Genomic DNA, 56,065 nt, shown 5'->3' on the forward strand with positions numbered 1-56,065 from the left:
CAGGTTGATCACGATCGAGATGTCGTCGCGGGCGAGGAGTTCCTCGACCGATCCCGACGAGGCGACGCCGTACGCAGCCGCCTGCGCAGCGGCACGCTCGAGCAGCACGTCGGCGACGAAGCGGACCTCGACGTCGGCGAACTTGGTCAGGTTCTCGAGGTACTGGGTGGAGATGTTGCCGGCACCGATGATGCCGATCCCGACACGGCTCACTTGTCGTTGTCCTTGAGCCAGGTGAGGGACTCGGTGATGCCCTCGAAGACGTCGCCCTTGTAGGCGTCGAACTCGACCACGCGGATCGCCTGCGGTGCGGCGGCGAGGATCGCGGTCACGTCGACGTCGCCCTGACCGGCCGGTGTCTGGTTCTCGAAGGCGCGCTGCAGCGCCTCGGGCACGATGAGGGCACTCTCGGACGAGGGCAGCGCGGTGCGGATGTCACCGTCGACCTTGCCGTCCTTGACGTGGATCGCGACGACGCGGTCGCCCAGGCCCTTGAGCACGGCGGGGGCGTCGGCGCCACCGACGGTCGCCCAGAAGGTGTCGACCTCGAGGACGGTCTCCGGCGACAGCTGCGACACGAACAGGTCGTAGACGGTGCGGCCGTCGACCTTGTTCGTGAACTCCCACTGGTGGTTGTGGTACCCGAACTGCAGGCCACGGCCGGCGGCCTCGGCGGTCAGCTCGTTGACGCGCTCGGCGATCTTCGCGACGTCGTCGGCGGTCTGCCAGCGGTCGGTCGGGATGAACGGGTCGATGACGGTGCGGATGCCGAGGCGCTCGGCAGCGTCCCAGATCGGCGCGGTGTCCTCAGCGTCGATCACGGCGACGTGGCCGGACGGAGCCTTGAGGCCGGTGGCCGCGAACGCACGCTCGAGGTCGGTGGCGCGCTCGACGAACGCGTAGGGCTCGACGTTCTCGTACCCGATCTCGGCGACACGGGCGATGGCCTTGTCGAGGTCTTCGGCGATGGCGTCTCGCAGCGAGTACAGCTGCACAGAAGTGGTGGGCATTGCAGAGGCTCCTTCGATCCTGTCTGGGTGTCGCGGCCCGTCGAGGAGCGATGCTCCGCGGCGAGATCGATGACGACGCTACCCCAAAAACCACCCGGTGTGTAGTTTTTGCTGCCCCGTGTGACGCGGCCCGGGACGCGGCCGGTGTTGCAGACAACACGTGTCGATGTATGCTCGCGTCGGAAAAACCTTGTCAGGCAAGGTTTTCATCGACTCAAGGAGGCGTCATGAGCACACCCGAACCCGGCAGCCCGGCACTGCTCAACCCGGAAGAGGGCATCACCCAGCCCGTCAGCACGGTCAAGGTGGGCATCGGCTACCAGATCGCCCTGTTCCTCGGGCAGTTCGGCCTCTTCGTCGCGCTCATGGCACCCGTCTACGTGAGCATGCAGCTCAAGGCGCAGGCCCTGGTCGGCGACGACGCCGCGAACGTCATCGGCTCGGTGCTGCCGATCGGCGCGTTCGGTGCGCTCATCATGAACCCCCTCGCGGGTGCCCTGTCCGACCGCACCCGCACGCGCTGGGGTCGTCGTCGCCCCTGGCTGCTCAGCGGTGTCGTCGTCTTCGCGATCGCCCTCGCCTGGATTGCCTACTCGCCCGACGTCCTCAACCTGACGCTGGCCTGGCTGCTCGCCCAGCTCGCCGCGAACGCCACGCTCGCCACCCTGCTCGCGAGCTTCGCCGACAACGTGCCGCAGCTGCAGCGCGGCCGGTCCTCGAGCATCATCGCGCTCGCGCAGAACATCGCCGTGCTCGCCGGCACCTACCTGTCGGTCTTCTTCGTCGCGAACCTGCCCGTGCTGTTCATCGCGCCCGGCATCCTGGCGATCATCCTGGTCGCCGTGTACGCCGTCGTCGCCCGTGACGACCTGCCCACGTACAAGCTCAAGAAGTTCACGTTCCTGAACCTCATCGCGTCGTTCTGGACGAACCCGGTCAAGAACCCGGACTTCGCGTTCGCGTGGTGGTCGCGCTTCCTCATCATCTTCGCGACCTTCATGTTCACGACGTACCGCCTGCTCTACATGGAGCAGCACCTCGGCATCGAGAGCGCGAAGGAGGCGACGGCCGCCGTCGCCTTCGGTGTGCTGCTCTACACGATCGCGCTGCTGGTCAGTGCGGCGCTGTCCGGCTGGGCCTCGGACAAGCTCGGTCGCCGCAAGGTGTTCGTCGGTGGCTCCACGGCGATGTTCGCGGTCGGACTCATCGTGCTGGCGCACGCCGACACGGTCAACGGCTTCTACGTCGCCGAGGTCATCATGGGCTTCGCGTACGGCATCTACTCCGCGATCGACACCGCACTCGTCGTCGACGTCCTGCCGAACGCCGACCGTCCCGGCAAGGACCTCGGCGTCATCAACATCGCCAACGCGCTGCCGCAGTCGCTCGCCCCGGCCGTCGCCCTGTTCTTCCTGAAGATCGGGTCCGGGGACGCCGCCGACAACTACACGCTCATGTGCTGGGCCGCCGGCGCGATCGCCATCATCGGCGCACTCGTCGTGATCCCCATCAAGCGGGTGCGGTAGCGCCCGTCGCGCAACGCGACAAAAGGACGGACGGGAGGCCCGTGGCGACGCCGCCACGGGCCTCCCGTCCGTCGCAGCCACCGACCCACCGCGCCGGGCCGGCGTCAGGGGGCGCCGGGGGAGGGCATCTCCTGCCGGAGCGCCTCGGCGAGGCGGGAGGCGAACCGGCGGACCGCCGTCGCCTCGTCGACGCTCAGCGCGTCGATGGTCTCGATGAGCGGAGCGTGGATGTGCCCGTAGGCACGTGCGAGGTCCTGCTCGGCGGAGCCGGTCGCCGTGATGATGACGCCGCGGCGGTCCTCGGGGTTCGCCCGCCGCTCCGCACGCCCATCACGCACCAGGCGATCGATGAGCTTCGTGATCCCGGCGGTGGAGAGCCGCAACACCCGCGCGAGCTGCGTCGGGTTCACCAGCCGTCCGTCCCGGTCCGCGAGCACGAGGTGCCGCAGCGCGAGTGCGTCGACGGGCAGCATCCCCAGCGTGCGGAGCGCCTGCTCGTCGGCCTCGTGGACGCTGTCGCTGAGCGCCTGCAGGCTGGCTATGGCAGCGGCGCCCTCCGTGGTGCGCGGCTGCCGCTCGAACACGTCGGATCCGCGCTGCGGGTGGTCCTCGTCGTGCATCCTTACCCCGTCCGGTCCTGGCGTTCTGTGGACAAACGCCATGCTCCACCCCCTTCCTGAGAACCCAAACTGGGCGAGTAATCAGCCGAGCGAGACAAATCTCTCCACACGGCGCCACCGAAGCCCGGTGGCGGAGATCAGAAGGAGTGACCATGTCGAACACTGCAGGACGTCCCGCACGGAACGACTCGGTCGTGCGTGCCACCTGGAACGAGACCAAGTCCGCGCTCAAGACCACGGAGTTCTACGCCTGGTTGGTCGTGTCCATCGCCATCCTCGTCGCGTCGGCCGTCGTGGACAACGCGGACGAGGGCCACACCGGCTTCGGCGCCGACCAGGCCTGGCTGTACGTCGCGATCGTGACGGCCGCCTACGTCGTCAGCCGCGGCATCGCGAAGTCCGGCGTGCGCAAGCCCGACTGGAACGACGACGACCGACGCGACGTCAACGGTCGTTCGAACTGACGCCGAGCACCACGTGCACCCGGCTCCCCGAGCCGGAGCGAGGCCGTCCCGATCACATCGGGACGGCCTCCGTCACGTCCGCTCGTGTCGTCGCCGCACCGATACCGTGAACCCCATGCTCGACGCCACGCCTGCCCCGTTCGACACCCCCGCCGGCCGCATCGTCGGGACGCTCGACGGCGACGTGGTGCGGGTGCTCGGGATCCCGTACGCGCAGGCCGAACGGTTCGCCCCGCCGCAGCCGATGCCTCCGTTCGCGGGCGAGCTGCACGCGTCCACCCCGTCGCCGGTCGCACCGCAGCCGCACGAGGAGTTCGTCGACCTGCTGCTCAACCCGATCCAGGGCATCGAGGTCGACGAGCACTGCCAGCGGCTCTCGATCACGCTGCCCGCCGACGTCCGTCCAGGCGAGCAGCTGCCCGTGATGGTCTGGATCCACGGCGGCTCGTACGTCATCGGCGGCGGCGACCTGCCCATCTACGACGCCCGCGACCTGGTGACCGAGCAGCGCGTGATCGTGGTGTCGGTCACGTTCCGGCTCGGCGTGCTCGGGTTCCTCGGTGACGGCGAGACGATCCCGGCCAACCTCGGGCTCCTCGACCTGGTCGAGTCGCTGCGCTGGGTGCGCGCGAACATCGCTGCGTTCGGCGGCGACCCCGACCTGGTCACCGTCTTCGGGCAGTCGGCCGGCGGGGACGCAGCTGCGCACCTGATGATCAGTGCCGGCGCCGAAGGGCTGTTCCGCCGCGCGATCATCCAGAGCGCTCCGCTCGGGCTGTCCCGCCGTCGGGCACGGATGAACCGCGCGATGGTCCGGGCGGTCGGCAGCGTGCACGCCGACACCCCGCTCGAGGACCTGCTCGACCGTCAGGCGCTCGGCACCCGGGCCGCCGCGCCGTACGGACTCGCCGCCGGCATGCCGTTCGGCACCCAGTACGGGTTCGCGCCGCTGCCCGCCGAGCGCGACCTCGACGCCGCGTGGAGCCGGGTCGCCCCCGACGTCGACGTGCTGATCGGGTCCGGTTCGGACGAGGCCGGCATGTACGTGCCGCTCGTGCCCGGCCTGCGTCGGGTCACCCGGTCGCGGGTGCTGCGGTCGGCCCTGCGGTGGTGGGTCGTGCGTCCGCTGTCCGACGTCATCTACGGGCGCGACGCCCGGCGGTTCACCGAACGGCACCGACGCGCAGGCGGCCGCGCGACCTCGTACCGACTGCACCGCGGTGTCACGAGCGCCCCGACCGGAGCCGTGCACATGAGCGACCTACCGCTGCTGCTCGGCGGCCGCGAGGCCTGGGCCGGCACCCGGTTCGTCCCCGAACGCGACTGGCCCGAGGTCGAGCGCCGCGGCCGGGCCTTCCGGGCGATCTGGGCCGACTTCGCCCGCACCGGCGAGGTCCGGGCCCCCGATGACGAGACGCTGACGTTCGACCGCGGCTGACCGGGAGCCGGCGACGGTGGCCGCGCCCCCTGAACTGGCGGTCGCGGGCCGCTGAGCGGCCCCGCACAATCGTCAGCATGCCCACGACCGATGTCGACCTCCGCGCACGCATCGTCGCCGGGGCGATCAGTGCCTACCGAGCCGGGGACTTCCACCGTGTCGGGCCCGACGAGGTCGCCGAGCACGCCGGGGTCACGGCCGACGAGTTCCACCGGGCGTACCCGATGTGGGAACTCCTGGTGGTGGCGGTCATGGACAAGTGGAACAACGGCAGCCGACGCGAGCTCTGGCCGATCGCGGAGCGGGACGGCACGGTCGCCTACCTGCGAGCCCGGCTCGCTGCGGGCGTCGAGGACCCGGCCCTCGTGCGCCTCCGGGTCGCCGTGCTCAGTGCCGCCTCGAACCCCGACCACCCCGCCGCCGGGTGGTTCCGCACCCAGTACACGCGCGCGTTCGAGGACGTCACCCTCGCCCTGGTCCGTGACGTCGTTGCTGGCCGGGAATCCCGCGGCGCATCGCCCCGGCACGCCGCCGAGCAGCTCATGGCCCTGTACGAGGGGCTCCAGCTGCAGTCCGTGATCCGCGACGACGGGGAGCCGCTCAGCGCCTTCGACCGGGCGGTCGCCCGGATGCGCGTGGGCTGGGCAGCGGCACGCGTCGACGCCTGATCCGGGTCGGAAGAGCACGTCGGGTCCGGTTGGCACCATGCGGGCCCGGGTCCTCGAGCGGCGAGCGGTCACGACTCCCCGCGCGTGCAGCGTCGCGTGGTCACGTTCCGTCGTCTGGCGGTGCCGCAAGCAACGGTTCGTGACCGCTCGGCGGGCAGCCATCGGGGTGTCCTGACCGCGCGTCGGCGTGGACGTCCCGGCAGCACGCCGGACGGCCGGGGAGGCCCGTGGTGGCGGCGACTCGCGCCTCCGGGCCCGCGCGGTGGTCGCGACACACCGCACGGGCTGCGTCGCGTGGTCACGTTTCGTCGTTTGCGGGCGGCGGGGCCGACGGCCGGTGACCGCTCGGCATGCGGGCCGCGGGGGGTCGTGACCGGTCGGCGGGCTGGTGGAGCGTCCGCACCACCCCGGTCCACGGCCTGGAGGCACGGCGCGGCTGGCAGACGTCGGTGCACCCACCTGGCATGGTCGGCCCATGGAGTACACGGACTACGACACCCGGCTCGCCGCCTACGGCGTGATCACGGACGGTGACCGCGTGCTCCTGGCGAAGCTGCGTCACCCCGACGCGGGCACGTGGACGTTACCGGGCGGCGGGGTCGAGTTCGACGAGACCGTCGAGCAGGCCGTCGTGCGCGAGATCCGCGAGGAGACCGGGTACGAGGCCCAGGCCGGTGCCCTGCTCGGGGTCCGACACCACATCGTCCCCGCAGAGCGCCGCATCCACGCCAACGGTCGCCCGATGAAGGCCGTGCAGGTCGTGTTCCGGGCGACGATCACCGGAGGAGCCCTGCGGCACGAGCTCGACGGCTCGACCGACGAGTCGCGGTGGATCCCCGTCGCCGAGCTCCCGCACCACCGCCACGGCCTGCTCGTGCCGATCGCCCTCGGCTGGGCGGGCGCCCTGTCCCGCTGACCGCGTCAACCCGCGTGCAGCACCGCGAACTGCGGTGGGACCGCGGTGGGTTCCGGGGGCTGGACAACCCACCCGAGGTTGCGGAGCGACTGCGCGGTCTCTGCCGGGAACTGCCGAGCGGTTGCCTCGGCTTCTTCACGGCGCCAACGATTCCGGAACCCGTGCACGGCCTCCCGCCACGTCGGCAACGCGTCCACGCCGCACTCGACGATGACGAACTCGACCACGTCGGCGAGGCTCGGCCGGAAGTGCGGGCCGCCGAGCGGGAAGTGCAAGGACGACAACCTCGCCGCATCACGCTACCCGGATCCGTGGTCGCGGGCTCTGGCCAGCAGCGAACTGAACGCGCCGCGCTCGGCGTGCAGGTGCCAGTGCGACTGCGGAGTGGCGGTCAACGCTTCCTGGAACTCGAAGCGGACCAGTGGCTGTCGTTCGTCGACCAGGAAGAGGGTGAACCGGCTCTCGTTCAGCTCGAGGACCTCGAGATGACTCTTCCATCGGTACCGCATCGACAGTGTGACATTGGCGGTGTGAACGCCGCCGATGTTCAGCCGGACCGGTGGAGTCGTTCCTGACGCAGCGGCAGGCTGCACGACGATCGTTCCATCGGGGACATCCAGCTCGTAGTCGATCTGCACCCCGTGCCCGGGCAGGGAAGAGTCCAGGAGCTCTTGGGCGACGGCTGCGTGATGCTGGCCGGCTCCATCGGACACCTCAGTCATCGCTCACCGAGCAGGAACGAGATGCTGTCCAGCCAGTCCTGTGCGAGGTACTCGTCGATGAACAGGTCGCGCCACTGCTCAGTCGGGGCGAACTCCCGCTCGTCCAGGTTCCACTCTGCGCGGACGCGTTCGCGCTCGGCGAGGAGCCCCTCGCGGGTCCAATGCCGTCCCAGCACCTTCGTCATGGCCGTCCTCTCGTCGGTGAGAGGACGGTAGGACGATCAGCAGCGCCGAAGCGAGCTTTCGGGATACAACATGTTCACTCCTCGATGACGCTGAGGACGTTGCCCGACGGGTCGGTGAACCAGGCGATGAGCGGCCCGCCCTTCCGGTTCACACCCCGGTCGTCGGTCATCCCCTCGTACTGCAGGAACACGACGCCCTTCGCGGTGAGCTCGTCGACCGCGGCGTCGATGTCCGGCACCGGGAAGTTCAGCACCGTGAAGGCCGCCGGTTCGTGACCCGGGCCCTTCGGGTAGACGAGCACCTGGTGTCCACCGCCGAGCTGCAGGAAGAGCATGCCGTGGTCCTCGGTGACCTCGACCCCCAGGACGTCCTGGTAGAACGCCTTCGCCTCGGGCACGTCACGCACCGAGAACCCGCTGAACGCCTTCGTCGCATCGACCATGCGGCAAGTGAACCACCGCGGCCCGGCGTCGGTGCGCTCTGCGAGGATGAAGCCGTGAGCGACTCCGGCACGACCGTCGACCAGGCCGTCGAGCGCGCCGTCGAACTGGCCCGTTCGAGCCGCCGCACCGTGCTCGGGATCGCCGGAGCACCGGGCGCCGGCAAGTCCACGCTCGCCCGCCGCATCGTCACCGCTGTCGACGACCGCCTCGGTGCGGGCACCGCGGTGCAGGTCCCGATGGACGGCTTCCACCTGTCGAACGCGGCGCTCGACGCCCTCGGCCGGCACGACCGCAAGGGCGCGGCGGACACCTTCGACGCCGACGGGTACGTCGCGCTCGTCCGCCGACTCGTCGCCGCCGACGAGGACGTGGTGTGGGCGCCGGACTTCGACCGTCGCGTGGACGAACCCGTCGCCGGCAGCATCGCGGTGCCCCGCGCAACCCGACTCGTGGTGTCCGAGGGCAACTACCTGCTCGACGACACCGCACCGTGGTCGGCGCTGCCGGCGCTCTTCACCGAGACCTGGTTCTGCGCCGTCGCCGACGACGTGCGGCTCGACCGCCTGGTCGGACGGCACATGCGGCACGGCCGCGACCACGACGCCGCCCGCGCATGGGCGGTGGAGGTGGACGGCGTGAACGCCGCGCGGGTCGCGCCCACGGTGATCCGGGCCTCCAGGACGGTGTGGACGTGACCGCCGACCGACGCGACCGTCGACGACCACCAGGCGACCCCGACAACGACGTGACCCCGACGACGACCACGCGACACCGACACGAGGAGCGACCATGACCATCGCCATCACCGGAGCGACCGGCAACATCGGGGGCGCCGTGAGCGCGGCGCTCGCCGCGGACGCCGTGCCGTTCCGGATGCTCGTGCGCGACGCCTCGCGTGCGCCGGAGCTTCCGGGCACCGAGGTCGCCGTCGCGACCTTCGCCGACGCCGACGCGAGCCGGACCGCCCTGCAGGGCGTTGAGGTACTGCTCATGGTCTCGGCGGCCGAGGCCCAGGACCGCCTCGACCAGCACCGGGCGTTCGTCGCCGCGGCGGCCGACGCGGGCGTGCGGCACGTCGTCTACACGTCGTTCCTCGGCGCGGCTCCCGATGCGACCTTCACGCTCGGACGCGACCACTGGGCAACGGAGCAGGCGATCCGCGAGAGCGGGATGGCGTTCACGTTCCTGCGCGACAGCTTCTACCTGGACTTCGTCGAGGACCTGGTCGGCGAGGACGGCGTGATCCGCGGACCGGCCGGCGACGGCGCCATGGCTGCGGTGGCCCGTGCCGACGTCGCCCGCGTCGCGACCGCGGTGCTGCACGACCCGGACGCGCACCGCGACCAGACCTACGAGCTGACCGGCCCCGAGGCGATCACCCTGGCCCAGGCGGCGGCGATCGTGTCCGAGGTCCGCGGCCGCACGGTCAGCTACCACCCGGAGACCCTCGACGAGGCGTACGCATCACGTGCGCAGTGGAACCCGGAGCCGTGGCAGGCCGACGCCTGGGTGAGCACCTACACGGCCATCGCCGAGGGTGCGCTCGCGCACGTGTCCGGCGACGTCGAACGCATCACCGGGCGTCCGCCGATGTCCCTGCGCGAGGTGCTCGCCACGAGCTGACCCGTGGTGGCGGTGCGCTCCGGGTCCGACCGACGGCCCGGGCATCCCGCAGTGCCACACGGTCCAGGCGATGCCGTCCGCCCGGCGCGGCTGCATCGGCAGGCGTGCGTGCCGGGTGCCGCTGGTGAGTGCTCGGCAGCCCCCGGCCAGTGCGGCGCGCAGGACCGGGTCGGTGCGGGGCGCGTGGGCCTCGACGACGAGGACGCGCAGGCCGTCGGCGATCCTCCGGCGGATCTGGTGCGTCGTGAAGACGGGCACGGTGCCCGAGAACCCGCCGTCCGTCAGCACTGGCAGCCCGGTCGCGTCGATCACGGGTGCGGAGATGTGCCAGGTGTCCGTCATGAAGAGCGGTTCGTCGTGCCGGTACCCCTCCAGGCGTCGCGCGGTCGCGACGAGTCGGCTGAGGGCACGCGGGTAGGGCGTCGACCCGCCCCACGGGTCCGGGCGCGACACGTGGAAGACGTCCGGGCTGCCGGCCGGGATCGGCCAGCGTGCGGGCCACGGCCCGACCGACGCGTCGACGCCGCTGCCGTCGCGGGTCGCGTCGAGCGCCTGCAGTGAGAACGCGGCGGGTCCGGCGACGAGCGCGAGCCCGGCTGCCAGCGCGATGACCGTCCGGGAGGCCCGGTGCCGGTTCGGCTCGCGCGTCGCCTCCCAGCGGGGTCGCCACCACACCGCCACCAGCGTCGCGACGACGGCGACCGTCGAGACGGTGATCGCGGGCACGGCGAGCACGCTCGGCATCGCGGTGCCCCGGGCGAGGAACACCACCCAGCCGAGCTGCGTCGCGGCGAGGACGACCGGGAGCGCCCGGAGCCCTCGAGACTGCGCCCGGACGAGCCCGACCGCACCGCGCCACCCGAGGGCTGCGAGCAGGGCGAGCTGCACGCCGATCGCGGCGACGTAGGCGGTGTGCGGCACGGCGGCCACCGAGAGCACGGTCGCCGCGGTGCCGAGCCAGACCACCAGGACGGCCAGGGTGGCGGATCCGGCGCGGGTGTCGAACGCGTGCCCGAACGGGGAGCCGAGGGCACCGGGTCGCTCCGCACGGCGGCGGACGAGCACCACGGCCGCGACCACCACGCCGAACACCGCCGCGGGCAGGAGCCAGGCGACCTGTGACGCCAGGTGCGGTCCGAGCAGCTTGCCGAACCCGGCCGGACCACCGCGCCAGGTGTGCGGACCGAACGGCACCGTGAACGACCGGACGGATCCGGGCACCGCGCCGGGCAGGAACCGGTCGATGCCGTTGTACCCGAACACCATGGCGAGCGGACTGTCGTCGGTGGAGCCGTCGGCCCAGGGCCGCGAACCCGACGGGGTGACCGCCAGCGCGGTCACCCACGACACCGACGCCAGGACCGCGACGATCCCGAGCACCCCGGCGCGGATCACCCGGGTGCCGAAGCGGAAGGGACGGCCGTCGTGTCGGGCCGAGGCCAGCAGCGTGCCGAGCAGCAGTGCCGGCAGGACGAACCAGGCTTGCACCATCTTCGCCTGGAACCCGACGCCGACGGCCAGGCCCGCAGTGACGAGCGGCCACCAGCGCCCGGTCAGCGCAGCGTGCTGCCAGCACAGCAGGGCGACGGCCAGCGCGGCGGTGACCATGCCGTCCTCCATCGGGTGCGCGAACATCGACACGAAGACCGGCGTCGACCCGGCTGCTGCGGCGGCGACGAGGCCCGTCCCGACGCCGGCCCAGCGGAGTCCGACCAGGGAGCAGGCCCACAGGGTGACGAGGCCCTCGACGACCTGGGGGAACGCGAGCGCGGCGGTGGAGTGCCCGAACAGCCGGAGGCTCAGCGCCTGCGGGACGGCGAAGCCGCTGAGCTTGTCGAGCGTCACCGTCGCCGAGGGGTCGAACGCGCCCGAGAACAGTGCCGGCCACGACTCGGCCATCGACCGCGCCGACGCCTGGTAGAAGCTGAAGTCCCCGCCACGGCCCAGGTTCCAGGCGAGCAGCACGGTCGTGCCGGCCGCGATCACGAGCAGGGTGAGCCGTGCTGCGAGCGGCTGGTCCCGCCACCGGGCGGGTCGTCGGATGTCCACTCTCCGGACCTTGGCCGTCCGGGATGACGACCGGCCGGGACCGTGCCGCCAGCTGGCCACGAAGCCGGTCCGCGCGCTGAGGGGTCGTGCGGGTGCGGCCCCCGTCGGTCAGCGCCTCGGGGGTCGAGCCGGAGCGGGGTCTCAGCCGGCGTTCGGGTTCGGGGTCAGGACACCCGTCGCGCGGCGAACGTCCCGACGACACCGAGGGTGAGCACTGCGACGAGCACGACGAGCAGCGGTGCCGTCCAGTTCCCCGTCGCACCGTGCAGGGCACCGGCGACGAGCGGCCCGGCCGACCCGAGCAGGTACCCGCCGCCCTGCACGAACGCGGACATCCGGCGGGCGTCGGCGTCGCTCGAGACGATCCGCACGATGACGATGAAGATCACGGTGATGCCACCGCCCTGGGCTGCACCGCCGAGCACCGACCACAGCAACCAGAGCTGCGGGGCGAACAGCAGCCCGAGGGGCATCGCCAGCCACAGGGTGCCGACCAGGGCGATGATCGCCGCCGGACGCCACCGGGTCGCGAGCAGCGGGACACCGAGTGCCCCGACGACGGCCAGGATCTGGAACACCGACGAGCTCGCGCCCGACGACGCCTTCGAGAACCCGATCTCGTCGTGCAGCAGCGTCGGGATCCACGCGGTGAGGGCGTAGTACGAGAACGCCTGACCACCGAACGCCAGCGTCAGGCCCCAGGTGATGAGCCGTCGCGCCGGCCGGATCGGCTCGGCGGCGGCGACCCGTGCGGCCTCCGCGGCACGCGCGGTCCGGATCGCCCCGGTGTCGAGCACCTGGTCGATGGGGCCCGTGACGGGCAGCGGTTCGTCCCGCTCGGACGGCAGCGGGCGTCGCCAGGCGGCGCGAGCACCGACCGTGTAGGTCCAGGCCGCGGCGGCGATGAGTGCGAAGACCGCCCAGATCGCGATGGCGACCGGCCACCCCCACAGGGCGGCCAGGGGAGCGGTGCCGAGCGACGTGATCATCGACCCGACGTTGAGCGCCGACGTGTAGACGCCGGTGACCAGGCCGACGCGTTCCGGCGAGGTGTCCCGCCGGATGACCACCGGGATCACCACGTTGCCGATCGTGATGCCGATGCCGATGAGCGCGGTGCCGATCAGCAGCGCCGCCGACGAGGGCATCGAGCGCACGACGGTGCCGGCGAGCACGATGACGAGCGACAGGGACACGGCGCGCTCGGGGTCGGCCTTCGCGATGACCCAGCTGGCGAACGGCGTCGCGAGGGCGAAGCACAGCACCGGGATCGTCGTCAGCAGCCCGGCGATCGTCGCGGTCAGGCCGAGGTCGGCGCGGACGTCCCCGATGACCGGGGCGGTCGCGACGATCGGACCGCGGAAGTTCAGGGCGATCAGGACGATGGCCGCCGGCAGCAGCCAGGCGGCGCCGCGGAGGCCCCGACGTGCGACGTCGTTCATGCGGACGGCGTCGCGGACGGCAGCAGGATCGGCAGCAGGTCGAGCGGGGTGGCGGCGCGGGCGATGGTGCCCTCGGCCTCGTCGGGGGAGCCGTAGCCCCACTCGGCGAAGACGACCGGGACGCCGTGCACGGTCGCGCCCTCGACGTCGTGCTTCCGGTCGCCGATCAGCACCGGGCGGCTGGTGTCGAAGCCGTGGGCCTCGAGGCGTCGCAGTGCCTCTTCAACGACGTCGGCCTTGCTCGACCGCACCTCGTCGTCGCTCGCGCCCGTGATGATGTCGATGTCGCCGGTGAGCCCGTAGTGCTCGAGGATGTAGGTCGCCGGGGTCTCCGGCTTGCTCGTCGCCGTCGAGATCGGCAGCCCCGCCTGGTGCAGGGTGCGCAGCACGACGTCGATGTCCGGGAACATCTCGGAGTCGAGCGCCCCGTGCGAGAAGTAGTGCTCGCGGTAGACGGCGAGCGTGCGGTCGGCCAGTTCGTCGTCCATGCCCATCGCGATCCGGAACGTGTCCATGATCGGCGGGCCCACGAACGACATCAGGGTGTCGCGGTCCGGCACCGGGACGCCGACGGTGCGGAAGGTGTGCGTCAGGCTCTCGAGGATGCCCGGCGCGGAGTCGCTGATGGTGCCGTCGAGGTCGAACAGGATGGCGGAGAACGGGCTGGTCATGTCCTGTCCACCCTAGCCGGGCCGTGGCGGCGACCATCCGGGTTCCGTCGGCGGCGGGGCGGGGGTGCGCCATGCCTCCAGGCCGGACGGCCCGACGCGGGTCAGAAGAGGCGGGTGTGGCCGCCCTCGATGCCGCGCATCGCGTCGTAGTCGAGCACGAGGACGCGGATGCCGCGGTCCTCGGCGAGGGTGCGTGCCTGCGGTGCCACCGTCTGCGCCGCCAGCACGCCCTGCACCGGGCGCAGGTGCGGATCGCGGTTCATGAGCTCGAGGTACCGGGTGAGCTGCTCGACCGCGTCGATGTTGGCGTTGCGCTTCATCTCGACCGCGACGCTCGCTCCCGCGTCGTCACGCGCCAGGATGTCGACCGGCCCGATCGCCGTCATGTACTCGCGACGGACCAGGGTGTGGCCGTCACCGAGGAGCTCGATCTGCTCGGCCAGGAGCTGCTGCAGGTGCGCCTCGACCCCGTCCTTCACCAGGCCCGGGTCGACGCCCAGGTCGTGGGTCTCGTCGGACACGACCTCGTACAGGGAGACGATGAGCTTGTCCTGCGTCTTCTTCTGCGTCACCGTCCACACCTGCGTGATGCCGGCGACCGACTGCTCCTCGTCCGGCTCGGTGATCTCGATCGAGCAGGGCGGGCTCATCCAGTTCAGCGGCTTGTAGCTGCCGCCGTCGGAGTGCACGAGCAGGGAGCCGTCCGCCTTGAGCATGAGCAGGCGGGTCGCGAGCGGCAGGTGGGCTGAGAGCCGGCCCGCGTAGTCGACGGAGCACCGGGCGATGACGAGACGCACCCCGGAAGCCTAACCGGGCGGAGGGCTCGCCGCCGCCGCCGTCTCGTCATCGCTGGTGCGCATGTCGGCCCTTGAGCCGTTCCTTCACGTACTTCGCTCCCAGCCCAGCGCCGATCACGATGACGGGGGTGCCGATGGAGAACACGGCCGACGAAGCAGCTGGCATCCAGTTGCCGAGCACCAGGAGTGCCACGAGGGCAGCGATGACGATCGCGATGTACAGGAGCCATGACCGCATGGTGTCGTCCTTCCCTGTCCTCGCTCAGAACGGTGCCGATGACCGGCAACCGACGGTCGAGCCACCCTTCACGTCGTACCACCACAGTTTCCGCCCGCCGCTGCAGATGCCGTGCTGGAACACGTATGTGGTCGCAACGCTGACGACGACACCGATCACGGCGCAGGCTGCCCAGCCGACGCCCGGGATGAGGCAGATGGCGGCACCGATGGCTGCGCCGCCACCCGCGGCGAGAGCCTGTTGGTCGACGGTGTTGAACCCGATCGCTGTCTTGATCCCCGAAAAGCGGGCCTCGAGGAACGGCGAGATCGTTCCGGCCGATCCGGTCTCGTCTGCCTCCTCGATGGCCGCCCTGACGTCGGCGGCACTCGGGAGCGTGAGCGTTCCTTCGTCGACGATGTACCGGTACGAGGTGAGGCCGGCTTCGGTGACCGCCTGGCGGCGCACGGACGATGCTTCGAGCTCCTCGAGCCCTTCGAGGAAGACGGCCGGATCGAGTGCTGCGCTGCCGTTCGGAGCCAGTTCATCGAGATCCGCGGGGGAGAAGAAGGTCGACGCGTCCGGATCGGCTTCCACTGCGTCGGCGGGGCTGCCGACCAGTGCCGAGGCGCAGACCGCTGCGGCTGAGATCGCGACCAGGGCGGTGCGAACGGGGTTGACGGTGCTGAGCTTCATGGGTTCTCCTGTCGAGCGTCGTTGCCAGATGCTGAAACTCTGGACCTGATACATCACTTCCGCAAGAGGCAATTCGCAGTTGGGAGCGCGAAGACGCACCTGTGCAGGGCGCACGGATTCACATGCCCGTAACGACGTTCTGCACATGTACCGCAATCCGATGCCGTCCTACCGTGGCTGACACCCCGATCGGCCCACGCCGACACCCCTCCCCGAGGAGCCACGATGGCCAGCGAGACCGCAGTGTCAGCACCACGAACCCCCCGTTCCGAGTCGGTCGCCGTCGACGACTACTCGCTCAGCCGAGTCCCGATGTCCGCGCGCTACGGCTGGTTCCAGGTCGCCGTGCAGCGCTTCGGGCAGATCTCGGCCCTGTCCCAGTTCCTGCTCGGTGCGACGCTCGGCTTCGGCATGAGCTTCTGGGACGCCTTCTGGGCGATCACCCTCGGCGCCGTGATCCTGGAGATCGTCTCGGTGCTCGTCGGCGTCATCGGCGTCAAGGAGGGCCTGAACACCTCGGTCATCGCCCGCTGGACCGGGTTCGGCAAGGCCGGCTCGGCGCTGGTCGGACTGGCGATCGGGCTGAGCCTGATCGGCTGGTTCGGCATCCAGTCGGGCGTCTCGGCGGCCGGCCTCGTCTCGATCCTGCCGATCCTGCCCGCCTGGGCGTGGTCGCTCGTGTTCGGGCTGCTCGTCACCGCGATCGTCCTGCGCGGGTTCCACTCGATGCAGTGGCTGGCGAACGTGACCGTGCCGCTGTTCCTGGTGCTCGTCGGCTGGGCGGTCATCGTCGAGCTGAGCCGCCACTCGATCGCCGAGCTCGCCGCGCGTGCCCCGGCCGGTCCGGAGCTGAGCTTCGTGGCCGGCACCACCCTGGTCGCCGGCGGGTTCATCGTCGGTGCGGTGATCACGCCGGACATGACGCGCTTCAACCGGTCGGTCGGCGACGTCGTGAAGCAGACGCTGCTCGGCGTGACGCTCGGCGAGTACGTCATCGGCCTGGCCGGTGTCCTGCTCGCACACGCCGTCGGCTCCGCGGACATCACCCGCGTGATCACGTCGAGCGTCGGCTGGGTCGGCATCCTCGTGATCCTGCTCGGCACGTTCAAGATCAACGACTGGAACATCTACAGCTCGAGCCTCGGCGTCACGAACTTCATCGATGCGGTGTTCGGCAAGCAGGTGAACCGCGGGCTCGTGACGCTCGTGATGGGCGTCGTCGGCTCGGTGCTCGCCGCCGTCGGGTTCCTCGGGGCCCTGACACCGTTCCTGTCCGTGCTCGGGGTCGTCTTCCCGCCCATCGCCGGGATCATGGTGGCGGAGTACTTCGTCGTGAAGCGCTGGCGCCGCGAGTTGAGCGACGCCGAGAACATCCCGACGACCTCGCCCACCTGGGTGCCGGCGACCCTGGTCATCTGGGCGGTCGCCTCGCTCATCGGGTACTTCGTCGCCGTCGGCATCCCGTCGATCAACTCGGTGGTCATCGCCTTCGTGCTCTACGTGGTCGCCGGCAAGGTCGGGCTGATCCGCGGCGTCGGTGTCAGTCGGACCGAGGCCGCGCCGGCCGCCACGTCCGCCCCGGTCGCCGCAGCCCCCGCCGCACCGGCCACCCCCGCCGCCTGACCCGGGCGCTCCCCGAACGGCCGGTCGCGTTGCCGCACCCCTGATCCGCGCGACGGCGCGGCCGGTCCCCCCCCGCAACAAGCACCACCCCACGACCCAGCACCACCGCACCCGCACCCGCACCACCGAAGGGAACCCCCATGCGCATCGGCATCGACGTCGGCGGCACCAACACGGACGCCGTCCTGATGGACGGCAGCACCGTCCGTGCGGCGGTCAAGCGGTCCACCACCCCCGACGTCACCTCGGGCATCGTCGCCGCGCTCGACGGCCTGCGTGAGCAGCACGCCTTCGGCCCCACGGACATCGACGGCGTGATGATCGGCACCACCCACTTCATCAACGCCCTGGTCGAGGCACGCGGCCTCGCCCCCACCGCCGCGGTCCGGCTGGGCCTGCCGGCGACGGCGTCGCTGCCCCCGTTCACGGACTGGCCCGGGCACCTGGTGTCGGCCGTGCACGCGCAGCCGTTCCTGGCCCACGGCGGCCACGAGTTCGACGGACGCGTCATCTCGGAGCTCGACCCCGAGGAACTGAAGCGGCACGCCGGTGCCATCGCGGCCGCGGGCATCCGTTCCGTCGCGATCTCGTCGGTGTTCTCCCCGATCAACGACGAGTTCGAGCAGCGCGCGCAGGAGATCATGGCCGCCGAGCTCGGGCCCGACGTGGCGTTCTCGCTGTCGTCCGAGATCGGTCGCATCGGCCTGCTCGAGCGCGAGAACGCGACGATCATCAACGCGGCGCTCCGTGAGCTCGCCGACCGCATCGTCGACGGCCTGTCCGGGTCCGTCACGGGCAGCGGCATCGACGCACCGCTCTTCCTGAGCCAGAACGACGGCACCCTGATGGACGTCGAGTACGCCCGTCGCTACCCGGTCGCGACGTTCGCCTCGGGCCCGACGAACTCGATGCGTGGTGCAGCCGTGCTGTCCGGCTTCGACACCTGCGCGGTCGTCGACGTCGGCGGCACGACGAGCGACGTCGGCGTCCTGACCGCGGGCTTCCCACGGGAGGCCACCGGCGAGGTCGCCGTCGCCGGCATCCGCACGAACTTCCGGATGCCCGACGTCCTGTCCGTCGGCATCGGCGGCGGCTCCCGCATCCGCGAGGACGGCAGCGTTGTCGGCCCGGACTCCGTCGGGTACCGCCTGACCGAGGAGGGCCTGGTCTTCGGCGGCTCCACCCTGACCGCCACCGACGTGGCCGTCCGCGGTGGCCGTGGTGCGATCGGGGACCCGTCGCTCGTCGCCGGGGTGCCGGCCGAGGTCGCCGCCCGCGCGCTCGACGTCATCGCGGAGCGCGTCGCCGACATCGTCGAACGGATGCGCACCTCGTCCGACCCGCTGCCCGTCGTGGCGGTCGGCGGCGGATCGGTGCTGCTGCCGGACACCCTGCCCGGACTCGGCACCGTGCACCGCCCAGAGCACTACTCGGTGGCCAACGCCATCGGCGCGGCGATCGCGCAGGTCAGCGGCGAGGTCGACAAGGTCTACGCGATCAGCGACGGCCGCCGGTCCGCCGTGGTCGACGAGGCCCGGCAAGAGGCCGTCGACCGCGCGATCGCGGCCGGCGCCGACCCCGGTTCGGTGGACATCGTCGACTTCGACGAGGTCCCGATCCCGTACCTGCCGGGCAACGCGACGCGGATCCGCGCCAAGGCCGTCGGCGACCTGGCACTCGGGGCGCTGGTCCGATGAGCGCCACGCAAGCCGCGCCGCGCGCCGCAGCCGCGCAAGCCGCAGCCACGCAAGCCGCGCCCGCAGCACCCGTCATCACCGCCATCGGCGCCGACTGCTCCGCCCTCGCCCGCGGCGCCGCGATCCTCGGTACCGGCGGCGGCGGTGACCCCTACATCGGACGCCTGCTCGCCGAGGCCGCCGTCCGCGCCCACGGCCCGGTCGAGATCGTCCAGGTCGAGGACCTACCCGACGACGCCGTGGTGCTCTCGGTCGCGATGATCGGCGCACCCACGGTGATGGTCGAGAAGCTGCCGTCCGCCGGCCAGTTCGCCGAGGCCATCCGCAGCCTGTCGGCGTTCCTCGGGGTGACCCCGACCCACCTGGCCTGCATCGAGGTCGGCGGCGTGAACTCGACGACCCCGATCGTCGCCGCTGCCGAGCTCGGCCTGCCCCTGGTCGACGGCGACGGCATGGGCCGCGCGTTCCCCGAGGTGCAGATGGTGCTGCCGACCCTGTCCGGGGTCAGCGCGACACCGATGGCCCTGGCCGACGAGAAGGGCAACACCGTCGTCTTCGACACGGTGGACAACCGGTGGGCGGAGCGGCTCGCCCGCACGGCGACGGTCGAGATGGGCTGCTCCGCGATCACGGCGCAGTACGCCATGTCCGGCGCGCAGGTGAAGGAGTCGTTCGTCCGCGGCAGCCTGTCGCTGAGCGTCCGGCTCGGCGAGACGCTGGTCCGCGCACGCAGCGAGAACGCCGACCCCGTCACGGCGGTCACCGAGGTGCTCGGCGGCACGGTCGTGTTCGAGGGCAAGGTCGCCGACATCGAGCGCAAGACCGTCACCGGGTTCGCCCGTGGCACGGCCCGCATCGCCGGTTCCGGCAGCGACACCGGCCTGGAGGCGGTGCTCCGGTTCCAGAACGAGCACCTGCTGGTCGAGGTGGCCGGCCAGGTCCGCACCACGGCTCCCGACCTCATCATCACCCTGGACGCCGAGACCGGCGAGCCGATCACCACCGAGGCCCTGCGCTTCGGCGCCCGCATCCGGATCGTCACGGCACCGGCCGACGAGCGCTGGCACTCCCCGGACGGCTTGCGCCTGGCCGGCCCTCGGTACTTCGGCTACGACACCCCCGCTGTCCGCCACGACGGCACCACGAGCGCGGGCGAGACGAACACGGGAGCGCACCGATGAGCTGGATCCTCGACGTCGACGACCTGCCCGACCTGGCCCGCGGCGCCGCACTGCTCGGCACCGGCGGCGGGGGCGACCCCACCATCGGGATGCTCCTGGTCCGTGCCGCGATCGAACAGCACGGCCCCGTCACGATCCTCGACCCGTCCGAGGTGCCCGACGACGCCCTCGTCATCCCCACCGCGCAGATGGGCGCACCGACCGTGGTGCTCGAACGCATCCCCGCCGGACCGGAACCCCTCGGCGCCCTCCGTCGGCTCGAAGCCCACCTGGGCCGGACGGCGACCGCGACGATGCCCATCGAGTGCGGCGGCATCAACTCGATGATCCCGCTGCTCGTCGGCGCCACCGGCGGCCTGCCCGTCGTCGACGCGGACGGCATGGGCCGCGCGTTCCCCGAGCTGCAGATGGAGACGTTCTCGGTCTACGGGGTTCCCGGCAGTCCACTGGCGATCAGCGACGAGAACGGCCACGGCGTCATCATCGAGACCGGCACGGACAACAAGAAGATGGAGTGGCTCGCCCGCGGGGTCACCATCCGGCTCGGCGGCGTCGCCTACATCGCCGAGTACGCCATGTCCGGCCGCCAGGTGCGGGAGACCGCCGTCCCGCGCACGCTCTCCCTGGCACTCGCCGTCGGTCGGGCCATCCGGGTCGCCCGCGAAGCCCACCGTGACCCCATCGACGCGCTCGCCGAGGCCCTCGGCACGACGATCTACACGCACCTGCGCGAGCTGTTCGACGGCAAGGTCGTCGACGTCGAGCGCCGCACGGTTGACGGGTTCGCCCGCGGGCGCGCCACCGTGCAGGGGACCGACGGCTCCGAGCTCGAGCTCCGGTTCCAGAACGAGAACCTCGTCGCCCGGCGCGACGGGCAGCTCGTCGCCGTCGTGCCCGACCTGATCTGCGTCCTCGACGCCGAGACCGCCGAACCGATCACCACCGAGCGCCTGCGGTTCGGGCAGCGCGTCCGGGTGATCGGCATCTCGACCCCCGACCTGATGCGGACCCCGGAGGCGCTCGCCGTGTTCGGGCCGTCGTGCTTCGGGCTCGACGAACCGTTCGTCCCGGTCGAGGACCTGCACGAGCACGTCCGACCGGCCGCCCCGGCGGTCGGCTGACCGACGGGCCGCGCGCCGACCCCGGCGCCCGGCCCACGCACCCGACCCCCGGCCCCGGGCTCTCGCCCCGAGACGCGACCACGGCAGCAGAATGGACCCATGGACCAGGGTGAGCGGCGGGGCGGCGGTGTGGCGGGCCTCCAGGCCGACGACGCGACCGTCTTCGGACGCGGCACCGCCCTGCTCGGCTGCGGTGGTGGCGGCCGCGTCGACCACATGGTCAGCGCGCTGCGATTCGCGCTCGGCGACCGCAGCGTGCCGGTCGTCGACCTCGACGACCCCGCGCTCGGATCGGTGGTGGCCGTCGGGCTGATCGGGTCGACGACCGTGCTCGAGGAAAAGATGCCGAGCGGCGAGGAGCTGCCGGCCGCGCTCGCGGCGGTCGAACGCTGGACGGGCGTCCGCGCCGACGCCGTCGTCGCCGCGCAGATCGGCGGCGTGACCGGACCGGCCGCGGCCCTCACCGCCCACGCCGCCGGACTGCCGCTCGTCGACGCGGACCTGGTCGGCCGCGCGGTCCCGCGCATCGACCAGCTGTCGGTCTTCGTCGGCCCGACCACGACGGTCACGGCAGCCGCGGCCACCACGAGCGGTCTGCGGATCGTGGTCGACGCCCGGCACCCCCACGACGTCGAGACGGTCTGGCGCGAGGCCGTCTCGCACAGCGGCGGCTGGGCGGCCTTCGCGATCGGCCCGGTCCCGGTCGCGCTGCTGCGCGAGCGGGCCGTCGTCGGCAGCGTGCAGCGCGCGCTCCGGATCGGACGTGCCGCTGGTGGCGCACGCGACGCGGCGGAACTCGCCGCACTCATCGGCGGCCGGGTCGTCGCGCAGGGCCGGGTCATCGACGTCCAACGCGAGGGGGACGCGCTCGCGTTCGTCCGCAGCAGCCTGGCCATCCGCGACGCCGGCACCGGCGCGGTCGCCCGGGTCGAGGCGGGCAGCGAGTACGTGCACTGCCTGGTCGACGGTCTGCCGGTCGCCAGCACCCCGAGCGTCATCACCGTCGTCGACGCGCGCTCGCTCGCGCCGGTGGCGACCGACCGCACGCGGGTCGGCAACGAACTCGCGGTGCTCGTGCTGCCGTCGGCGCCGTGGTGGTGGGCGGACCCCGACCGCACCGCGCGCATGGGGCCGCGGGCGTTCGGCATCGACGCGGACGTCGTCCCCGAGGCCGTGGGCCAGGTGCTCGCGTGAACGCCGTCGGCGACCTGCTGCCGCTCCTGCCGCCCGGCACCCGCCTGCTCGTCGGCCCCGGCAGCACCGCGGTCCGGAGCGTCCGCGGGGTCGTGGGGACCCCCGACCAGGTCGGCCGGTCCCTGTCGCAGGGTGACGACGTCGTCGTGCTGCTCACCCCCGTCGACCGCGCGGACGCGCGCTTCGACGTGCTGCTGCGCCGGGCGTCCGCGGCCGGCACCACCCTGCTCGTCGTCGACGGGGCACTGGAACTCGGCCCCGGCACCACGACGCTCGCCGACCGGCTCGGCGTCGCCGTGCTCGCCACCCCGGACCCGTGGGCGACCTCGGTCCGCCTGCACGAACTCATCGGCACCGGGATGGGTCCGGCGGCCCGGGCAGCCCTCGACGCCTCCCGCGTCGCGCTCGACGCCGGCCCCGAACTCGACGACCTGTTCGCCCGGCTCGACCGGTCGCTCGGCCACCCGGTGCGGTTCCTCGACGCCTCGGGCCTGGCACTCCGCGGAGCCGCCGTCGACGACGCGGCCCGCGCCGTCCTCGTCCGCCGCGCCGGCACGAGCGACGTGCTGACCGCCGAGGGCGTCGACGAGACGCTCGTGGCGATCCCGGTCGGCACCGGCATCGGACCGCGCGCCTGGTTGGCCGTCGGCCTGCCCGTCCCGATCGCCGCCGAACAGCAGGTGGTCGCGAGTGCCCTGCAGGTGGCCGCCGTCGCCGTCGGGCACCGGCTGCTGCTCACCCGGCTCGACGACGAGCGCGACGCCCGCTACCGGATGGCGATGCTCGACGAGCTCCGCGCGGCCGACGGGGCGCCCGCCCCGCAGCTCGTGCAGCGGACCATCGCCGCCGGGTGGCGGCTGGACGCCTGGCACGTCGGCGCGCGCGTGGTCGCGCGGCAGGGCGTCGACCTGGTCGCGCTCCGCCAGCAGGTCGACGCCGCGGTGCGCGCCGAGGGACTCGACGCGGTCGTCGTCGAACAGGCGGACGGCTGGGTGCTGTGGCTGTCGGAACCCGACGAACCCGGCCGGGAGGCAGTGGCCGACATCGCGAGTCGGCTGCGGCGCGCGCAGAACACGCTCCGCACCACCGTGGAGACCAACGTGGGTGTCGGCAGTCTGCAGGCGGGCCCTGCCGGGCTGGTCCGGACGCTCGGCGAGGCCGGCGACGCCGCCCGCCTGGCAGCCAGCCGTCCGGAGTCGGGGCACTTCGTGCACGTCGACCGGCTCGGGCTCGCGCAGCTGCTGCTCGCGTGGACGCAGACGGACACGTTCCTGCCGGCATCGCGGCAGTTGCTCGCACCGCTCGAACGCGGTGGCGGGGCGCTCCTGACGACGCTCGCCGCCTACCTGGACGCGGAGTCGTCGATCGCCGAGACCGCCGCGGTGCTCGGCGTGCACCGGAACACGGTGTCCGACCGCATCGCGCGGGTGGAGCGGCTGCTCGGCGTCGACCTGTCCGACCCGGAGACCCGCCTCGCCCTGCACCTGGCGACGCGGGCGCGGGCGGGCGACGGCGGCTGAGTCAGTTCCTGTTGCTGGACTTCTCGGTCTCGCGCTTCGTGGTCCCGCTCGTCTTGTCGGTCCCGCGGGCGGGCCGGGCGGCGGCGCCGGTCTCGCGCGCCGCACCCGAGGCCAGGCCGGCCGCGATGATGAACACGAAGACGATCAGCAGCGCGCCGAGCAGGCCGATCTCCTCACCGAGGAACCCGATCAGCGGCGGCCCGGCCAGGAACGCCACGTAGCCGATCGTCGCGACGGCGCTGACCTTGGCGGCCGCGGTGCGGGGGTCGTCGGCCGCGGCGGACATGCCCATCGGGAAACCGAGGCTGGCACCGAGGCCCCAGAGCACGACGCCCACGATCGCGAGCGGCACGTTGTCGATGAAGATGAGCATGCCGAGGCCGACGACCGCGACGGCGGCGCTGATGCGCAGGATCGGCACGCGGCCGAACTTGTCGATCAGCGGGCTGCCGGCGACGCGGCCGGCGGTCATCGCGGCGAGGAACACCGTCAGCACGGCGGCACCGCCGGCGTTGTCGAGCCCGTGGCCGTCGATCATCGCGAGGGGCAGCCAGTCGTTCGCGGACCCCTCGGCCAGCGCCATGCCGAGCACGATCACGCCGATGAGCAGCGTGGAGGGCTGTGCCCAGACCTGCCAGCGGGTGAGCGGCGTCGCGACCGGGCTGGTGTCGGTGGACACCGGCTGCTCGACGAGGTGCTCGTCCTGGAACTTCGTGACGGCGACGAGCATGGCGGCGCTCGTGATGACCACGAGCACGATGAAGTGCCACGAGACCGGGATCTCGAACCGCTCGGCCAGCGCGCCGAGGCCTGCGCCCGCGAGCGTGCCGAGGCTGAACGCGGCGTGGAACAGCGGCATGATCGTGCGCCCGCCGGCCTTCTCGGCGGCGGCGCCGGAGACGTTCATCGACACGTCGCACAGGCCGTTGCCGAAGCCGAACGCGATCAGCGCGATCCAGATGGCGGCGAAGCCCCACCCGAGCGTGACCGCGACCCCCGCGAAGATCATGCCGACCGCCAGGCACGCCGCAGCCACCTGCACGCCCCGACGGGCACCGAGCTTCGCGACGATGTGCCCGGCGAAGGTCAGACCGCCGATGGAACCGACGGCCATGCCGAGCACGAGCAGACCCATCTCGAACGTGCTCGCCCCCAGGGAGTCGCGGACGCTCGGGATCCGGCCCAGCCACGTCGCGATGTCGAGCCCGGACAGGGTGAACACCACGAACACCGCGATGATCCAGGCCTTGGTGGTCGGGACGGTGCGGGTGGACGGCGTCGTCATGGTGGTTCCCATCGTGCTGCGGCGCGCTCGGTGCTGCGCGTTCTGGTGCGTGTCGGTGCTGGTCTTGCGGCTGTCGAATCGATTCGACTGCTCGTTCCGGCTACGCTAACGGGCGATGGACGAACCGGCAACAGGACCCGGCGCGTCGCCTTCCCGCGGCGGCGTCACCCGTTCGTCGCGCCCGACGCTGGCAGCGGTCGCCCGTGCTGCCGGGGTCGCGCCGTCGACGGCCTCGCTCGCCTTCAGTGGTCTCGGCCCGGTGTCCGAGGACGCCAAGGCGCGCGTGCTCGCCGCTGCCGCCGACCTCGGTTACGGCGGCCCGGATCCCCGTGCGCGTTCCCTGCGCCGCGGTCGCTCCGGCGTCATCGGTGTCGTGATGGACGAGCGCCTGAGCGATGCCTTCCGTGACCCGGTCAACGTCCTGACGCTCGACGGCATCGCCGAGGTCGCGGGTGCTGCCGGTGCCTCACTGCTGCTCGTCCGGAGTCCGCTCGACGACGAGCAGGGCGCCGGCCCGCTGGTGGATGCCCCGATGGACGCCGTCGTGCTCGTCGGGTGCAACGTCCGGATCGACCCCGCCGTCGCCGTGCTGCGCCGTCGGCAGATCCCCGTCGTCGCGATCGAGGCGGACGAGATCGAGGGTGCTGTCCCCGTACAGCTCGACAACTGCGATGCCTCACGCCGTGCTGCCGAGTACCTGCAGGGGCTCGGCCACCGGGACGTGACCGTTGTGACCCTGCCACTCGACGCCGCACGCCGCCGTGGCCCGATCGACGCAGCCCGGCAGGCTGAGGGCATCGCCTTCACCACGCTCGAACGCCTGCGTGGTGTGCGCCAGGTCTACCCGGACGCCGTCGCGATCGAGACCGCCGGCAGCTCGGTGGAAGAGGGGCGTCTCGCCGGCACCGAGCTCTTCGCGCCTGACGGCCCCCGCCGCACCGCCGTCATCGCGCAGAGTGACCTGATCGCCGTCGGGGTGATCTCGGCCGCGCTCGACGCCGGACTCCGTGTGCCCGAGGACGTCAGCGTCGTCGGCTTCGACGGCATCACCGTGGACGACAGCCTGCTCCACCGCACCCCGATCCGCCACCTGACCACCCTGGTGCAGCCCTTCGTGCAGAAGGGCCAAGCCGCCGCACGTGCCGCCCTGGCCATGCTCGAGGGCGCAGAGCCGCAGCCGGCGTCGTTCACGTCGGAGTTGCGGGTGGGGGACACGACAGGGCCGCCGCCGGACACTCGCGCCCACCGACACTGATATCGGCTCGGTGATTGTGTGGCATGGGGTCTCGACCTGCGCGCAGTCCCATGCTTGAAGGTCGTTGCTCGACCTCAGAACTACACGTGCACGCGGCCGGGTCATTGTGGAGTTGAGGTACACCTCAATTCAAAAGAGGCAGCATCTCTTTGGCACCTCATTCCGCGAACATTATGCCTGACACTGCCGGCCTTGCCCAAGTTCGGCAGCGGCTGGACACTACGAAAGCTGTGAGGTATCGCGCTCCAGCATCTTCACAATCCGGCGAACTTCTGCGTTGAACCGCTTAGTGAGTTCCGCAGAGGTTAAGCGGTCGAGCTGTTCGCAGGTCCTGCTGCTCCTCGAGGCGCCCAGACCGAAGACCGTCCCGGAATGGGGTGGCAAAGTTCGCGGACCTGAATCGAGGAAGCCCCGGCGGGTCGCGCGATAGCAGTCGCCGTTCGAGCCGATATCGGATCTCATCCGGCACTTTGGCCTATGACTGCGCGCCACCAGCGTCGGCGTCGGCTGGAAGTCGTATGCTCCGCTCGTGACCTTGCAGGTAGTCGGTGATGAATCCGGTTCTGACGGCGAAAACCTCAGCAGTGCAACGCACCGCACGTTCAGCTACGGCACGACGGCGCTTTCCATCGCGGAGGCTCAGGAGGTTGTGGTCCAGACTCGTGAAGCGCTTGGGTCCACGAAAGAGGAGGCTCGACAGGGGGGCGAACTGAAAGCATCGAAGCTGTTTAAGAAGCACCGCACTGTCGCTGAGTCACTTTTCCTGCCCGATGGGCCCTTGGCGTCAACATCAAGCGTGTACCTGGCGGATAAAGCGAAGTTCCTGGCGGGAAAGATGATTTCACTCCTCATGGAGGAGCATGAATACAGCCTTGGCAGGCCTTCTGCGATTCACCTACAGGGCTACTTCGCGGACGAGATGACAGACCGAGTCTTACCAGCTCTTGACGAAAGCGCGCGAGCCGAATTGCTTTCAAGTTTCAACGCGTTATGTAGGTCCTACAAGGTTCCATTCGCGCCAGCAGGTCGTGCCGACAGATTTATCGAAGCTCTCCGTCTAGCAAATCTGGCCGGATCGCACAATCGACGTGCTTTACGAATGCTTGCACGGTTGTGGGACGCACGCGACGAGGCGTACGCGATCGAGGGTGACGATTCCGCGACCCTTGATCTTGATCCAATGCTGCCCACAATGTTGGTTGTCGCGACTACTTGGCATAACCGGTTCAACGGTGCCGAGTTCGACATGTACATCGACGAGTACCGTCAGCTAACGCCACTGATGTTTGATGTTACCAAATCGATTGCCTCCACGATCTACGGCGTGCGGCTTCGAGACATTGTGCAAGTCAATTCAGCCACCGATCCGCGCGTGCAGCTTGCCGATTGGATCGCCGGAGCCGGTCGCATCGCAGCAGGCGAGGTGCTGAGCGGGACGCCAAGCAGACTCAGCGACCTGGTGCGGCCGCTTGTTGATCCCGACAGCATGCGGTCGCCCGACTCGGCGCTGCAACGGTGGCTCGACGGTGGGATTTCGTTCGAAGCCTAGATAGCTGCGTCAGAGCATCAGCGGTCGGCAGTGTGTGCGATGGCGACGACGGATCGGCGCCGAGGGGAAGCTGACGCACCCCAGCAGCCGTCTCGGCAACCGATCGGCATACGAGAGAAGGGCACAGGACTCGCTTCGGCTGTCAACGGTTGACGAAGAGCGCTACCAACCTAATTTCTGCAAGATCGCCACCGACGAGGAGCTGCGCGGGGCCGTCGTGTCGGGACACGTGAAAGACCACTTGAATGATCAGGGCCACGCCGCCCGGACGGCCGCCCACGCTGGCGACGCGACGAGCCCCTTATCCCCGTTGAGTCGGGGTTAGCCGGTATGGTTTCTCAAGCTGACCTCGCTTGTGACGCAGCGAACTGACGGAGGAAACCCGTGGAGAACGTGGTCGTTCAAGACCCGCTTGTGCTCGTACTCGCGGACGGCGATAGCCCTGGCGCGGTGAACCACGCCCGCGGGCACCTGTTCGAGCAGTTCATGGCAAACGTACTTCATCTGCTGGGTTACGAGAAACCGACGACTCTCTCACTGAACGTCACTTCGTCGGGCGTTGAACTCGACCTTTCCATGAAGCACCAACTCGACCAGATCGGCGCTCTCGCGGAGTGCAAGGCTTATACCTCACCGGTCAGGTCAGAGCAACTTTCCGCCTTCTATGGCAAGCTCAGCACGGCGCGTTTGGACCAACGCGACACTCGCGGTCTGTTCGTCGCCATCCCGCGCCTTACGAGCGACGGGCACGAGTTGGCTACCAAAATCTCGAATGCCGACAAGGCTTTTAGGCTGATCACCGCTGTCGACTTGTGGGACATCCTGAAAAGCCGAGGCGAAGTCGTTCCGCCTGAGCGCGTCTCAACGCTATTGAGCGACGAGGCGCTCATCGTCCACAACTCCGGCGTTTATGCAGCATGCCTCGAGATCGATGATGTCACAAAGACTGCAGCAAGAGTTCTAGTCCGCGCAAAAAGCGGAGGAGTGAACGCGGAGGCGATCCGACTCCTCTCGGAGCACGCTTATTCTCAGGGACTTGAAGTGCACGACGTGGCGCAGTCCACACAAGCCCCTACCCCGCGCGTTGTTGTGTACGACCAGGCAATCGTCGAAGTGACCGGAAGCCAATCTGACTTCGAGTACCAGCTTCCAGCTTCGCCAAAATACTTCATTGGCAGACGCACTGCGGTGAGGGAACTGGACGCGCACTTGTCTGGCGGCAGTCGACTTTTCGTGCTGAACGCTCAGTCAGGATGGGGGAAGAGTTCATTCGCGCTGAAGATAGCGGCGCAGGTTCGGGCGGTTGGCGGTCACGCCTTAGTCATCGATGCCAGGACCGCCACCACACCCGCTTATGTGCCTGGAGTACTTCGGCGCGCGGCGGAGTCAGCCCAGGCGGCCGGTCTCCTCAGCTTGGCGCAATCTGCAACGTGGGCTTCACTGTCGGGCGCGTTGAAGTCTTTGGAGGAGGCGGAGTGGAAGCCCGGCGGTGGGCAGCTTCTTGTCTTCTTCGATCAGTTCGAGAATGTTTTCAAGGACGAGGATCTGACAAGGGTATTCCGGGACCTCGCCCTTCTCGCTGTCGACTCCTCAAGCCGGCTGGTGGTGGGGTTCGCCTGGAAGACCGACTTTGTCGGGTGGACGGAAAATCATCCCTATCAGCTTAGAGACGAGATACGAAGCCACGCATCCCTCGTTGCGCTTCAACCATTCGGCGCGGGTGACGTCGATACAATTCTCGCTCGACTGCAGAAGGAGGTTGACACAAAGCTCTCCAGAGAGATTCGGCAACGTTTGCGCGAATACAGTCAAGGACTACCTTGGCTCCTTAAGAAGCTCGCCGGGCACCTGATCCAAGAGCTCCGGGCGGGTAAAACTCAAGAGCAACTGGTTGCGGAAGCGCTCAATGTTGCTAACCTATTCGAGGGCGATCTCGCCCATCTCAGCCCCGGTGAGCGGGAAGCTCTGAACTTCATCGCTCGTTTTGCGCCTGTGCAAGCGAGCGAAGTGACTGAACGCTTCAATGTTGGCGTTGTCCAATCTTTATTGGATCAGCGCCTTGTCGTTCAGGTCGGTGAGAAACTGGACACCTATTGGGATACCTTCCGGGATTACCTCAATACTGGACGGGCGCCCATTGAGGATTCCTACATTCTTCGTCAGACGCCAGGCTCTGTTGCGCGTCTACTAACGGATGTTCTTGAGCGCGGGGGCGACGTCTCAGTTGCGGATGTCACCGCGCGTTGGTCCACGAGTGAAAACGTCATCTGGAACGTAGCGAGAGAACTCAGGCAACTCGGTTTAGCCCTCTACAAACCCAATCAGATCGTCCTGGTGCCGGAAATTCTTGAAGCAAGCGACCGCGAGGCGGAAGTCCGGCGTCGCGTTTCCGCCTCATTGCGTCGGCATCGCGCTTTCAGCGTCTACAGCCAGCTTGCTGAGCGCGGCCAAGGTGCTGTCACGACGACCCAATTCGCTCAGCGGTTGGAAACGGTCTTTCCGGCGGTCGAGGTCGCCACGAGCACATGGGCCACCTACGCGCGCGTCTTCATCTCGTGGTTCGAGTACGCAGGCTTAGTGCTTGTTGATGGCGCCGCGATTCGGCTCGCGCCCGACGGCTTTGAGGGCAAGGGTGCACTGACGTCAACTCTCAGTGGACCTCGAGGTCGTTTGGCATTTCCGACATCCCCCCCTGGACCTGCTCTCGCAATTTTAGGTGAGCTCTCCTCTGGCCCGCGACCGTTGAGCGAGTACGACACGCCGGCTCAGCGCCGAGCGATTCAGCAGCTTCGGGTGCTAAACGCTGTCAGCGTGGACGACGCCACGATGGCAGCGAAGAAGGGACTCATGGACGGGAGTGTCGTCGTTCAGAGTTGCTTGCGTGCACTGCTTTCGGAGGTGCGGGGCGGCGAGCGCTCTCTTACAGTGCTGGCTGCTGATCCGAGTGCCGATCAGGATGTCGTGGGCCAAGTGCTTCGTGAGGCGAATAACGCAGAGTGGGCCGATTCAACAGCGGCAAGCGCTGGAAAATACTTCCGCGCGTGGGCGAAGAGTGCCGGCGTGCCAATCACTCGCGCCAAGGCCGCTAGATAGAAGGTGCATCTGCTCGCGCGCGCTGTCCGTTAGCCGGTCGTCCGCCGCGACCTCTTCTCGGTTGGTTCAGTTCCCTTGCCGTCCCGTGGCTTCTGACCAGGGGATTCTCGAATAGCTCGTCGGCATTGATTCTCATTGGGGGGACGCCAAACGTTGCAACGCGCGATCGCAACCCATGTGCGCAGCGGTCAGCGCCGCCGCACCCCGAGCCCCACCACCGCAACCAGGTTCACCGCACTACCGACCAAGAACCCCGTGGTGCCACCCGCGACACCTGCGACGGGTCCGAGCAACGCCATGAGCCCGGCCCCGACGACGAACCCGGCGACCGAGGCAAGGGCGACCTGGCGCGAGCGCCCAGCGGCGAGCAGCAACGCGGCGGGCACGAGCGCGACGGTGAACATCCACACCGCGAGCATCAGATACCGCAGGTCGGTGACGGCAGCGGCGCCCTCGGCGGGGTAGACGATCGGCAGGAACCACCCGGCGAGCAGGGCGACCAGGCCGAACACGACGGCGGAAGCAGCAGCGAACCCGACGACGAGCAGCAGCGCCCCACGAGAGCGCAGCGACCCACCATCGGTCCGGTGCGCGAACGCCGGCACGAGCACCTGCCCCAACGCCTGCCCGAGCATCGACGCCGGCGTCGCCAGGGTGAAGGCGGCGGCGTAGACGCCGGCGTCGTGCGCGGACGACGTCACCTGCGCCGAGATCATCGTCAACTGCAGCAACCCGTTCGAGGTCACCACCGCCAGCACGTTCCACGCCGCGAACCCGAGCACGCCCGCGGCGGGTTCGCGCGAAGCCGGCGAGAAGCCGTTGCCCCGCGGCCAGCACGCGATCGCGAACACCGTGTACCCGATGGCCAGGGGCAGCAGCACGAAGGGCTCGAGGCGGGCGACGCACGCCACCACGAGCAACCCGAGCGCCAGCACGCTCGTCACGGAGTCCCAGAGCGCGACCCGCGGGGCACGGTCGTAGCCGAGCTGCGCGCCGCGGGCGTAGCAGTAGAGGCCGTAGCCGACGACGACCGCGGCACCACCGAGCACCATGCCGGGGCCGTTGCCCCAGGCCAGCGCGATCGGCACGGTGACCGCGGCGAGCACGACGCTCGAGACCAGCATCGACACCCCGAGCAGCCGGTTCACCGCGGCGTCAGACCGCCGGCGCCGCAGTGCGATCGCCAGGAACCGCGACGCGGTATTGCCCGCGGCGTTCGGCCAGAGCAGCGCGACGAACACCGAGAGCGACAGCAGGGCGGTGGTCTGCCCGAGGGTCTCGGTGCCGAACACCCGCCCGACGACGACGGTCACGAGCAGCTTCGCGACACCCTGCACCCCGATGCCGACCGTGGCGAGCACCGCCGACGAGGCCACCGAAGACGACGGAGCCGCAGGAGAAGCAGACACAGCAGGCTCAGGAGACGAAGCAGGCCCAGCCGGAGACGCCCCGCTCACCGCGCCAACGCCTGTTCAACCCATCCGCGTCGGTGCGCCCGCACCCCGAGCGTCACCGCCCGGACCCCGATGTAGCCGAGGGCGAAGGCGGCCCACAACCCCGCGAGCGTCCCGCCGGCCCACCAGAGCAGCGGCAGGTAGACGACGAGGTTCAGGCCTCCGGCGATGGCCAGGTACCGCGCGTCACCGGCGCCGATCAGCACCCCGTCGAGCACGAAGACGTACCCGGCGACGGGCATCCCGACGGCGATCAGCACCAGCACGACGGGCAGGGCGTCCCGCACCGCCTGCGAGTCCGAGAACACTGGCCCGAGCACACCGCTCACCACCAGGGTCAGCACCCCGAGCAGCACACCACCGGCGATCCCGAGCAGCACGAGCCGTCGCGTCACCAGTCGCACCCGCTCCGGGTCACGTCCGCCGAGTCCGTGTCCGACGAGCGCCTGCCCGGCGATCGCCAGGGCGTCGAGCGCGAACGCCAGCGTCGAGAAGACGGTCAGCCCGACCTGCGTCGTCGCCAGCCCGGTGGTCCCCAGCCCGGCGGCGGCCCCGACGGTCGCGAGCATCGCGATCCGCAGCGACGCGGTCCGCAGGAACAGCCATGCCCCCGACCGCAGGGCCCGGGCGACGCCGGAGGCGCCGGGCCGCAGCGGCGCCCCCGATGACCGAGCGGCCCGCACCGCGATGCGCACGTAGACGACGGCCATCGCCCACTGCACGATGACGGTGCCGGCGGCGGATCCCTCGACGCCCCAGCCGGCGCCGTAGATCAGGACGGCGTTGAGCAGCCCGTTCGCGACGAACCCGATGGTCGCGACGACGAGCGGGGTCTTCGTGTCCTGCAGCCCACGCAGCAGTCCGGTCGAGGCGGTCACCACCAGGATGCCGGGCAGCCCGATCAGCGAGATGGTCAGGTACGCGGTCGCCGCCGCCGACACCTCGGCCGAGGCGCCGAACAGGTCGACGAGCGGCCCGGCGAGCGGCCACCCGACCAGCGCCAGCACCACCCCCAGCACGAGCGCGAGCCACATCCCGTCGATGCCCGCGTGCACGGCTCCGCGACGGTCGCCACCGCCGAGCGCCCGAGCCACGGCCGGCGTCGTCGAGTACGCCAGGAACACCAGCAGCCCGGTCACCGTCGACAGCACGGCACTCGCGAGCCCGACGGCCGCCAGCGGCGTCGCCCCGAGGTGCCCGACGAGCGCGGTGTCGGTCAGCAGGAACAGCGGCTCGACCACGAGCGCTCCGAGCGCCGGCACCGCCAGCCGCACGATGTCGCGGTCGACCGCGCGCCGTTCGGCAATCACTGCGGCTGTCATCGTTCGGGGCACCGGGCCATTCTCGCGGGGATGCGGTACGGGCGTCGTCCGCACACCCGGTGATGGTCGCCATCGTCGACTTGGCCGGTCTTTCTGGATGGCTCGGTGTCCCGGCCCTTACGCTCTTCGGATGCGTTCTCTCGTCAGGCTCGATGACTGGTCTGCATCTGACGTCGATGCGGTCTTCGACCTGGCTGACGCATTCCGTGCGGGCCGGGGGCCCGTGACGGAGGGCGCGGCGGTCATGTTCTTCCCGCCGACGAGTCTGCGCACCAGGGCCACGTTCGAGCGGGGCGCTTCGCTCATGGGGCTCGAACCGATCGTGTTCCCGGACACGACACTCGACAAGCCGGAGGCGCTGTCAGATGTCGCTCGCTACCTCGAGAACTGGGTCGACATCGTCGTGGTGCGCCACCAGGACCTCGCCGTGGTCGACGCCTTGGCTGCGGCTCACGCGCTGCCAGTCGTGAACGCGATGACGGACGACAACCATCCGTGCGAGGTGCTGTCCGACCTCCACGCCTTGCAGCAGCGGGGCGACATCACCGCGATGCGCTTCCTCTTCGTGGGCGCGGACAGCAACATCGCCAGGGCGTGGCAGGAAGCCGCTCGCGTCTTGCAGCTCGACCTGATCCAGTGCTGCCCGGCCGAACTCGCAACCCCGGGGGTTGCGTGGACCGACGACCTCGAGGCAGCTGTTCGATCAGCGGACGTGGTCCTCACCGACGGTCCCGGTGCGCACACTGACGCTCTCGAGCAGTACCGGATCACGGCGGCTCTCCTCGACCTCGCGCCACCGGGAGTCCGCTTCAACCCGTGCCCGCCGTTCCTGCGCGGCCGTGAGGTCAGTGTCGACGCCGTCGAACACGCCGCATTCGTCGGACACGACTTCAAGGCCGGACTCCTGCCGGTGCAGCAAGCCGTCATGGCGTTCTGCCTCGGCCTCGGCTGAGCAGGCGTCCCGACCTCTGGCCTGAGTGAGTCGGACGATGCGCGCCTCGCTGGCGATCAGGTTCAGGTGAGGTGGTGTTCGTGGGCGTAGATCGCTGCGGCGATGCGGTTGCGGAGGCCGAGCTTGGTGAGGACTCCGGCGACGTGGGTCTTGACAGTGACCTCGCCGATGCCGAGCGCTGCGGCGATCTCGGCATTCGACTGGCCCTTCGCGACGAGGAGGAGCACCTCGTTCTCCCGCTGGGTGAGGTTCGGGAGTGCGCGCCCGTCGGGTGCCTGCAGCGGCCCGGTGGGGAGTTGCGGTGCGAAGCGGTCGAGCAAGAGCCTCGTGATGCGGGGCGTGGTCACGGCATGGCCGGCAGCGACGGCGCGGACGCCCGCGAGGAGCTCGGCGACCGGCGCGTCCTTCAACAGGAATCCGCTGGCACCGGCACGGAGCGCCCGGTAGGCGTACTCGTCGAGGTCGAAGGTTGTGAGGATCAGGATCTTCGCGTCGGGGTCATCGGTGAGGAGTCGTCCGGTGGCTTCGAGGCCGTCCATGCCGGGCATCCGGATGTCGAGGAGGATCACGTCCGGGCGAAGTGCGTTCGCCTGACGGATGGCGCTCCGCCCGTCCGGGGCCTCGCCGACGACCGTGATGTCCTCTGTGTCGTCGAGGATGAGCCGGAACCCCATCCGGATGAGGGCCTGGTCGTCGACCAAGAGCACGCGGATGGTCATGCTCGTGCTCTTCCTGGCTGGACGGCGAGGGGGATCGAAGCAGCGATCCGCCATCCCCGGGTGCCATCGGGTCCCGCATCGAGGATGCCGCCGAGCTGGGTGATGCGTTCTTCCATCCCGACCAGCCCGAAGCCTCCGGCTCGGGTCTCGTGCGTGCCTCCGGTGCCGTCGTCCTCGATGCTGAGGACGAGCTCGTCTCGCGAGGCCGTGATGTTCACGGTGAACGTGGTCGCACTCGCGTGCTTGAGGGTGTTCGTGATGGCCTCTTGGGTCACCCGGTACACGGCGACCCCGATCGCTGCCGGAACTCGGTCGACGGCGCCGTCGGTCTGCAGTGTGGCGCGCAGGCCGGCCGCGGTGACGAGTTCGAGCAGCGCCGGTAGCCCGTCGATGCTCGGCGTGGGCAACAGCCCATCGTTCGCTCGGATCGTCCCCACCGCGTGACGGGTGTCGGCGAGAGCCGTGCGGGCAGTGCGTTCGATCAACTCGACGGCCTCGTCCACGCGCTCCGGTTGCCGAGTCGCCCTGCCGGTGCTGGCCGCCGCGAGGGTGACGATCACGGCGAGGCCGTGGGCGATGACGTCGTGCATGTCCCGCGCGATCCGGTTGCGCTCGTCGGCGACCGCGAGCAGCGTCTGCTGTTCACGTTCACGCTGCGCCCGAGCGCTCTGCTCCTGCAGGACCGCGACCACGCGGCGGTGGTTGCGGACCGAGGCACCGCTCGCGGTCGCCGCGAGGACGAACACGGTGAGGACGGTCAGCATCTCGGTGACGTGGAGCCCGTGCGGCCACGTGACGGACGCGGCCACCGCACCCACCTCGGCGATCGCGACCGCGACCGCGGTGTCCCGCACCGGGCGGTGGGCGGCGAGCGTCGCCAGCGCCACCAGCACGCTCACGTCCGCAGCGAGCTGCACCCCGATCGACCACTGCACGGCAGCGACGACGCTGATGCCGAAGAAGACAGCCATCGGCCATCGTCGACGCACACTCAGTGGCGCGATCATCGCCAGCGACAGGGTGACGTACGCCACGAGCAGCGGGTCACCGGCCCGGGCGTGGAAGACCAGCTGCGGTGTCACCGCGACGGCGAGGGCACCGGCGGCGACGGCATCCGCGACGATCGGGTGCGCCCGCCACCACCGCCGCACCGTGCGGTCGTGACCGAGGACCATCACATCCCGCTGCCGTCGAAGAACGCGGCCAGGGCGGGTGCCGTGTCCGCGACGGTCGACAGGTTCGCCAGGAGCACGATCCCGAGGAACAGCAGCATCCCGGGGAGCAGGATCCCACCGCCCGCGAGCACCCGGCGGAGACGCCGATCGGCCTTCGGGGTCCGGGCCCGCTGCACCCAGATCGCCGCTGTCCCGGCGACGACCACGATGATCGCGGCAACCGCGGTCACGACGAGCGCTGCGTGGTAGCGGCGGAAGTCATCGATGAGCGCGGCCAACGGCGGGGTCATCGTCCCGGACGCGAGCTCACCGCGGACCTGGAGCACCGAGGCGCCGTCCATCGGCAGGAAGTTCAGCACCGATGACAGCGGCGCCACCGCACCCTGCACGTTCGCCATCACGACGAGCAGCACGAGCGGGGCGATCGGAGCCCCCAGGACGCCGACCAGGAACAGAATGATGCGACGCCCCCGCGATCGTGCCCGTGCGTACGCCGTCCAGACGCGTTGCCCGACCGGGACCAAGACGACCAGCAGGGCGACCGCGACGATCGCCTTCACGATGTGGAACACGGCCCAGTACGACACCGCCGCGGCCAACGGCGAGCTCGACGTCCGCCCGGACCCCACCCACTGCGCGAACCCCGAGGCCACGGCTCCGGGAAGCGCCGCGACGGACAGGTGCGTCCCCGAGGCCCAACCGGCGATCGCCGCCGGCCAGACGACCACTGCGATCGTCAGCGCTCCCGCCAACATGAACCACACCACCCCACGGCGATCCACAGTTGCCGGCGTGTTCGTCATCGTCATCATCACCCTCCACCACGTCGGGTGCATCCCGACGAGACAACGGTAGGGAGCGTGACCACACCGCCGCGTCCTCCCCGATCACGAGGTGTGATGTCGGCGAACCTCCTCCTCGAGGAGGACCCGGCGGACGGAACCTGCGCTTCCAGACGCCCGGCACCGGTTCCGGGTTCAGTCGCGGACGACCTCGTTGATCGCGGCCCAGCCGAGCGTCGGCGGCACCGAGACGACAGCACCCGGCGCACCGAACATCTGTGCAGCCCAGTCGCCGGCGACGCTGTACGCGGCTTCGGCGATGGCCGATCCCGCGCTGACCCGGCTCGCCCCCGCCCGAGCGAGGTCACCGACCGACAGGGTCCCGGGCCCGAACGCGACGTTGAGGGGCAGCTCGATCGCGTCCACGAGCATCGAGATCGTGGCGGCCGACAGCGCTCCGAGCACGAAGACGCCACTGGCGCCGGCCCTGGCGTAGGCGGTCGCGCGGGTGAGCGTCTCCTCCGCCCAGGCGTCGCTGCCGGGCGCGCCCAGCAGGTGGGTGTCGATCCGTGCGTTGACGAAGAGTGGGATGCCGGCGTCGTCCGCAGCCTGGCGGGCTGCGCGGATGCGGTCCTCCTGTTCCGCCACCGGACGGAGAGAATCCTCGATGTTCACGCCGGAGACGCCGAGCCCGAGGAACGCGGACACGGTCGAGGCGACGTCGCCCGGTGTCTCGCCGTACCCGCGCTCGATGTCGGCGGTGAACGGGACGTCGACTGCCGCCGCGATCGGCCGCACGGCGTCCAGCGCGCCGTCCCGGGTCAGATCGTTGCCGTCCCGGTGACCGCGTGACCAGGCGACGCCGGCGCTCGTCGTCGCGATCGCACGCGCTCCGGCCGAGAGGACGATGCGTGCGGACGCGGCATCCCACACGTTCGGCAGGACGACCGGTGCGCCGGGGACGTGCATCGCGGTGAAGGTGCGCGTGCGCTCGAGGTGCGTGCTCATCGTGCAATTTCAGCACATCGGCCCACGTCGTCGACGTGCGTCATGACGGACTGGAGGCCCGTGGCCGTGCCCGCCACGGGCCTCCAGTCCGGTGGTCCCACGTCGTCAGGCCGGACGCGCGTTCCGGCCGACCACTCGCGTCAGTCGGCGCGCGGTTCCGCGGGGACGGCGCCGGTGGCGGCGTGTGCGGGCTCGGCGGCCTCGGTTGAGGGCTCGTCGGTGCCGCGGGCCCGGCCGATGACGTCCATCACGTGGTAGACGACGATCGCTGCGATGGTGCCGACGATGATGCCGCCGAAGCTCGCCTGGCCGAAGCGGAACGTGAAGTCGGCGATGCCGATGATCAGGGCGATGCCGGCGGTCAGCTGGTTCTTCGGCTTCGAGAAGTCGACGCGGTTCTCGACCCAGATCCGGATGCCGATGATGCCGATCAGGCCGTAGAGCGCGGTGGTGGCGCCACCGAGCACGCCCGCGGGCACCGACGAGATGACGGCGCCGATCCTCGGCGACAGGCCGAGCAGGACGGCCGCGATCGCGGCGACCCAGTAGGCGGCGGTGGAGAAGACGCGGGTGGCGGCCATGACGCCGATGTTCTCGCCGTAGGTGGTGGTGGCGGAGCCGCCGCCGACGCCGGCCAGGACGGTCGAGATGCCGTCGGCGAAGAGCGCGCGACCGGTGAGTGGCGTGAGGTCACGGCCGGTCAGCTGCCCGACGCCCTTGACGTGGCCGACGTTCTCGGCGACCAGCGCCAGGACGACCGGCACGAACGCCAGGTAGATCGGGAGCTGGGACGGGTCGAACGCGGGAGCGGTGAAGTCCGGCAGACCGATCCACGGCTTCTCTCCGACCTTCGAGAAGTCGACCTGACCGCCGATGAGCGCTGCGACGTACCCGACGAGCACGCCGATGACGATCGACAGGCGGCCGATCAGGCCCCTGAACAGGACCGTGACCAGGATGATCGTCGCGAGGGTGATGACCGCGATGACCGGGGCCGCCGTGAAGTTGTCCCGGGCCGACGGAGCCAGGTTGAAGCCGATCAGGGCGACGATCGCGCCGGAGACCACCGGGGGCATCAGCCGGTCGATCCACCCGGCGCCGGCCAGGTGCACGACGAGCCCGACGATCGCGAGCAGCGCGCCGACGACGATGATGCCGGACAGGGCGAGCGGGATGCCGCCGATCTTGGTCGCCGCACCGATCGGGGCGATGAAGGCGAACGACGAGCCGAGGTAGCTCGGCAGGCGGTTGCCCGTGATGAGCAGGAACAGGATCGTGCCGATGCCGCTGAACAGCAGCGTCGTCGACGGCGGGAACCCGGTGATCAGGGGCACCAGGAACGTGGCGCCGAACATCGCGACGACGTGCTGCACGCCGAGGCCGATCGTCCGGGGCCAGGTGAGCCGTTCGTCGGGTGCCACGATCGTCGTCGCGGAGACGGTCTTGCCGTCGCCGTGCAGCTTCCACGGAAGTCCCATGCGATGACCGTACCGGCAGCCGTGTGCCGGTGACGACCCGGATCGGCCTGCCCCATGGGGTCGGTGGCTATCGTGGACCGCATGACCGACGTCGCACGTGCCTCCGGCATCCACACTGACGAACTCGACCCCGCGGTGCGCCCCCAGGACGACCTGTACCGCCACGTGAACGGGACCTGGATCGAGGCGACGCCGATCCCCGACGACAAGGCCCGGTACGGCTCCTTCACGGTGCTGGCCGAAGCCGCCGAGATCGCCGTGCGCGACATCATCGAGCGCTCGCAGCAGGCCGCCCCCGGCACCGAGGAGCGCAAGGTCGGCGACCTCTTCACCTCGTTCACGGACGAAGCCCGGCTCGAGGAGCTCGGCACCGCACCGATCGAGCACCTGCTCGCCGAGATCACCGAGATCCAGTCCGTGCCCGAAGTCATCGCCGCCGTCGGCCGCTTCGAGCGCATCGGCCTGCCGAGCTTCCTGCAGCTCTTCGTCGACAACGACCCGGGCGACCCCGAGTCCTACGTCGTGTTCCTGGAGCAGTCCGGCCTCGGTCTGCCCGACGAGTCGTACTACCGCGAAGAGCGCTTCGCCGACATCCGCGAGAAGTACCGCGAGTTCGTCGCGGCGATGTTCCCGCTCGCCGGCCTCGACGACGGCGGTGCCCGCACCGAGCACGTCATCGCGCTCGAGACGGCGCTCGCCGCCCAGCACTGGGACAACGTCACGACCCGTGACAGCCAGAAGACCTACAACAAGCTGCCCTGGGCCGAGGTCGCCGCGCTCGCGAAGGGCGTCGACCTGCAGACCTGGTGGCAAGCCATCGACGCCCCGGCCGGCGCGTTCGAGACCGTCGTGGTGCGCGAGCCCTCGTTCATCACCGGCCTGGCCGACCTGCTGAACGACCAGCCGCTCGAGGTCTGGAAGGACTGGCTGCGCTGGCAGGTCATCCGTGGCTCCGCCGCGTACCTGACGAGTGCCTTCTCGGCCACGAACTTCTCGTTCTACGGCACCGCACTCACCGGTGCGCCCAAGCAGCGCGAGCGCTGGAAGCGTGGCGTCTCGCTGGTCGAGGGTGCGATGGGCGAGGCCGTCGGCCGCATCTACGTGCAGGAGCACTTCGACGAGACCTCGAAGGCCAAGATGGACGACCTCGTCGCCAACCTGGTCGAGGCGTACCGGCAGAGCATCACGGCGCTCGACTGGATGACCGACGAGACCCGTGCCCGTGCGCTCGACAAGCTCGACAAGTTCACGCCGAAGATCGGCTACCCGGTGAAGTGGCGCGACTACTCGGCGCTGCCCGTCCTGTCCGACGACCTGGTCGCGAACGTCCGCGCCGTCGCCTCGTTCCAGGTCGACCGCGAGCTCGGCAAGATCGGCAAGCCGATCGACCGCGACGAGTGGTTCATGACCCCGCAGACGATCAACGCGTACTACAACCCCGGGTTCAACGAGATCGTGTTCCCGGCCGCGATCCTGCAGTTCCCGTTCTTCGACGCAGACCGCGACGCCGCCGCGAACTACGGCGCGATCGGTGCCGTCATCGGGCACGAGATCGGCCACGGCTTCGACGACCAGGGGTCGCAGTACGACGGCGACGGCAAGCTCGAGAACTGGTGGACCGAGGCCGACCGCGCGGCGTTCGAGGAGCGCACGAAGGCCCTCATCGCCCAGTACGACGCCCTGGTGCCGACCGAGGTGCCCGACAGCCACGTGAACGGTGCCCTGACGATCGGCGAGAACATCGGTGACCTCGGTGGCCTGTCGATCGCGTGGAAGGCGTACCTGCTGTCCCTCGACGGCCAGGAGCCCCCGGTCATCGACGGACTCACCGGCGCCGAGCGCTTCTTCCTGAGCTGGGCACAGGCCTGGCGCATGGCGATCCGCCCGGAAGAGGCGGCTCGTCTGCTCAGCATCGACCCGCACTCGCCCAACGAGTTCCGCTGCAACCAGGTCGTGCGGAACATCGACGTCTGGTACGACACCTTCGGCGTGACCGAGCAGGACGCGATGTACCTCGACCCCGCCGAGCGCGTCGCGATCTGGTGATGACGGAGCCGGACGCGGCCCGGTCGTCGCGCCGTCGGCGACCGGACGACCGCCCAGCAGGTGGCGGCCGCGGTCGTGGGCGGCACAGCGGCCGGGCTGACGACCGCTTCACCGCCACCACCGAGGCCCTCGGTGCCCTCGCGCTCGAGGGCGCCGGGGTCAGCGCCTCGGTGATCGACACCTCGAGCGGCAAGGCCCTGCTCGCGATCGACGACACCCTGGTGCAGCCGGTCGCGAGCCTGGGCCGTGTCCTGCTGCTCATCGAGGTCGCCGCCCAGCTCGAGGACGGCCGCCTGCACGGTGACCGCCTGCAGCGCATGGCCCGCGACACCGCGACCGGTGCCGGCCTGTGGCAGTTCCTGCAGGAGCCGACCATGCAGGTGCCCGACCTGGCGACCCTGGTCGGGGCCACCGCAGACGCCTGGGCCATGAACGCACTGCTGTCGACCGTGGGCATCGACGCCGTCCGGGAGCGTGCGGAGTCCCTGGGCATCGAGCGCACGGCGTTGATCGACCGCGTGCGGGACCGCCGCGGCCCTGATGATGCCCCCGACGCCTCCGTCGCACCGACCGGGGAGCTGTCGTGGGTGATGCGCGGACTGGCGCTCGGCGAAGTCGTCGACGAGGCGGTGTCGAACCGGGTGCTGGGCTGGTTGTCCCTGGCGAGTGACCTGAACCTGGTCGCCGGGTCCTTCGGGCTCGACCCCCTGGCGCACCGTGCGCTCGACCACGGGTTGCAGGTCGTCGCGGTCACCGGGTCGAGCACCGGCGTGCGGGCCGAGGCGGGGATCCTGCGGGGGCCCGGGTCGTCGGTCAGCTACGCCGTGACGGTGACCTTCGACGACGCCTCGTTGCAGCGGCGATTGGCCGTCGTCGAGGCGCTGCGGACCATGGGCACCGAGGTGCTCGAGGCCGTGCACGCCCCGGCTCGTCGCTGAGGAGCATGATGCTGGGCATGACCCGGTACCTGATCTCCTTCGACGAGGGCACGATGGTGTTCCCCATGGCCGACCTGCCGGCCGTCTCCGAGGCGTCGCACGCCGTCGTCCGACAGGCGAAGTCCGCCGGTGTGTGGGTGTTCGGCGGCGGGATGCTGGAAGCATCGGGCGGCGCGGTCGTCGAGACCGACGGCACCGTCCACGATCCCGCCACACGCCCGGTAAGGACACCTTCATCGGGGGTTTCTCGGTGATCGATGTCGAGAGCCGGGCAGATGCACTGGCCTGGGCCGCCCGCATCGCCGAGGCCTGCCGCTGTGCGCAAGAGGTGCGCGAGATCATGGACGACCCCGAGTCCTGAGCGCGTTTGGTCAGGGGACGCAGACCGACTCGGCGCTCAGACTCAGCCCGTCGACGGTGCCGCGGATGCTCGCCGTGGCGGGGTCCGCATCCGTTGACGACGACCAGTAGTCCCGCCCCATCGCCCGGCCGCTGACCTCGAGGCCCTCCGACGTCCACAGCGCGGTCACGGCGTCGAACGGCTCCTGCGCGTCGTCGACGATCTGGAACACGGGCACGATGTTGAACGCCGTCGCGCGGGTGCCGGTCGCATCGGGTGACCAGGTCGATCCGGGCGGCGCGCACTGTTCGGTGCCCGTGGTCACGGTTGCCGCGACCCCGGCAGCGTCGGCGGAGCGCTCGAGGAACGCCCGGAGCGTCGCAGCGTGGTCGCTGACGTCGGCGGGCACCCAGGGAGCCGGGGTGGGGCTCGTCGTCGCGGTGCCCGGGGCGGTGGCGTCCCGAGGCTTCTTCGCGTCGAGGGGGAGTCCCACCCAGCCACTCGTCCCGTCGATGCCGACGGAGAACGCGGTGCGCGGAGCGCGGTGTGCGTCGGCGGCTTCGTCCTTCGTCCGGACGAGGACGTCGGCGACGGCAGCGGTTCTGTCGCCGTAGATCGACAGGGAAGGCCGTTCGGGCTCGGCAGCAGCTCCGTACTCGTCTGCGGGTGCCTGCGCAGCGTCGGCGTAGGTCGCGCCCGGTGAGTAGTACAGGCCCTCGACGTCGTGGTCACCGTCGCGGTCGAACCCGTCGATCGTGCGCAGGAGTGCTTGCCCGGGGTGCGTCGCCGTGATCCCCACCGAAACGTCACCACGGTCCAGCGAGGCCGGGTGGTCACCGACGATCGGACGGGCCTGCGCGACGGCGTCGGTGAAGCTGACGCCCGGCACGAGCCAGATCGTGGAACGTGACGGGGTCGCCGACAGCCGGTGCACGAAGGGCTCCGCGCGCAGCCGTCCGGCCAAGTCGACGACGTCGGGGTCCATCGGGTCGACTGCGACCGGCGCCGACGCCCGGCCGCGGGGCACGTCCACGGTCACCGACAGCGTCGTGCCGGTGACACCCCGCGCTGCCGTGTGCCGGATCCGTTCGGCGACGGCGAGGTCCGTCGTGTCGGCCTGCACCTCGAGCGAGGTGATCCAGTTCTGCGGGTCGTCCTTCGCGTCGACCTGACGGATCTCGCCCTCGGCCGTGTCGACCCCGGGCAACCGCTCGACCCGGGTGATGAGCTTCGCGAGTGCCGATTCCGACCCAGCCGGCGGCGGTGGCGACGTGCACGCGGCGAGGGCGAGCACGACGCCGAGCGCGGTTGCGAGGGCTGCCGCTGAACGTGTCCGTGCGCGAGCCCCCATGCGTCCGAGTCTAGGAACGCCCTGCTGGCGCGTGGAATCGGTCGCGAGACCCATCCGTGCTCAGCGCAGGAGCACGAAGGAACGCAGCGGTTGCGGTTCGACGTCGTGGGCCTCCACGAAGCCTCGTGACTCGTAGAACGCTCGCTGCCCCGGCTCGTCGTCGGTGAGCAGGACCGTCTGGCGAACGTCGGCGTACCGCTGCAGGACCGCGTCGAGCAGTGCACCACCGATGCCGGACCGGTGCGCGGACGGCAGGACGAGCACGTCCTGCACGTACACGATCGTCACCCCGTCGGAGACCGTGCGGACCAGGCCGAGCAGGTGCCCGTCGTCGTCGCGGGCCGTCAGCACGGTGTGGGAGCCGGCGATCGCCGCGGTCAGGGCTGCGGGGTCCTGCGTGTACGCGGTCCACCCGACGGCGTCGTACAGCGCCACCAGTTCGTCGGTGCCCGGTCGTTCGTCGCTGATCGTGGTGGTCACGGTGCTCATCGTGCCCGACTCCTACGAGGTCGCCTGCCCCTCCGGCACGAACGCCTGCACGGACAGCAGCGAGGCATCGGCCGACGCGCACGCCTGGTAGTCGGTGTCCTTCACGAACAGGGACTGCTTCGACCCGGGCGGGTACACGCGGAAGCCGTCCGGGGTCTTGGGCGAGCAGTCGCCCGCCGAGTAGTTCTCGGCCCGGACGATCTTCAGCGGTGCGACGGCGGTCTTGCCGGGAGCGAGTGCGACGGTCGGGTGCGGTGAACTCTTCTCCGCGACGGCCGCCGCTCCGATCTGCTTGCCGGTGCCACCCCCGACGAACGAGACGCCGGGCCACCCCTGCACGGTGCAGGTCGTCGACCCGGTGTTCTCGAGCACCAGGTGCACGATGACGCTGCCGGCGGCACCACCGCTGCCGGCCTCGATGCGCCCGGCGAGCGACGACGCCGCGCACCGGTCACCAGCAGACGAACCGGTGGCACCGGATCCGGTGGACGGCCCAGAACCGGACCCGGCCGACGGTGCCGCCGAGGCGGACTCCTCGGACGACTGCGGCGTGGACGTCGACGCGGACGGCGCGGGCGCCGTGACGGTCTCGGTGGCGGCGGGCTGCCCGTCCGAGGCGCACCCCGCCAGGGTCCCGACGGCGACGAGCCCGGTCACGACGAGCAGGAACTTCGATCGGCTGCTGCGTTGCATGGTGCACAGGCAACCACCGAACGCCGCATCCGGTTCGGTCGGCGTCCAGGGACCACGGGCACACTCCGAGGCAAGCAACCCGAGCAGCGGAGGTCGGACATGACGGGCAAGCACGAACAGGCACGAGGCGACGAGGGTCGCGCGGACGGGGTCGAGCCCCGGGCCGGAGCCTTCACGGACAGCGAGATCCCGGGCGAGGAGCACGTCGAGTCGACGGAGCCCGTCGGCGAGTTCGTCTCGAGCGACATCCCGGGCGAGACGCGTCCGACCGGAACCGGACCCGACGGCGAGTACGTCGACTCGGACATCCCCGGCGAGGCCGAGCCGGCCCAGAACGGCGAGGTCGGGGAGTACACCGATACCGACAAGGCCTGACGAACCCGAGTGGAACGCATCCCATGATCAAGGATAGGCAGTCATCCTTGATCATGGGATGATCCATGTATGGCTTCGTACGAGACGATCCGCCGCACGGGCGACCCGGCGGCCGCGACACGCGCCTTCCGGATGCCGATGGTCTTCGACGCCTACGTGCCGGATCCGCTGCAGGGCCGAACGGTCGATCTCGGGCCGACCGAACAAGCGGCCGTGCTCGAGGCCACCGCTGCGGTGACGGAAGCCGAGACGAGATCGACGCTGCTCGGCAGCGGAGACGCACTGGGCCGGATGCTCCTCCGAGCCGAAGCGGTCGGGTCGTCGATGATCGAGGGCCTCGAGGTCTCCCCGCGGAAGCTGCTCGAAGAAGAGGCGCGCGGACGGAGCCCGCTCGGGCAGTGGAGCACCGCAACCGAGGTCCTCGGCAACATCGACGCAATGACCTTCCTCACCGAGTCGGTCGGTCCGGGTTCCCCGGTGACCCTCGACCTGCTCCTCGAGGCGCACCGGCGGCTGATGGAGGCTTCGACGACACCCGAGGTCGGGGGCACGGTCCGAGCGGTGCAGAACTGGATCGGCGGGCCGACGCCTGCCGCAGCGGTGTTCGTCCCTCCCGTGCCGGAGCGGGTGCCGGGACTCCTCGACGACCTGTTGGCGTTCGTGAACTCGAGCACGCTGCCGACGATCGCCATCGCCGCCGTGGCACACGCGCAGTTCGAGACGATCCATCCGTTCGCCGACGGCAACGGTCGCATCGGACGCGCACTGATCCACGCTGTCCTGCGGTCACGGGGTCTGACCATCGAGTCGTCTCCACCGGTCTCCCTGGTCCTGGCGACCCGTGCTGTCGACTACGAAGCGGGGCTCCAGCGGTTCCGGTCCACCGATCCGCCGGCATCGGAGCCAGCGCAGCGGGCCGTCGGGCAGTTCGTCCGGCTCTTCGCCGAGGCGATGGCCGAGGTCGTGGACCGGATGACGCAGTTCGAGCACGAGCTCGTCCGGATCAAGGAGTCCTGGCGATCTGCGCTCGCCGGAGTCCGCTCTGACTCCGCTGCATGGTCGGCGCTCGAACTCGCGCCCCGCATCCCCGTGCTCACCGCGCAGACGTTCGCGGCCGCGACGGGCCGGAGCGAGCAGGCCGCGAACACGGCCTTGGGGGTCCTCGTCGAGCGTGGAGTCCTGACACAACGATCGGCGGGACGGCGGAACCGTGTCTTCGAGGCAGACGCCGTGATCGGCGCGCTGGCACTGCTGGAACGCCGTCTCGCCTCTCCGGCTGGTGACACCGGCGTCGTGCCGCCGACCAGACACGTGCCGGCAGCTCCGCCCAGGGCCTGACGGTCAGTCGATGAGCTCCGCCGCCACCAGGCGGCGGAGCGTCTCCACTCCCGCAGGCGGGCAGCGGTCCGCGTCGGCGGAGGTGACCCACTCGACCTCGTCCACCTCGGCCGAGGCGACGGGCGTGGCGGAGTCCAGCGGGCCTCCCGGCCGGACCAGGAACAGCGTCATCGCGACCATGGTCCCCGGAGCCTGCCCGTGGGCGGGCTCGAGCACGACGCCGAACGGGTCGACGTCGTCGGCGGTGAGCCGCAGGCCGGTCTCCTCGTACGCCTCGCGCACGGCGGCCTCGACGTCGGTCTCGTGCGGCTCCGCCTTGCCGCCGGGCAGGTAGAGCACGTCGCGCGCCCGGGCGCGCACCATCAGGACGCGTCGGTCACGCACCAGCAGCAGCGCACTCACGCGCAGCGTGGGTGGTTGCGGAGCGGCCTGGAGGCTCAGCTCGCGTCCGCCTGGTCGTCGCGATCCGAGGCGGTCGGGTCCAGTGCCGTGCGGTCGGCCAGCGGGACGACGGGGGACGTCAGCTCCGGCTCGGCCTCCGGCCGGACGCCGTACAGGGAGTCGATCGCCCCGACGAACTCCTCGCCGCGACCGGCGCGACCGAGCTCACGAGCGCGGACCGAGGGACGGTGCAGCAGGACGCCGACCAGGTGCCGGAGCGCCCGCTCGGTGTGCTCGACGGACTCGCCGTCGGCGTCCGCGCGGCGCTTGGCCCGCTCGATCTCGTCGTCGAGGATGTCGAACACGTGCTTGCGGAACGCCACGAGCGCCGGGGTCGTCGACTGCTCCATCGCCTGGGCGCGGAACCGGGAAACGGCGTCGTCGACCATCGCACGGGCCTCGGACTCGGCGTTCAGCTCGGAGATCGGGGCGTGGATGCTGATCGTCTCGAGGTCGAGCAGTTCGACGCCGTCGACACCGGCGGCCGCGGGGTCGACGTTGCGGGGGAGCCCGAGGTCGATGACGATGCGGCGGACCCCGTCGTCGAGGTCGGCCGGTGCGACGACCGGGACCTCGCTCGAGGTGCAGGTGATCAGGACGTCGCTCTCGCCGATGGCCTGGCGCAGGTCACGGGCGGCGACGAGGTCGTGCTTGGCGGCGAACCAGGGTGCCCGGCCCGAGGGCGAGAACACCTGGATGTTCGTGGCGCCGCGGTCACGCAGGGCGGCGATGGTGGTGGCCGCGTAGCTGCCGGTGCCGACGAGCAGCACGCGGGTGCGGGCCCAGTCGGTGACCCGCGACGAGGCGAGCTCGAGGCCGAGGCGCACGAGCGACCGGCCGGCGGCACCGATGCGGGTACGGGTCTTGACGCCGCGCGAGGTGTGCGCGGCCTCTTGGAACAGGCGCTCGAGGTCCGAGGTGGTGGTGCCGTTCGACCGGGCGTCCTCGAGCGAGCGACGGACCTGGCCGGAGATCTCGGTCTCGCCGACGACGACGGACTCGAGTCCGCTCGACACGGCGAACAGGTGCTGCACGACGTCCTTGCCGTCCAGCACGTGGACGGAGTCCAGGACCTCGGTGGCGTCCAGGTCGCTCGCGGCGGCCACGGCCTGCACGGTGGCGGAGACGGCGGAGTCGCTCTCGTCGCCCGCGATGTCGAGGTACGCCTCGAAGCGGTTGCAGGTCGCGAGGACCACTGCACCGTCCAGGACGCCGGCATCCGTGACGAGTCGGCTGGCTGCCGCGGGTGCACCGATGCTCAGTCGCTCCAGGAGATCGAAGCTGGCGTTGCGATGCGACGCCGTGAGACAGATGAGCACGTAGTCAATGGTAACGCGCTCGATGGGAGAATCATCCGGTGACCGAAGCGACGACCACATCCCTCCCCGACTCCCACCCCCTGGCATCAGGGCGGACGAGTGGTTCCCGCCTGGTACGGGCCCTGCGGGGTGACCGTCCGGAGACGCTCCCGGTGTGGTTCATGCGGCAGGCCGGACGGTCCCTTCCGGAGTACCGGGAGCTTCGGATCGGCACAGCCATGCTCGACGCGTGCCTCGACCCGGAGATGGCGTCGGAGATCACCCTGCAGCCGGTCCGCCGGCACGGGGTCGACGCGGGCATCTTCTTCAGCGACATCGTCGTGCCGATCAAGCTCGCCGGTGTGGACGTCGAGATCGTCCCCGGTCGTGGCCCGGTGCTCTCGTCGCCGATCCGGACCCCCGCCGACGTCGACGCCCTCGAGCAGCTCGACCCCGCGGCCCTCGCCCCGATCGAGCAGGCCGTCCGACGCACGGTCGAGCAGCTCGGCGACACCCCGCTGATCGGCTTCGCGGGGGCGCCGTTCACCCTCGCCGCCTACCTGGTCGAGGGTGGCCCGTCCAAGGACCACATCCGCGCCCGCACGCTCATGCACGCCGACCCCGAGACCTGGTCGCGGCTGCTCGCGTGGGCCGCCGAGGTGTCCGGGATGTTCCTCCGGGCACAGGTGCTCGCCGGGGCCTCGGCCGCGCAGCTCTTCGATTCGTGGGTCGGGTCGCTCTCCCGCGCCGACTACGTCCGGTCCGTCGCGCCGCACTCCGCCCAGGCGATGTCGCACGTCGCCGAGCTCGGGGTGCCGCGCATCCACTTCGGCGTCGGCAGCGGCGAGGTCCTGGCCGACATGACGACCTTCGGCACGGACACCGTCGGCATCGACGCGGTCGGGGTCGACTGGCGCCTGCCGCTCGACCAGGCGGTCCAGCGTGTCGGCACCGGGGTCAGCGTGCAGGGCAACATCGACCCGGCGATGCTCTCGGCGCCGTGGGCTGTCCTCGAAGCGCACGTCCGCGACGTCGTCCGTCGGGGCGGCGCCGCACGGGCCCACGTCGTGAACCTCGGCCACGGGGTCCCGCCCGAGACCGACCCGGACGTCCTGACCCGGGTGGTCGAGCTGGTCCACTCGCTCGGCGACGGCCGCGCGGACGACGGTGCAGCGCAGGACGGAGCCGGCGCGTGACCGACGTCGTCGTGGTCGGCGGCGGGGTCGCCGGGCTCGTCACCGCCCGTGACCTCGCCAAGGGCGGCGCCCGCGTGGTGCTCGTCGAGTCCTCGGGTGAGCTCGGGGGCATGATCCGTCGGCACACCGTCGGCGGGATCGACCTCGACATGGCGGCGGACTCCTTCGCCACCCGCACGGACGCCGTCGGCCGCCTGGCGATCGAGCTCGGACTCGGCAACGACGTCGTCGCCCCCGACCCGCGCGGCGCCTGGCTGATGACCCGCGACGGCCGGACCTCCCCGATCCCGGCGACCGGACTCCTCGGCATCCCGAGCACCCCGATGGCCGCCGACGTGCTGGCCGTGGTCGGGCAGAAGGGCGGCCTGCGCGCCCAGATGGACTCGCTGCTGCCGGCACCGGTGGGTGCCAAGGCCTCCTCGCTCGGCGAACTCGTCCGCCGGCGCATGGGGGAGCGGGTGCTCGACGACCTCGTGGTGCCGATCGCCGGTGGCGTGCACTCCACGCACCCGGACCAGCTCGACCCCGACCGGGTGGCCCCGGGCCTGCGCGCCGCACTGCTGCGCGAGGGTTCACTCGCCCGGGCCGTCCTGTCGCTGCGGGCACGCGCGGCCGCCGGCACCCCGGTGCAGGGGATCCGCGGTGGGACGGTGCGCCTGGTGGACGAGCTCGTCGCCGACATGGCGACCTACGGGGTGGACGTCCGTCTTCACGCCCGGGCAACCCGCATCGAGGCGCACGCGGTCGAGATCGTCAACGCCGACGGCACGACCGAACGGCTGCCGGCCCAGCACACCCTGTCCTCCGTCGCCGACCCGGAGCGCACCGCCGCCCCCGACCGGACGGGCATCCAGCTCGTCACGCTCGTCGTCGACCAGCCGGAGCTCGACGCCGCCCCGCGCGGAACCGGGATGCTCGTGCACCCGGACGCGCAGGCCGTGTCGGCGAAGGCCCTCACGCACGCGACGGTGAAGTGGCCGTGGCTGGCCGACGTGGCGGACGGACGCCACGTCCTGCGGCTCAGCTACGCAACCACCGTGACGGACCCGGCGGGCGTCGCCACGAGCCTCCCGGTCGACCCGACCGACCCCGTCGGCAGTCGTGCCCTGCAGGACGCGTCCACGCTGCTCGGTGTGCCGATCACGGCCGACCGTGTCAGCGGCGCCGCACGCGTCGGCTGGTACGGACCGGACCTCACCGCGGCCGGGCTGGCCGAGGGCGTCGTCGGGATCGGCGAGGCCTCGACCGGACGCGGCCTGGCGGGGATCATCGCCGCCGCTCGGAAGGCAGCCGACGAGATCCTCGGTTCCTGAGCGGACCGCGCAGCCCCTGAGGGCTACTGTTGGTGAGACCGCCGGACGTATTCCGTTCGGTGCATGACCACCGCACAACCAATGCACGGAGGAATCGCACATGCGCGGAAAGCTCCTGTTCGTCGCCGGCGCCGCACTCGGGTACGTCCTGGGATCGCGAGCCGGACGGGCGCGGTACGAGCAGATCAAGACCGTCAGCGGCAAGGTCTGGAACAGCAACGGCGTCCAGAAGGGCGTGCACGTCGCCGAGGACTTCATCGCCGACAAGACCCCGGACGTCGCCGAGTTCATCGGTGAGACGACCAAGAAGGCCGTCCGCAAGGTCGGCCAGAAGAAGGACACCACCACCTCATGACCGACACCCGCGATCGCAAGTCGCGTTCGCTGTTCGGCCTGGTCGGCGACGTCCCGAAGCTCGTCAAGGGCCTGGTCAAGGGCGAGATCGACCTGCTCAAGGCCGAGATGCTCGCGAAGGCGAAGATCTTCGGCCTCGCAGCCGGTCTGCTGGTCGGTGCGCTCGTCGTCGTGCTCTACGCGATCGGCGTCCTGCTGACCGCAGCCGTGATGGGCCTCGCGACCGTGATGCCGGCGTGGCTGGCCGCACTGGTGGTGGCCGTGGTGATGCTGATCATCGCCGCGATCCTCGGCCTGATCGGCTGGAAGCGCCTGAAGAAGGGCCTGCCGATCACGCCGAAGCGCACGATCGCCAGCGTCAAGGACGACATCAACGCGGTCAAGGGCCTCGGCAAGAAGCCGACCCCGCCGACGCAGTACGGCAGCCGCAAGCCGGACGTCGACGGCCGCTCCTGAGCCCCGACAGCCCCGACAGCCGCACCACCGACGGAGGAACCGTGACCGACCCGCACGACGATCTCGCTGCTCGCGTCGCCGCGACCCGCGCCCAGCTGTTCGACACCCTCGACGCGATCGAGGACAAGCTCAACGTCCCGAAGCAGATCGGGATCGCGGCGTCGAAGTTCAAGCGCGGCCTCGACGAGAAGCCGGTGCCCTACCTGGCCGGTCTCGCAGCCGGTGTAGCGGTGGTCGGGGGTATCGTCGTGCTGGTGCTCCGACGGCGGTAGACCGCCCGAGCGCGGTCCACCGGATGCGGGGCGGCCAACACCCTGGCAACCGATAGGACAATGGATCCATGAGCTCCGACGCGCCCACGAACACCGGGCCCGTGCCCGCGCACGACCACCCCCACACGGAACCCGCCGAGACCGGTCACCCGGACTCCGGGATCGACCCGAACCTGCTGACGGCCTACGCCCTCTGGGCCGTGTTCCGCCGGCCCCTCGGTCCGGTGCACCGCGTCGGCGACGACGCCGTGGCCGAACTCGACACCGTGATCGCCAGCGCCGCCGAGCGCGGGGTCACGATCCGTGGCTTCTACGACGTCTCGGCCTTCCGTGCCGACGCCGACGTCATGGTCTGGCTGCACGGCGACGACGCGCAGGCCATCCAGGCCGTGCTGCGCGAGATCCGTCGCACCGGCCTCTTCCAGGACGCCGAGCCGGTCTGGCACGTCATGGCCATGCACCGCGAGGCGGAGTTCAACAAGCGGCACACCCCCGCGTTCCTCCGCGGCAAGGACCCCGAGGCGTGGATCACGGTGTACCCGTTCGTCCGCTCCTACGAGTGGTACCTGCTGCCGGAAGAGGAGCGCTCGAAGATGCTCCGCGACCACGGCATCGCCGGCGCGAAGTACCGCCGCGTGCTCACGAACACCATCGCGACCTTCGCCCTCAGCGACTACGAGTGGATCCTGCCGCTCGAGAGCCCGGACCTCGTCGACCTCGTCGACCTGATGCGCGATCTCCGCTACACCGAAGCGCGCATGCACGTGCGCGAAGAGGTCCCCTTCTTCACGGGTCGTCGCGTGACGACCGCCGAACTCCCGGAGGTGCTGTCATGACCGACACCAGCATGATCACGAACGGCCAGGTCCTCGCCGCCACCCCCGCGGCAGCGTCCGGGCCGGAGCACGTCGAGACCCCGACCGCGTACGACGCGATCCTGCTCGCCGGCTTCGGTGGCCCCGAGGGCCAGGACGACGTCATCCCCTTCCTGCGCAACGTCACCCGCGGCCGCGGGATCCCGGACGAGCGTCTCGAAGAAGTGGCGCACCACTACCGCCACTTCGGCGGCGTGAGCCCGATCAACGCGCAGAACCGTGCGCTCAAGGCCGCGCTCGAGGCCGAGCTGGCGTCGCGCGGCATCGACATGCCGGTCCTCTGGGGCAACCGCAACTGGGAGCCCTACCTGGAAGAAGCGTTCACCGAGGCGGCGGACAAGGGCTACACGAAGCTCGTCGCCATCGCCACGAGCGCGTACTCGTCGTTCTCGAGCTGCCGGCAGTACCGCGAGGACTACGCCCGCGTGCTCAACGAGACCGGTCTGATCGACACCATCCAGATCGACAAGGTCCGCCAGTTCTTCGACCACCCGGGCTTCGTCCGCCCGTTCATCGACGGCGTCCGCGACGGCATGGCCCGCGCGATCGCCGAGAACGAGGGCCTGGACGTCGCGACCGAGCTGCAGGTGCTCTTCTCGACGCACTCCATCCCCTCGACCGACGCCGCCCGCTCGGGCCCCGACTACCGCGGGTTCGACGAGCACGGCGCGTACGAGGCGCAGCACCTGGCCGTCGGCGAGGTCGTGCTCGACCAGGCCTGGGCCGAGCTCCTCGAGCAGCCCGAGCACGCCCACCTGCAGGGCACGTCGAAGCCCGCCTGGAAGCTCGTCTACCAGTCGCGCTCCGGCCCCCCGACACAGCCGTGGCTCGAGCCCGACATCAACGACTACATGAACGAGGACCTCAAGGGCGGCTCGACGCGTGCCGTGCTGATCGTCCCGCTCGGCTTCGTCAGCGACCACATGGAGGTCATGTGGGACCTCGACGAGGAAGCCACCGAGACCGCCGGTGAGCTCGGCTTCTGGTCGCTCCGCACGCAGACCCCCGGCATCGACCCGGCCTACGTGTCCGGTCTCGTCGACCTGGTGCTCGAGCGGGTCAACGGCACGCCCAAGGCCGAGCGCCCGCACATGACCGACATCGGCCCCTGGTACGACGTGTGCCGTCCGGGGTGCTGCGAGAACGTGCGAGCGGGGTTCAAGCCCGCCGCCGCGGGCGTCGCTCCGTGACCGACACGACCGTGAACGACCCCAGCGCCACAGCGCCCGACGGCACGACCCCGATCCGGCTCGGCACCCGTGCCAGCCGGCTCGCGGTCGCGCAGTCGCAGGACGTCGCCGACCGCCTGGCGAAGGCGGCCGGTCGGCCCGTCGAACTCGTCACCGTCACGAGCGAGGGCGACACGAACCGTGCCTCCCTGGCGTCGCTCGGCGGCACCGGTGTCTTCGCCAGTGCCCTGCGTGAAGCCCTGGTCGCCGGTGAGGTCGACGTCCTCGTGCACTCGCTCAAGGACCTGCCGACCGCGCCGTACCCGGGCCTGACGATCGGTGCCGTGCCGAAGCGTGCGGACGCCCGTGACGTCCTCGTCGCCCGGAACGGCGCCACCGTCGACACCCTGCCCGAGGGCGCGAAGGTCGGCACCGGTTCGCCCCGCCGCGCCGCGCAGCTCCGTGCGCAGCGCCCCGACCTCGACGTGGTCGACATCCGCGGCAACATCGACACCCGCCTCGGCCGGGTGGACGACGACCTCGACGCCGTGGTGCTCGCCGCCGCAGGGCTCGGGCGCATCGACCGCCTGTCGGCCGCCACGGAACTGCTCGACCTCGGCTTCTGGCCGAGTGCTCCCGGACAGGGTGCGCTGGCGGTGGAGATCCGCTCGGACGAGACCGACCGTGGGCTGCTCGCCGCACTCCGCAAGATCGAGCACGCCCCCACCCGCCTGACGGTGACGGCCGAGCGCGAGGTCCTCGCCAAGCTCGAGGCCGGCTGCTCCGCCCCGATCGGCGCGACGGCCGTCGTGGACGCCGAGCTGCTGCTCGTGTCCGCGACCGTCTACCGCCCCGACGGCACCGAGTACCGCACCGCGTCGCACGCGGCCGTGCTCGACGGTTCGGCGCAGGAGCGTCTCGACGAAGCGCTCGCGGTCGGTGGCCGCGTGGCGACCGAGCTGCTCGAGAACGGCGCTGCCGACCTCGCCGACCTGGCGACCACCGTCGCCGAGGACACCACGGACGGGCCGTACACCGCGGGCCCCGGCCTCGCGACGCCGGCCGAGTAGGCGGTCACCACGGAACCCTCCACCACCGCGACGGACGAGGCACGACCCCCGGTCGTCCTCGTCCCGCGTGGCGGCGCGTGGGGGGACCGGGTCGCCGAAGCGGCGCGGGCCCGTGGGCTCGCCCCCGTCGTCGTCCCCCTCATCACGGACGCTCC

The 56,065-nt window shown here is 70.7% G+C and carries 55 protein-coding genes and 1 pseudogene (1 of these 56 running past the window's edge); 30 read left to right on the forward strand and 26 right to left on the reverse strand.

Going from position 1 to position 56,065, the window contains the following annotated elements; translation table 11 throughout:
* Together BIU91_RS04730 and BIU91_RS04735 are read right to left on the reverse strand one after the other, a co-directional pair.
* Positions 1-213, reverse strand: partial view of a Gfo/Idh/MocA family oxidoreductase gene (locus tag BIU91_RS04730; protein ID WP_071404434.1) — the beginning only. It extends 903 nt beyond the left edge of the window; the window shows 213 of its 1,116 coding nt (coding positions 1-213); it begins with the start codon at positions 211-213; its stop codon lies off the left edge, out of view.
* Positions 210-1,010, reverse strand: coding sequence for a sugar phosphate isomerase/epimerase (locus BIU91_RS04735; RefSeq protein ID WP_171907779.1), 801 nt, complete (start codon positions 1,008-1,010; stop codon positions 210-212). The genes BIU91_RS04730 and BIU91_RS04735 overlap by 4 nt, the downstream gene beginning before the upstream one ends.
* Before the next feature lie 227 nt (positions 1,011-1,237).
* Here BIU91_RS04735 and BIU91_RS04740 point away from each other — a divergent pair, with 227 nt between their 5' ends.
* On the forward strand, positions 1,238-2,536 hold the full coding sequence (locus tag BIU91_RS04740) for an MFS transporter (protein ID WP_051597042.1): 1,299 nt from the start codon (positions 1,238-1,240) through the stop codon (positions 2,534-2,536).
* A 104-nt stretch (positions 2,537-2,640) separates the two neighbouring features.
* Here the strand turns inward: BIU91_RS04740 and BIU91_RS04745 are convergent, their stop codons facing one another.
* Complete coding sequence (locus tag BIU91_RS04745; protein ID WP_071404436.1) at positions 2,641-3,156, reverse strand: MarR family transcriptional regulator; 516 nt, start codon at positions 3,154-3,156, stop codon at positions 2,641-2,643.
* Between the two features lie 152 nt (positions 3,157-3,308).
* Between BIU91_RS04745 and BIU91_RS04750 the strand changes: the two genes are divergently transcribed.
* The 4 genes from BIU91_RS04750 to BIU91_RS04765 all read left to right on the forward strand — a co-directional run bounded on the left by BIU91_RS04750 (position 3,309) and on the right by BIU91_RS04765 (position 6,642).
* A complete protein-coding gene (locus tag BIU91_RS04750; RefSeq protein ID WP_071404437.1) occupies positions 3,309-3,620 on the forward strand; it encodes a hypothetical protein in 312 nt (103 codons plus the stop codon).
* A gap of 115 nt (positions 3,621-3,735) precedes the next feature.
* Positions 3,736-5,058: a carboxylesterase family protein gene (locus BIU91_RS04755; protein WP_071404438.1), complete on the forward strand. Its 1,323-nt coding sequence runs from the start codon at positions 3,736-3,738 to the stop codon at positions 5,056-5,058.
* 77 nt (positions 5,059-5,135) lie between these two features.
* Positions 5,136-5,726 carry a TetR family transcriptional regulator C-terminal domain-containing protein gene (locus BIU91_RS04760; RefSeq protein WP_071404439.1) on the forward strand — a complete coding sequence of 197 codons (591 nt, stop codon included), beginning with the start codon at positions 5,136-5,138 and terminating at the stop codon, positions 5,724-5,726.
* Between the two features lie 475 nt (positions 5,727-6,201).
* The gene (locus BIU91_RS04765) at positions 6,202-6,642 is read left to right on the forward strand and encodes an NUDIX domain-containing protein (protein ID WP_027466986.1); all 441 of its coding nucleotides are present in this window, start codon (positions 6,202-6,204) and stop codon (positions 6,640-6,642) included.
* A 5-nt stretch (positions 6,643-6,647) separates the two neighbouring features.
* Here the strand turns inward: BIU91_RS04765 and BIU91_RS04770 are convergent, their stop codons facing one another.
* The 4 genes from BIU91_RS04770 to BIU91_RS04785 all read right to left on the reverse strand — a co-directional run bounded on the left by BIU91_RS04770 (position 6,648) and on the right by BIU91_RS04785 (position 7,992).
* Positions 6,648-6,917 carry a hypothetical protein gene (locus BIU91_RS04770; RefSeq protein ID WP_071404440.1) on the reverse strand — a complete coding sequence of 90 codons (270 nt, stop codon included), beginning with the start codon at positions 6,915-6,917 and terminating at the stop codon, positions 6,648-6,650.
* Positions 6,918-6,941: 24 nt separating this feature from the next.
* Complete coding sequence (locus BIU91_RS04775; protein WP_139196647.1) at positions 6,942-7,280, reverse strand: hypothetical protein; 339 nt, start codon at positions 7,278-7,280, stop codon at positions 6,942-6,944.
* A gap of 80 nt (positions 7,281-7,360) precedes the next feature.
* A complete protein-coding gene (locus BIU91_RS04780) occupies positions 7,361-7,549 on the reverse strand; it encodes a hypothetical protein (protein ID WP_071404442.1) in 189 nt (62 codons plus the stop codon).
* Between the two features lie 74 nt (positions 7,550-7,623).
* Positions 7,624-7,992 carry a VOC family protein gene (locus BIU91_RS04785; protein WP_071404443.1) on the reverse strand — a complete coding sequence of 123 codons (369 nt, stop codon included), beginning with the start codon at positions 7,990-7,992 and terminating at the stop codon, positions 7,624-7,626.
* A 54-nt stretch (positions 7,993-8,046) separates the two neighbouring features.
* Here BIU91_RS04785 and BIU91_RS04790 point away from each other — a divergent pair, with 54 nt between their 5' ends.
* On the forward strand, positions 8,047-8,688 hold the full coding sequence (locus BIU91_RS04790) for a nucleoside/nucleotide kinase family protein (RefSeq protein WP_071404444.1): 642 nt from the start codon (positions 8,047-8,049) through the stop codon (positions 8,686-8,688).
* A 94-nt stretch (positions 8,689-8,782) separates the two neighbouring features.
* Positions 8,783-9,616 carry an SDR family oxidoreductase gene (locus tag BIU91_RS18105; protein WP_084740629.1) on the forward strand — a complete coding sequence of 278 codons (834 nt, stop codon included), beginning with the start codon at positions 8,783-8,785 and terminating at the stop codon, positions 9,614-9,616.
* Between the two features lie 1,353 nt (positions 9,617-10,969).
* Here the strand turns inward: BIU91_RS18105 and BIU91_RS19310 are convergent.
* From BIU91_RS19310 to BIU91_RS04820, 6 genes and pseudogenes are all read right to left on the reverse strand, one after another.
* A pseudogene (locus BIU91_RS19310) lies at positions 10,970-11,515 on the reverse strand (glycosyltransferase family 39 protein); the annotation flags it as partial.
* A gap of 314 nt (positions 11,516-11,829) precedes the next feature.
* Positions 11,830-13,107 (reverse strand): MFS transporter, encoded by a 1,278-nt coding sequence (locus tag BIU91_RS04800; RefSeq protein WP_071404446.1) that lies wholly within the window; start codon positions 13,105-13,107, stop codon positions 11,830-11,832.
* On the reverse strand, positions 13,104-13,778 hold the full coding sequence (locus tag BIU91_RS04805) for an HAD hydrolase-like protein (RefSeq protein WP_071404447.1): 675 nt from the start codon (positions 13,776-13,778) through the stop codon (positions 13,104-13,106). Before BIU91_RS04805 ends, BIU91_RS04800 begins: the two co-directional genes overlap by 4 nt.
* 101 nt (positions 13,779-13,879) lie before the next feature.
* Entirely contained in the window at positions 13,880-14,575 is a 696-nt protein-coding gene (gene nucS / locus BIU91_RS04810) for an endonuclease NucS (RefSeq protein WP_017887754.1), read from the reverse strand.
* Positions 14,576-14,621: 46 nt separating this feature from the next.
* Positions 14,622-14,813, reverse strand: coding sequence for a hypothetical protein (locus BIU91_RS04815; protein ID WP_071404448.1), 192 nt, complete (start codon positions 14,811-14,813; stop codon positions 14,622-14,624).
* Positions 14,814-14,837: 24 nt separating this feature from the next.
* Positions 14,838-15,602, reverse strand: a complete 765-nt coding sequence (locus BIU91_RS04820) for a hypothetical protein (protein WP_139196648.1) — start codon at positions 15,600-15,602, stop codon at positions 14,838-14,840.
* A 111-nt stretch (positions 15,603-15,713) separates the two neighbouring features.
* On the opposite strand from BIU91_RS04820, the gene BIU91_RS04825 reads away from it, so the two are divergent.
* The 6 genes from BIU91_RS04825 (at position 15,714) to BIU91_RS04850 (ending at position 23,824) form a co-directional block, all read left to right on the forward strand.
* On the forward strand, positions 15,714-17,111 hold the full coding sequence (locus BIU91_RS04825) for a cytosine permease (RefSeq protein ID WP_071404450.1): 1,398 nt from the start codon (positions 15,714-15,716) through the stop codon (positions 17,109-17,111).
* Between the two features lie 140 nt (positions 17,112-17,251).
* Positions 17,252-18,808 (forward strand): hydantoinase/oxoprolinase N-terminal domain-containing protein, encoded by a 1,557-nt coding sequence (locus BIU91_RS04830; RefSeq protein ID WP_071404451.1) that lies wholly within the window; start codon positions 17,252-17,254, stop codon positions 18,806-18,808.
* A complete protein-coding gene (locus BIU91_RS04835; protein WP_253183690.1) occupies positions 18,805-19,989 on the forward strand; it encodes a DUF917 domain-containing protein in 1,185 nt (394 codons plus the stop codon). Before BIU91_RS04830 ends, BIU91_RS04835 begins: the two co-directional genes overlap by 4 nt.
* Positions 19,986-21,110, forward strand: a complete 1,125-nt coding sequence (locus BIU91_RS04840; protein WP_017887750.1) for a DUF917 domain-containing protein — start codon at positions 19,986-19,988, stop codon at positions 21,108-21,110. The genes BIU91_RS04835 and BIU91_RS04840 overlap by 4 nt, the downstream gene beginning before the upstream one ends.
* Before the next feature lie 99 nt (positions 21,111-21,209).
* Entirely contained in the window at positions 21,210-22,304 is a 1,095-nt protein-coding gene (locus tag BIU91_RS04845) for a DUF917 domain-containing protein (protein WP_084740633.1), read from the forward strand.
* Positions 22,301-23,824: a helix-turn-helix domain-containing protein gene (locus BIU91_RS04850; RefSeq protein WP_071404452.1), complete on the forward strand. Its 1,524-nt coding sequence runs from the start codon at positions 22,301-22,303 to the stop codon at positions 23,822-23,824. The genes BIU91_RS04845 and BIU91_RS04850 overlap by 4 nt, the downstream gene beginning before the upstream one ends.
* A 1-nt stretch (position 23,825) precedes the next feature.
* On the opposite strand, the gene BIU91_RS04855 is transcribed toward BIU91_RS04850, so the two are convergent.
* Positions 23,826-25,109: an MFS transporter gene (locus BIU91_RS04855; protein ID WP_071404453.1), complete on the reverse strand. Its 1,284-nt coding sequence runs from the start codon at positions 25,107-25,109 to the stop codon at positions 23,826-23,828.
* A 115-nt stretch (positions 25,110-25,224) separates the two neighbouring features.
* Here BIU91_RS04855 and BIU91_RS04860 point away from each other — a divergent pair, with 115 nt between their 5' ends.
* From BIU91_RS04860 to BIU91_RS18110, 3 genes are all read left to right on the forward strand, one after another.
* The gene (locus tag BIU91_RS04860; protein ID WP_071404454.1) at positions 25,225-26,364 is read left to right on the forward strand and encodes a substrate-binding domain-containing protein; all 1,140 of its coding nucleotides are present in this window, start codon (positions 25,225-25,227) and stop codon (positions 26,362-26,364) included.
* A 529-nt stretch (positions 26,365-26,893) separates the two neighbouring features.
* A complete protein-coding gene (locus tag BIU91_RS18430) occupies positions 26,894-27,913 on the forward strand; it encodes a DUF3800 domain-containing protein (protein ID WP_139196649.1) in 1,020 nt (339 codons plus the stop codon).
* A gap of 384 nt (positions 27,914-28,297) precedes the next feature.
* A complete protein-coding gene (locus BIU91_RS18110; protein WP_084740636.1) occupies positions 28,298-31,006 on the forward strand; it encodes a restriction endonuclease in 2,709 nt (902 codons plus the stop codon).
* Between the two features lie 188 nt (positions 31,007-31,194).
* Here the strand turns inward: BIU91_RS18110 and BIU91_RS04870 are convergent, their stop codons facing one another.
* A complete protein-coding gene (locus BIU91_RS04870; RefSeq protein WP_139196860.1) occupies positions 31,195-32,415 on the reverse strand; it encodes a lipopolysaccharide biosynthesis protein in 1,221 nt (406 codons plus the stop codon).
* 44 nt (positions 32,416-32,459) lie between these two features.
* Positions 32,460-33,770 (reverse strand): MATE family efflux transporter, encoded by a 1,311-nt coding sequence (locus BIU91_RS04875; RefSeq protein ID WP_084740639.1) that lies wholly within the window; start codon positions 33,768-33,770, stop codon positions 32,460-32,462.
* A gap of 142 nt (positions 33,771-33,912) precedes the next feature.
* Here BIU91_RS04875 and BIU91_RS04880 point away from each other — a divergent pair, with 142 nt between their 5' ends.
* Positions 33,913-34,734 carry an ornithine carbamoyltransferase gene (locus BIU91_RS04880; protein WP_071404458.1) on the forward strand — a complete coding sequence of 274 codons (822 nt, stop codon included), beginning with the start codon at positions 33,913-33,915 and terminating at the stop codon, positions 34,732-34,734.
* A 62-nt stretch (positions 34,735-34,796) separates the two neighbouring features.
* On the opposite strand, the gene BIU91_RS04885 is transcribed toward BIU91_RS04880, so the two are convergent.
* The 5 genes from BIU91_RS04885 to BIU91_RS04905 all read right to left on the reverse strand — a co-directional run bounded on the left by BIU91_RS04885 (position 34,797) and on the right by BIU91_RS04905 (position 39,896).
* Entirely contained in the window at positions 34,797-35,453 is a 657-nt protein-coding gene (locus tag BIU91_RS04885; protein ID WP_071404459.1) for a response regulator transcription factor, read from the reverse strand.
* The gene (locus tag BIU91_RS04890) at positions 35,450-36,628 is read right to left on the reverse strand and encodes a sensor histidine kinase (protein ID WP_071404460.1); all 1,179 of its coding nucleotides are present in this window, start codon (positions 36,626-36,628) and stop codon (positions 35,450-35,452) included. The genes BIU91_RS04885 and BIU91_RS04890 overlap by 4 nt, the downstream gene beginning before the upstream one ends.
* Positions 36,628-37,437, reverse strand: coding sequence for a hypothetical protein (locus tag BIU91_RS04895; protein ID WP_139196651.1), 810 nt, complete (start codon positions 37,435-37,437; stop codon positions 36,628-36,630). Before BIU91_RS04895 ends, BIU91_RS04890 begins: the two co-directional genes overlap by 1 nt.
* A gap of 168 nt (positions 37,438-37,605) precedes the next feature.
* A complete protein-coding gene (locus BIU91_RS04900) occupies positions 37,606-38,418 on the reverse strand; it encodes an isocitrate lyase/phosphoenolpyruvate mutase family protein (RefSeq protein ID WP_071404462.1) in 813 nt (270 codons plus the stop codon).
* 140 nt (positions 38,419-38,558) lie between these two features.
* On the reverse strand, positions 38,559-39,896 hold the full coding sequence (locus tag BIU91_RS04905) for a solute carrier family 23 protein (protein WP_071404463.1): 1,338 nt from the start codon (positions 39,894-39,896) through the stop codon (positions 38,559-38,561).
* Positions 39,897-39,977: 81 nt separating this feature from the next.
* On the opposite strand from BIU91_RS04905, the gene BIU91_RS04910 reads away from it, so the two are divergent.
* The 3 genes from BIU91_RS04910 to BIU91_RS04920 are packed head-to-tail and all read left to right on the forward strand — an operon-like array spanning position 39,978 to position 43,134.
* On the forward strand, positions 39,978-41,942 hold the full coding sequence (locus BIU91_RS04910; protein WP_071404464.1) for a M13-type metalloendopeptidase: 1,965 nt from the start codon (positions 39,978-39,980) through the stop codon (positions 41,940-41,942).
* Entirely contained in the window at positions 41,942-42,880 is a 939-nt protein-coding gene (locus BIU91_RS04915) for a serine hydrolase (protein ID WP_071404465.1), read from the forward strand. The genes BIU91_RS04910 and BIU91_RS04915 overlap by 1 nt, the downstream gene beginning before the upstream one ends.
* A 17-nt stretch (positions 42,881-42,897) precedes the next feature.
* Positions 42,898-43,134: a hypothetical protein gene (locus BIU91_RS04920; protein WP_253183691.1), complete on the forward strand. Its 237-nt coding sequence runs from the start codon at positions 42,898-42,900 to the stop codon at positions 43,132-43,134.
* Positions 43,135-43,251: 117 nt separating this feature from the next.
* Here the strand turns inward: BIU91_RS04920 and BIU91_RS04925 are convergent, their stop codons facing one another.
* From BIU91_RS04925 to BIU91_RS04935, 3 genes are read right to left on the reverse strand one after another with little or no spacing between them, the layout of a single operon-like run.
* Positions 43,252-44,571, reverse strand: a complete 1,320-nt coding sequence (locus BIU91_RS04925; protein WP_139196652.1) for a hypothetical protein — start codon at positions 44,569-44,571, stop codon at positions 43,252-43,254.
* A 60-nt stretch (positions 44,572-44,631) separates the two neighbouring features.
* Positions 44,632-45,060, reverse strand: a complete 429-nt coding sequence (locus BIU91_RS04930; RefSeq protein ID WP_071404467.1) for a GNAT family N-acetyltransferase — start codon at positions 45,058-45,060, stop codon at positions 44,632-44,634.
* A 12-nt stretch (positions 45,061-45,072) separates the two neighbouring features.
* On the reverse strand, positions 45,073-45,753 hold the full coding sequence (locus tag BIU91_RS04935; protein ID WP_071404468.1) for a DUF4232 domain-containing protein: 681 nt from the start codon (positions 45,751-45,753) through the stop codon (positions 45,073-45,075).
* 99 nt (positions 45,754-45,852) lie between these two features.
* On the opposite strand from BIU91_RS04935, the gene BIU91_RS04940 reads away from it, so the two are divergent.
* Both BIU91_RS04940 and BIU91_RS04945 read left to right on the forward strand, forming a co-directional pair.
* On the forward strand, positions 45,853-46,128 hold the full coding sequence (locus BIU91_RS04940) for a hypothetical protein (RefSeq protein ID WP_071404469.1): 276 nt from the start codon (positions 45,853-45,855) through the stop codon (positions 46,126-46,128).
* A 69-nt stretch (positions 46,129-46,197) separates the two neighbouring features.
* Entirely contained in the window at positions 46,198-47,466 is a 1,269-nt protein-coding gene (locus BIU91_RS04945) for a Fic family protein (RefSeq protein WP_216099645.1), read from the forward strand.
* 3 nt (positions 47,467-47,469) lie between these two features.
* On the opposite strand, the gene BIU91_RS04950 is transcribed toward BIU91_RS04945, so the two are convergent.
* Both BIU91_RS04950 and BIU91_RS04955 read right to left on the reverse strand, forming a co-directional pair.
* Positions 47,470-47,868, reverse strand: a complete 399-nt coding sequence (locus BIU91_RS04950; RefSeq protein ID WP_083404464.1) for an NUDIX domain-containing protein — start codon at positions 47,866-47,868, stop codon at positions 47,470-47,472.
* A gap of 35 nt (positions 47,869-47,903) precedes the next feature.
* Positions 47,904-49,226, reverse strand: coding sequence for a glutamyl-tRNA reductase (locus BIU91_RS04955; RefSeq protein WP_071404471.1), 1,323 nt, complete (start codon positions 49,224-49,226; stop codon positions 47,904-47,906).
* Positions 49,227-49,264: 38 nt separating this feature from the next.
* On the opposite strand from BIU91_RS04955, the gene hemE reads away from it, so the two are divergent.
* The 8 genes from hemE to hemC all read left to right on the forward strand — a co-directional run bounded on the left by hemE (position 49,265) and on the right by hemC (position 55,910).
* Positions 49,265-50,401 carry a uroporphyrinogen decarboxylase gene (gene hemE, locus BIU91_RS04960; RefSeq protein ID WP_071404472.1) on the forward strand — a complete coding sequence of 379 codons (1,137 nt, stop codon included), beginning with the start codon at positions 49,265-49,267 and terminating at the stop codon, positions 50,399-50,401.
* Positions 50,398-51,714 (forward strand): FAD-dependent oxidoreductase, encoded by a 1,317-nt coding sequence (locus tag BIU91_RS04965; RefSeq protein ID WP_071404473.1) that lies wholly within the window; start codon positions 50,398-50,400, stop codon positions 51,712-51,714. The genes hemE and BIU91_RS04965 overlap by 4 nt, the downstream gene beginning before the upstream one ends.
* A gap of 100 nt (positions 51,715-51,814) precedes the next feature.
* Positions 51,815-52,069 carry a hypothetical protein gene (locus BIU91_RS04970; protein WP_017887727.1) on the forward strand — a complete coding sequence of 85 codons (255 nt, stop codon included), beginning with the start codon at positions 51,815-51,817 and terminating at the stop codon, positions 52,067-52,069.
* Positions 52,066-52,524 (forward strand): phage holin family protein, encoded by a 459-nt coding sequence (locus BIU91_RS04975; RefSeq protein ID WP_071404474.1) that lies wholly within the window; start codon positions 52,066-52,068, stop codon positions 52,522-52,524. The genes BIU91_RS04970 and BIU91_RS04975 overlap by 4 nt, the downstream gene beginning before the upstream one ends.
* Positions 52,525-52,565: 41 nt before the next feature.
* Positions 52,566-52,796, forward strand: coding sequence for a DUF3618 domain-containing protein (locus tag BIU91_RS04980; protein ID WP_071404475.1), 231 nt, complete (start codon positions 52,566-52,568; stop codon positions 52,794-52,796).
* 68 nt (positions 52,797-52,864) lie between these two features.
* Entirely contained in the window at positions 52,865-53,632 is a 768-nt protein-coding gene (gene hemQ, locus BIU91_RS04985) for a hydrogen peroxide-dependent heme synthase (protein WP_228513031.1), read from the forward strand.
* The gene (locus BIU91_RS04990) at positions 53,629-54,861 is read left to right on the forward strand and encodes a ferrochelatase (RefSeq protein WP_071404476.1); all 1,233 of its coding nucleotides are present in this window, start codon (positions 53,629-53,631) and stop codon (positions 54,859-54,861) included. The genes hemQ and BIU91_RS04990 overlap by 4 nt, the downstream gene beginning before the upstream one ends.
* A complete protein-coding gene (gene hemC, locus BIU91_RS04995) occupies positions 54,858-55,910 on the forward strand; it encodes a hydroxymethylbilane synthase (protein ID WP_084740642.1) in 1,053 nt (350 codons plus the stop codon). Before BIU91_RS04990 ends, hemC begins: the two co-directional genes overlap by 4 nt.
* The last annotated feature ends 155 nt before the right edge of the window (positions 55,911-56,065 follow it).

The sequence above is a fragment of the Curtobacterium sp. MMLR14_002 genome, from assembly GCF_001864975.1.
Lineage (GTDB): Bacteria > Actinomycetota > Actinomycetes > Actinomycetales > Microbacteriaceae > Curtobacterium > Curtobacterium flaccumfaciens.

Excerpts from the sequence above, each read along its gene's own strand:
- BIU91_RS04755 (WP_071404438.1), top strand. The coding sequence starts at position 3,736 with ATGCTCGACGCCACGCCTGCCCCGTTCGACACCCCCGCCGGCCGCATC.
- BIU91_RS04945 (WP_216099645.1), top strand. The coding sequence starts at position 46,198 with ATGGCTTCGTACGAGACGATCCGCCGCACGGGCGACCCGGCGGCCGCG.
- BIU91_RS04815 (WP_071404448.1), bottom strand. The coding sequence starts at position 14,813 with ATGCGGTCATGGCTCCTGTACATCGCGATCGTCATCGCTGCCCTCGTG.
- hemQ (WP_228513031.1), top strand. The coding sequence starts at position 52,865 with ATGAGCTCCGACGCGCCCACGAACACCGGGCCCGTGCCCGCGCACGAC.
- BIU91_RS04835 (WP_253183690.1), top strand. The coding sequence starts at position 18,805 with ATGAGCGCCACGCAAGCCGCGCCGCGCGCCGCAGCCGCGCAAGCCGCA.
- BIU91_RS04905 (WP_071404463.1), bottom strand. The coding sequence starts at position 39,896 with ATGGGACTTCCGTGGAAGCTGCACGGCGACGGCAAGACCGTCTCCGCG.
- BIU91_RS04740 (WP_051597042.1), top strand. The coding sequence starts at position 1,238 with ATGAGCACACCCGAACCCGGCAGCCCGGCACTGCTCAACCCGGAAGAG.
- BIU91_RS04860 (WP_071404454.1), top strand. The coding sequence starts at position 25,225 with ATGGACGAACCGGCAACAGGACCCGGCGCGTCGCCTTCCCGCGGCGGC.
- BIU91_RS04935 (WP_071404468.1), bottom strand. The coding sequence starts at position 45,753 with ATGCAACGCAGCAGCCGATCGAAGTTCCTGCTCGTCGTGACCGGGCTC.
- BIU91_RS04780 (WP_071404442.1), bottom strand. The coding sequence starts at position 7,549 with ATGACGAAGGTGCTGGGACGGCATTGGACCCGCGAGGGGCTCCTCGCC.
- BIU91_RS04750 (WP_071404437.1), top strand. The coding sequence starts at position 3,309 with ATGTCGAACACTGCAGGACGTCCCGCACGGAACGACTCGGTCGTGCGT.
- BIU91_RS04930 (WP_071404467.1), bottom strand. The coding sequence starts at position 45,060 with ATGAGCACCGTGACCACCACGATCAGCGACGAACGACCGGGCACCGAC.
- BIU91_RS04880 (WP_071404458.1), top strand. The coding sequence starts at position 33,913 with ATGCGTTCTCTCGTCAGGCTCGATGACTGGTCTGCATCTGACGTCGAT.
- BIU91_RS04785 (WP_071404443.1), bottom strand. The coding sequence starts at position 7,992 with ATGGTCGATGCGACGAAGGCGTTCAGCGGGTTCTCGGTGCGTGACGTG.
- BIU91_RS04920 (WP_253183691.1), top strand. The coding sequence starts at position 42,898 with ATGACCCGGTACCTGATCTCCTTCGACGAGGGCACGATGGTGTTCCCC.
- BIU91_RS04735 (WP_171907779.1), bottom strand. The coding sequence starts at position 1,010 with ATGCCCACCACTTCTGTGCAGCTGTACTCGCTGCGAGACGCCATCGCC.
- BIU91_RS04895 (WP_139196651.1), bottom strand. The coding sequence starts at position 37,437 with ATGACGATGACGAACACGCCGGCAACTGTGGATCGCCGTGGGGTGGTG.
- BIU91_RS18105 (WP_084740629.1), top strand. The coding sequence starts at position 8,783 with ATGACCATCGCCATCACCGGAGCGACCGGCAACATCGGGGGCGCCGTG.
- BIU91_RS04855 (WP_071404453.1), bottom strand. The coding sequence starts at position 25,109 with ATGACGACGCCGTCCACCCGCACCGTCCCGACCACCAAGGCCTGGATC.
- BIU91_RS04805 (WP_071404447.1), bottom strand. The coding sequence starts at position 13,778 with ATGACCAGCCCGTTCTCCGCCATCCTGTTCGACCTCGACGGCACCATC.
- BIU91_RS04975 (WP_071404474.1), top strand. The coding sequence starts at position 52,066 with ATGACCGACACCCGCGATCGCAAGTCGCGTTCGCTGTTCGGCCTGGTC.
- BIU91_RS04925 (WP_139196652.1), bottom strand. The coding sequence starts at position 44,571 with ATGGGGGCTCGCGCACGGACACGTTCAGCGGCAGCCCTCGCAACCGCG.
- BIU91_RS04760 (WP_071404439.1), top strand. The coding sequence starts at position 5,136 with ATGCCCACGACCGATGTCGACCTCCGCGCACGCATCGTCGCCGGGGCG.
- BIU91_RS04745 (WP_071404436.1), bottom strand. The coding sequence starts at position 3,156 with ATGCACGACGAGGACCACCCGCAGCGCGGATCCGACGTGTTCGAGCGG.
- BIU91_RS04900 (WP_071404462.1), bottom strand. The coding sequence starts at position 38,418 with ATGAGCACGCACCTCGAGCGCACGCGCACCTTCACCGCGATGCACGTC.
- BIU91_RS04915 (WP_071404465.1), top strand. The coding sequence starts at position 41,942 with ATGACGGAGCCGGACGCGGCCCGGTCGTCGCGCCGTCGGCGACCGGAC.
- BIU91_RS04890 (WP_071404460.1), bottom strand. The coding sequence starts at position 36,628 with ATGGTCCTCGGTCACGACCGCACGGTGCGGCGGTGGTGGCGGGCGCAC.
- BIU91_RS04990 (WP_071404476.1), top strand. The coding sequence starts at position 53,629 with ATGACCGACACCAGCATGATCACGAACGGCCAGGTCCTCGCCGCCACC.
- BIU91_RS04800 (WP_071404446.1), bottom strand. The coding sequence starts at position 13,107 with ATGAACGACGTCGCACGTCGGGGCCTCCGCGGCGCCGCCTGGCTGCTG.
- BIU91_RS04910 (WP_071404464.1), top strand. The coding sequence starts at position 39,978 with ATGACCGACGTCGCACGTGCCTCCGGCATCCACACTGACGAACTCGAC.
- BIU91_RS04970 (WP_017887727.1), top strand. The coding sequence starts at position 51,815 with ATGCGCGGAAAGCTCCTGTTCGTCGCCGGCGCCGCACTCGGGTACGTC.
- BIU91_RS04830 (WP_071404451.1), top strand. The coding sequence starts at position 17,252 with ATGCGCATCGGCATCGACGTCGGCGGCACCAACACGGACGCCGTCCTG.
- BIU91_RS04765 (WP_027466986.1), top strand. The coding sequence starts at position 6,202 with ATGGAGTACACGGACTACGACACCCGGCTCGCCGCCTACGGCGTGATC.
- BIU91_RS04840 (WP_017887750.1), top strand. The coding sequence starts at position 19,986 with ATGAGCTGGATCCTCGACGTCGACGACCTGCCCGACCTGGCCCGCGGC.
- BIU91_RS04885 (WP_071404459.1), bottom strand. The coding sequence starts at position 35,453 with ATGACCATCCGCGTGCTCTTGGTCGACGACCAGGCCCTCATCCGGATG.
- BIU91_RS04845 (WP_084740633.1), top strand. The coding sequence starts at position 21,210 with ATGGACCAGGGTGAGCGGCGGGGCGGCGGTGTGGCGGGCCTCCAGGCC.
- BIU91_RS04825 (WP_071404450.1), top strand. The coding sequence starts at position 15,714 with ATGGCCAGCGAGACCGCAGTGTCAGCACCACGAACCCCCCGTTCCGAG.
- BIU91_RS04940 (WP_071404469.1), top strand. The coding sequence starts at position 45,853 with ATGACGGGCAAGCACGAACAGGCACGAGGCGACGAGGGTCGCGCGGAC.